Origin of the sequence: Mycobacterium attenuatum (genome assembly GCF_900566085.1) — a bacterium.
In the GTDB taxonomy this organism is placed as follows: domain Bacteria; phylum Actinomycetota; class Actinomycetes; order Mycobacteriales; family Mycobacteriaceae; genus Mycobacterium; species Mycobacterium attenuatum.
Window position 1 is genome coordinate 1 of sequence record NZ_UPHT01000046.1, and the last position, 57,671, is coordinate 57,671.

General features: G+C 64.1%; 51 protein-coding genes and 4 pseudogenes (1 of these 55 running past the window's edge). 15 read left to right on the forward strand and 40 right to left on the reverse strand.

The genetic code is table 11. From position 1 onward, the window contains the following. Window positions 1-147 precede the first annotated feature (147 nt). Window positions 148-279: a hypothetical protein gene (locus EET13_RS07290; protein WP_425294229.1), complete on the forward strand. Its 132-nt coding sequence runs from the start codon at window positions 148-150 to the stop codon at window positions 277-279. 324 nt (window positions 280-603) lie between these two features. Then, complete coding sequence (locus tag EET13_RS32555; RefSeq protein WP_342211452.1) at window positions 604-891, forward strand: hypothetical protein; 288 nt, start codon at window positions 604-606, stop codon at window positions 889-891. An 89-nt stretch (window positions 892-980) separates the two neighbouring features. On the opposite strand, the gene EET13_RS07300 is transcribed toward EET13_RS32555, so the two are convergent. The 18 genes from EET13_RS07300 to EET13_RS07385 form a co-directional block, all read right to left on the reverse strand. Then, window positions 981-2,510 (reverse strand): MFS transporter, encoded by a 1,530-nt coding sequence (locus EET13_RS07300; protein WP_122441745.1) that lies wholly within the window; start codon window positions 2,508-2,510, stop codon window positions 981-983. A gap of 306 nt (window positions 2,511-2,816) precedes the next feature. Continuing rightward, on the reverse strand, window positions 2,817-4,403 hold the full coding sequence (gene nuoN, locus EET13_RS07305; protein ID WP_122441651.1) for an NADH-quinone oxidoreductase subunit NuoN: 1,587 nt from the start codon (window positions 4,401-4,403) through the stop codon (window positions 2,817-2,819). Continuing rightward, window positions 4,400-6,040, reverse strand: a complete 1,641-nt coding sequence (locus EET13_RS07310; RefSeq protein WP_122441746.1) for an NADH-quinone oxidoreductase subunit M — start codon at window positions 6,038-6,040, stop codon at window positions 4,400-4,402. Before EET13_RS07310 ends, nuoN begins: the two co-directional genes overlap by 4 nt. Continuing rightward, a complete protein-coding gene (gene nuoL / locus EET13_RS07315) occupies window positions 6,037-7,923 on the reverse strand; it encodes an NADH-quinone oxidoreductase subunit L (protein WP_122441652.1) in 1,887 nt (628 codons plus the stop codon). Before nuoL ends, EET13_RS07310 begins: the two co-directional genes overlap by 4 nt. A gap of 10 nt (window positions 7,924-7,933) precedes the next feature. Then, window positions 7,934-8,233, reverse strand: coding sequence for an NADH-quinone oxidoreductase subunit NuoK (gene nuoK, locus EET13_RS07320; RefSeq protein ID WP_007168303.1), 300 nt, complete (start codon window positions 8,231-8,233; stop codon window positions 7,934-7,936). Beyond that, the gene (locus EET13_RS07325) at window positions 8,230-9,000 is read right to left on the reverse strand and encodes an NADH-quinone oxidoreductase subunit J (RefSeq protein ID WP_425293646.1); all 771 of its coding nucleotides are present in this window, start codon (window positions 8,998-9,000) and stop codon (window positions 8,230-8,232) included. The genes nuoK and EET13_RS07325 overlap by 4 nt, the downstream gene beginning before the upstream one ends. Before the next feature lie 20 nt (window positions 9,001-9,020). Next, a complete protein-coding gene (gene nuoI, locus EET13_RS07330) occupies window positions 9,021-9,566 on the reverse strand; it encodes an NADH-quinone oxidoreductase subunit NuoI (RefSeq protein ID WP_122441654.1) in 546 nt (181 codons plus the stop codon). Further along, entirely contained in the window at window positions 9,559-10,812 is a 1,254-nt protein-coding gene (gene nuoH, locus EET13_RS07335) for an NADH-quinone oxidoreductase subunit NuoH (protein WP_122441655.1), read from the reverse strand. Before nuoH ends, nuoI begins: the two co-directional genes overlap by 8 nt. A 49-nt stretch (window positions 10,813-10,861) precedes the next feature. Continuing rightward, a complete protein-coding gene (locus tag EET13_RS07340; RefSeq protein WP_122441656.1) occupies window positions 10,862-13,285 on the reverse strand; it encodes an NADH-quinone oxidoreductase subunit G in 2,424 nt (807 codons plus the stop codon). Further along, the gene (nuoF, locus tag EET13_RS07345) at window positions 13,282-14,613 is read right to left on the reverse strand and encodes an NADH-quinone oxidoreductase subunit NuoF (protein WP_122441657.1); all 1,332 of its coding nucleotides are present in this window, start codon (window positions 14,611-14,613) and stop codon (window positions 13,282-13,284) included. Before nuoF ends, EET13_RS07340 begins: the two co-directional genes overlap by 4 nt. Further along, window positions 14,610-15,437: an NADH-quinone oxidoreductase subunit NuoE gene (gene nuoE / locus EET13_RS07350; protein ID WP_122441658.1), complete on the reverse strand. Its 828-nt coding sequence runs from the start codon at window positions 15,435-15,437 to the stop codon at window positions 14,610-14,612. The genes nuoF and nuoE overlap by 4 nt, the downstream gene beginning before the upstream one ends. After that, complete coding sequence (gene nuoD, locus EET13_RS07355) at window positions 15,434-16,732, reverse strand: NADH dehydrogenase (quinone) subunit D (protein ID WP_122441659.1); 1,299 nt, start codon at window positions 16,730-16,732, stop codon at window positions 15,434-15,436. The genes nuoE and nuoD overlap by 4 nt, the downstream gene beginning before the upstream one ends. Further along, window positions 16,732-17,439, reverse strand: a complete 708-nt coding sequence (locus EET13_RS07360) for an NADH-quinone oxidoreductase subunit C (protein ID WP_122441660.1) — start codon at window positions 17,437-17,439, stop codon at window positions 16,732-16,734. The genes nuoD and EET13_RS07360 overlap by 1 nt, the downstream gene beginning before the upstream one ends. Then, window positions 17,436-17,990, reverse strand: coding sequence for a NuoB/complex I 20 kDa subunit family protein (locus EET13_RS07365; RefSeq protein ID WP_023371908.1), 555 nt, complete (start codon window positions 17,988-17,990; stop codon window positions 17,436-17,438). Before EET13_RS07365 ends, EET13_RS07360 begins: the two co-directional genes overlap by 4 nt. A gap of 47 nt (window positions 17,991-18,037) precedes the next feature. Beyond that, a complete protein-coding gene (locus EET13_RS07370; protein ID WP_122441747.1) occupies window positions 18,038-18,427 on the reverse strand; it encodes an NADH-quinone oxidoreductase subunit A in 390 nt (129 codons plus the stop codon). A 360-nt stretch (window positions 18,428-18,787) separates the two neighbouring features. Then, entirely contained in the window at window positions 18,788-19,189 is a 402-nt protein-coding gene (locus tag EET13_RS07375; RefSeq protein WP_122441661.1) for an Rv3143 family two-component system response regulator, read from the reverse strand. Window positions 19,190-19,317: 128 nt separating this feature from the next. Next, window positions 19,318-20,013 carry a class I SAM-dependent methyltransferase gene (locus EET13_RS07380; RefSeq protein ID WP_168991073.1) on the reverse strand — a complete coding sequence of 232 codons (696 nt, stop codon included), beginning with the start codon at window positions 20,011-20,013 and terminating at the stop codon, window positions 19,318-19,320. Continuing rightward, entirely contained in the window at window positions 20,010-20,633 is a 624-nt protein-coding gene (locus EET13_RS07385; RefSeq protein ID WP_122441663.1) for a DedA family protein, read from the reverse strand. Before EET13_RS07385 ends, EET13_RS07380 begins: the two co-directional genes overlap by 4 nt. A gap of 541 nt (window positions 20,634-21,174) precedes the next feature. Between EET13_RS07385 and EET13_RS07390 the strand changes: the two genes are divergently transcribed. Continuing rightward, window positions 21,175-22,440, forward strand: a complete 1,266-nt coding sequence (locus tag EET13_RS07390) for a PPE family protein (RefSeq protein ID WP_122441664.1) — start codon at window positions 21,175-21,177, stop codon at window positions 22,438-22,440. 15 nt (window positions 22,441-22,455) lie between these two features. Here EET13_RS07390 and EET13_RS07395 read toward each other — a convergent pair whose 3' ends face one another. Together EET13_RS07395 and EET13_RS07400 are read right to left on the reverse strand one after the other, a co-directional pair. Further along, entirely contained in the window at window positions 22,456-22,989 is a 534-nt protein-coding gene (locus EET13_RS07395; RefSeq protein ID WP_122441665.1) for a YceI family protein, read from the reverse strand. A 106-nt stretch (window positions 22,990-23,095) separates the two neighbouring features. Continuing rightward, complete coding sequence (locus EET13_RS07400; RefSeq protein WP_122441748.1) at window positions 23,096-23,497, reverse strand: nuclear transport factor 2 family protein; 402 nt, start codon at window positions 23,495-23,497, stop codon at window positions 23,096-23,098. A 388-nt stretch (window positions 23,498-23,885) separates the two neighbouring features. On the opposite strand from EET13_RS07400, the gene EET13_RS07405 reads away from it, so the two are divergent. Together EET13_RS07405 and EET13_RS31260 are read left to right on the forward strand one after the other, a co-directional pair. Then, window positions 23,886-25,865, forward strand: a complete 1,980-nt coding sequence (locus tag EET13_RS07405; RefSeq protein ID WP_122441666.1) for a PPE family protein — start codon at window positions 23,886-23,888, stop codon at window positions 25,863-25,865. 35 nt (window positions 25,866-25,900) lie between these two features. After that, window positions 25,901-26,425, forward strand: a pseudogene (locus EET13_RS31260) (PPE family protein); the annotation flags it as partial. A gap of 4,951 nt (window positions 26,426-31,376) precedes the next feature. On the opposite strand, the gene EET13_RS07415 reads toward EET13_RS31260, so the two are convergent. From EET13_RS07415 to EET13_RS07450, 8 genes are read right to left on the reverse strand one after another with little or no spacing between them, the layout of a single operon-like run. After that, entirely contained in the window at window positions 31,377-31,715 is a 339-nt protein-coding gene (locus EET13_RS07415; RefSeq protein WP_122441668.1) for a DUF6285 domain-containing protein, read from the reverse strand. Continuing rightward, complete coding sequence (locus EET13_RS07420) at window positions 31,712-32,659, reverse strand: phosphotransferase family protein (RefSeq protein WP_122441669.1); 948 nt, start codon at window positions 32,657-32,659, stop codon at window positions 31,712-31,714. Before EET13_RS07420 ends, EET13_RS07415 begins: the two co-directional genes overlap by 4 nt. 14 nt (window positions 32,660-32,673) lie before the next feature. Then, a complete protein-coding gene (locus EET13_RS07425) occupies window positions 32,674-33,912 on the reverse strand; it encodes an acyl-CoA dehydrogenase family protein (RefSeq protein ID WP_122441670.1) in 1,239 nt (412 codons plus the stop codon). Window positions 33,913-33,923: 11 nt separating this feature from the next. Continuing rightward, window positions 33,924-34,544: a TetR/AcrR family transcriptional regulator gene (locus EET13_RS07430; protein ID WP_122441671.1), complete on the reverse strand. Its 621-nt coding sequence runs from the start codon at window positions 34,542-34,544 to the stop codon at window positions 33,924-33,926. Beyond that, on the reverse strand, window positions 34,544-35,440 hold the full coding sequence (locus EET13_RS07435; protein WP_122441672.1) for a hydroxymethylglutaryl-CoA lyase: 897 nt from the start codon (window positions 35,438-35,440) through the stop codon (window positions 34,544-34,546). The genes EET13_RS07430 and EET13_RS07435 overlap by 1 nt, the downstream gene beginning before the upstream one ends. After that, window positions 35,437-36,645 (reverse strand): CaiB/BaiF CoA transferase family protein, encoded by a 1,209-nt coding sequence (locus EET13_RS07440; RefSeq protein WP_122441673.1) that lies wholly within the window; start codon window positions 36,643-36,645, stop codon window positions 35,437-35,439. The genes EET13_RS07435 and EET13_RS07440 overlap by 4 nt, the downstream gene beginning before the upstream one ends. Beyond that, window positions 36,642-37,823 (reverse strand): alpha/beta hydrolase, encoded by a 1,182-nt coding sequence (locus EET13_RS07445; RefSeq protein WP_122441674.1) that lies wholly within the window; start codon window positions 37,821-37,823, stop codon window positions 36,642-36,644. The genes EET13_RS07440 and EET13_RS07445 overlap by 4 nt, the downstream gene beginning before the upstream one ends. 1 nt (window position 37,824) lies before the next feature. Further along, window positions 37,825-38,928: a homogentisate 1,2-dioxygenase gene (locus EET13_RS07450; RefSeq protein WP_122441675.1), complete on the reverse strand. Its 1,104-nt coding sequence runs from the start codon at window positions 38,926-38,928 to the stop codon at window positions 37,825-37,827. A gap of 350 nt (window positions 38,929-39,278) precedes the next feature. On the opposite strand from EET13_RS07450, the gene EET13_RS07455 reads away from it, so the two are divergent. Continuing rightward, on the forward strand, window positions 39,279-41,204 hold the full coding sequence (locus EET13_RS07455; protein ID WP_122441676.1) for a PPE family protein: 1,926 nt from the start codon (window positions 39,279-39,281) through the stop codon (window positions 41,202-41,204). A gap of 9 nt (window positions 41,205-41,213) precedes the next feature. On the opposite strand, the gene EET13_RS07460 is transcribed toward EET13_RS07455, so the two are convergent. Both EET13_RS07460 and EET13_RS07465 read right to left on the reverse strand, forming a co-directional pair. Continuing rightward, complete coding sequence (locus EET13_RS07460; protein WP_122441677.1) at window positions 41,214-42,185, reverse strand: NADPH:quinone oxidoreductase family protein; 972 nt, start codon at window positions 42,183-42,185, stop codon at window positions 41,214-41,216. 31 nt (window positions 42,186-42,216) lie between these two features. Beyond that, window positions 42,217-43,139 (reverse strand): annotated as a pseudogene (locus EET13_RS07465) (zinc-binding dehydrogenase). A gap of 118 nt (window positions 43,140-43,257) precedes the next feature. On the opposite strand from EET13_RS07465, the gene EET13_RS07470 reads away from it, so the two are divergent. The 3 genes from EET13_RS07470 to EET13_RS07480 all read left to right on the forward strand — a co-directional run bounded on the left by EET13_RS07470 (window position 43,258) and on the right by EET13_RS07480 (window position 44,524). Next, a complete protein-coding gene (locus tag EET13_RS07470) occupies window positions 43,258-43,488 on the forward strand; it encodes a type II toxin-antitoxin system Phd/YefM family antitoxin (protein ID WP_122441678.1) in 231 nt (76 codons plus the stop codon). Window positions 43,489-43,496: 8 nt separating this feature from the next. Next, entirely contained in the window at window positions 43,497-43,868 is a 372-nt protein-coding gene (locus EET13_RS07475) for a type II toxin-antitoxin system VapC family toxin (protein ID WP_244603811.1), read from the forward strand. 119 nt (window positions 43,869-43,987) lie between these two features. Further along, on the forward strand, window positions 43,988-44,524 hold the full coding sequence (locus EET13_RS07480; RefSeq protein ID WP_122441680.1) for a GNAT family N-acetyltransferase: 537 nt from the start codon (window positions 43,988-43,990) through the stop codon (window positions 44,522-44,524). 49 nt (window positions 44,525-44,573) lie between these two features. Here the strand turns inward: EET13_RS07480 and EET13_RS07485 are convergent, their stop codons facing one another. The 3 genes from EET13_RS07485 to EET13_RS07495 are packed head-to-tail and all read right to left on the reverse strand — an operon-like array spanning window position 44,574 to window position 48,042. After that, a complete protein-coding gene (locus EET13_RS07485) occupies window positions 44,574-45,590 on the reverse strand; it encodes a VOC family protein (protein WP_122441681.1) in 1,017 nt (338 codons plus the stop codon). Continuing rightward, complete coding sequence (locus EET13_RS07490; protein WP_122441682.1) at window positions 45,587-46,459, reverse strand: alpha/beta fold hydrolase; 873 nt, start codon at window positions 46,457-46,459, stop codon at window positions 45,587-45,589. The genes EET13_RS07485 and EET13_RS07490 overlap by 4 nt, the downstream gene beginning before the upstream one ends. Continuing rightward, complete coding sequence (locus tag EET13_RS07495; protein WP_122441683.1) at window positions 46,456-48,042, reverse strand: bifunctional 3-(3-hydroxy-phenyl)propionate/3-hydroxycinnamic acid hydroxylase; 1,587 nt, start codon at window positions 48,040-48,042, stop codon at window positions 46,456-46,458. Before EET13_RS07495 ends, EET13_RS07490 begins: the two co-directional genes overlap by 4 nt. Window positions 48,043-48,144: 102 nt before the next feature. On the opposite strand from EET13_RS07495, the gene EET13_RS07500 reads away from it, so the two are divergent. The 3 genes and pseudogenes from EET13_RS07500 to EET13_RS07510 form a co-directional block, all read left to right on the forward strand. Continuing rightward, window positions 48,145-48,789: a TetR/AcrR family transcriptional regulator gene (locus tag EET13_RS07500; protein WP_122441684.1), complete on the forward strand. Its 645-nt coding sequence runs from the start codon at window positions 48,145-48,147 to the stop codon at window positions 48,787-48,789. After that, a complete protein-coding gene (locus tag EET13_RS07505) occupies window positions 48,786-49,571 on the forward strand; it encodes a 2-keto-4-pentenoate hydratase (protein ID WP_122441685.1) in 786 nt (261 codons plus the stop codon). Before EET13_RS07500 ends, EET13_RS07505 begins: the two co-directional genes overlap by 4 nt. A gap of 32 nt (window positions 49,572-49,603) precedes the next feature. Then, window positions 49,604-49,762: pseudogene (locus tag EET13_RS07510) on the forward strand (acetaldehyde dehydrogenase (acetylating)); the annotation flags it as partial. A 136-nt stretch (window positions 49,763-49,898) separates the two neighbouring features. On the opposite strand, the gene EET13_RS07515 reads toward EET13_RS07510, so the two are convergent. The 6 genes from EET13_RS07515 to EET13_RS07535 form a co-directional block, all read right to left on the reverse strand. Next, a complete protein-coding gene (locus tag EET13_RS07515; RefSeq protein WP_168991246.1) occupies window positions 49,899-50,909 on the reverse strand; it encodes a methyltransferase in 1,011 nt (336 codons plus the stop codon). Window positions 50,910-51,008: 99 nt separating this feature from the next. Next, the gene (locus tag EET13_RS07520) at window positions 51,009-52,436 is read right to left on the reverse strand and encodes a cytochrome P450 (protein ID WP_122441687.1); all 1,428 of its coding nucleotides are present in this window, start codon (window positions 52,434-52,436) and stop codon (window positions 51,009-51,011) included. After that, complete coding sequence (locus EET13_RS07525; RefSeq protein ID WP_122441688.1) at window positions 52,433-53,593, reverse strand: DUF6545 domain-containing protein; 1,161 nt, start codon at window positions 53,591-53,593, stop codon at window positions 52,433-52,435. The genes EET13_RS07520 and EET13_RS07525 overlap by 4 nt, the downstream gene beginning before the upstream one ends. Window positions 53,594-53,643: 50 nt before the next feature. Then, on the reverse strand, window positions 53,644-54,150 hold the full coding sequence (locus tag EET13_RS07530) for a hypothetical protein (protein WP_122441689.1): 507 nt from the start codon (window positions 54,148-54,150) through the stop codon (window positions 53,644-53,646). Window positions 54,151-54,604: 454 nt separating this feature from the next. Next, window positions 54,605-55,012: a hypothetical protein gene (locus EET13_RS29860; RefSeq protein WP_136623129.1), complete on the reverse strand. Its 408-nt coding sequence runs from the start codon at window positions 55,010-55,012 to the stop codon at window positions 54,605-54,607. Beyond that, window positions 55,009-55,632: a hypothetical protein gene (locus tag EET13_RS07535; protein WP_136623130.1), complete on the reverse strand. Its 624-nt coding sequence runs from the start codon at window positions 55,630-55,632 to the stop codon at window positions 55,009-55,011. Before EET13_RS07535 ends, EET13_RS29860 begins: the two co-directional genes overlap by 4 nt. 516 nt (window positions 55,633-56,148) lie before the next feature. Here EET13_RS07535 and EET13_RS07540 point away from each other — a divergent pair. The 3 genes and pseudogenes from EET13_RS07540 to EET13_RS32715 form a co-directional block, all read left to right on the forward strand. Further along, window positions 56,149-56,631 (forward strand): hypothetical protein, encoded by a 483-nt coding sequence (locus tag EET13_RS07540; RefSeq protein WP_136623131.1) that lies wholly within the window; start codon window positions 56,149-56,151, stop codon window positions 56,629-56,631. A 418-nt stretch (window positions 56,632-57,049) separates the two neighbouring features. Beyond that, entirely contained in the window at window positions 57,050-57,193 is a 144-nt protein-coding gene (locus EET13_RS30235) for a hypothetical protein (protein ID WP_168991075.1), read from the forward strand. 193 nt (window positions 57,194-57,386) lie between these two features. Next, a pseudogene (locus tag EET13_RS32715) lies at window positions 57,387-57,611 on the forward strand (4-hydroxy-2-oxovalerate aldolase); the annotation flags it as partial. A 30-nt stretch (window positions 57,612-57,641) separates the two neighbouring features. On the opposite strand, the gene EET13_RS07550 reads toward EET13_RS32715, so the two are convergent. Continuing rightward, window positions 57,642-57,671, reverse strand: the final stretch of a protein-coding gene (locus tag EET13_RS07550; protein WP_122441692.1) for an acyl-CoA dehydrogenase family protein. 1,179 nt of this gene lie beyond the right edge of the window; only the last 30 of its 1,209 coding nucleotides appear in the window; its start codon lies off the right edge, out of view — the gene reads right to left on this strand; the stop codon is at window positions 57,642-57,644.

Sequence of the window (57,671 nt, forward strand, 5' to 3'; positions counted from 1 at the left end):
GCACACCGGCCGAGTACGCTTCGGCCTGCAGACACACCCATACCCCGGTGGCCTGCGAGATCAACTGAATCCGAATCAAACAAACCCGGCTCTAAAAACGGGTTGACTCAGTAACGGGGACTCGCCACCGGCATTGCCAACACGGGCATCGCCAACTCCGGCAGTGACAACGCCGGCGTCGGCAACTCGGGCAGCGACAATTCGGGCGTCCAGAACTCGGGCACGTTCAGCTCGGGTGGCTTCAACACCGGCGACAGCCAGTCCGGGTTCTTCCACTAAGCACGGTGACGATCCGGCGAGCTGGCTCAGGCAACGTCAAGGTGGCGCGGGCGCACCGGCCTTTCCGTCTGTACGGCGGCGACTCCCGTCCTGCCCTCCGCCGGTTCCATACCCAATTTCTTTGGCGCCGAATGAGAAGCCCGCTGCGACGCACGCCGGCGCATGAGGGGAGCGGCATCTCGACTATGTCAGCTAGTCAATCTAGCGTCGCCAGCTGGATAGCCTTACAGCGTTTACTGTGGCTGACATAGAGACCCTGACACGCACCGAGGCCAAGAATCGCTCAATGCTCTGTTAGCCGAAGTCCGGCGCACCGGCACCTCGATCACCATTACCAGTTACGGTCGGCCTGTCGCCATGCTTGTCCCTATCCGGCCGGTGCCGCGGCGGTTCGGTCAGTTCCCGAACCTGTTGGCACCCGACGACTTTGACGATCCGCTGCCTCCCTGCGACCGTGAAGGTCTGGAGTCTCGGCGTCCGTCGAGCCGGCCCCCTGGCGGCCACTCGCACGTCTGCGATCGCGACGTCCGATGCTCAGGACGACAGAATGTAGGCCTCAGCCGTGGCCGCGGGAAGCCACGATGGCCGGCTGTCACGTTGGGGTGTCAATGATCACTGCCCAATGGGCGCTCCTCTTGGCAGCAGCCGTGCGGCTAGCCTGGCCCCGCTAAAAGTATTGGCAGAGAGTGATTTTCAACCCTTTACGGTGCGGTGGGAACGCCACTCGGGAAGCGTCGCACACCAAGGACGAGCGCAGCCGAGAGCAACACCGCAGCGCCGGCAACCGCGAGTTGGACGCCGCGAATGAACTCTTTGTCCGCGACGCGCACGATCGTCTGCTCCTGCTGTGACGTCGTCGGGTGTCCGGGCCCGATTTCAGCAGCATGAGCACGCGGGTTTGCGCCGTCGACCACCGTGAATAGAACCGATGCGCGCTCGGCGGGATCACTGATCACGTCATCCAGCCGCTCCGGCAGAGCGACGCTCAGCCAACCCGCGAGGATCGAACCAAGCAAGGCGACACCGAAAATGCTGCCCAGTGACCGCTGCAGATTGATCAGTCCGGCAGCCATACCGGCTCGATGATCGTCGACCTCGGTCATTGCGATATGCAGCAACGGGGTGGCACACCCGCCGGCCCCCGCCCCGAACAGCGCCAGGCCGGTAACCACCACTGGCATCACGCGACCGATAGCGATCCCGAAGAGCGCCAAGCCGACAATCATTGCCGCCAAACAAATCAGCACCGGCAGCCGGGGGCCCCAGCTTTCCACCGCCCGCCCCGCCAGCAGGCTCGCAATTCCAAATCCCACCGGAACCGGCAACATCAACAGACCCGCGTGCAGTGGAGTGAAGCCGCGCACGTTCTGGAAATGCTGGGTGATAACCATCAATGTCCCGAAATAGCAGGACATCACCACGAAGTAGACCACCAGCGCCGACCGGTAAACCGGGTGGGTAAACAACTGAAGATCAATCAGCGGAAACACGGCGCGACGCTCGTGCTGGACGAAAAACCACAGGAGCACGATCGCGACCACCAGCAATATGACCATTAGTCCGGGCTGTCGGTCCGCACGCGGCGCCTCGATGATCGCGTATGCGAGTAAGGCGACCGCGGGAGCGAACATCAGCTGTCCTGGCCAGTCCAGCTGGGTCGGGTCGGGATCCTTGGACTCGGTCACGCTCAGACGGGTCAGCAACCAGACAGCCGCTCCCAGCGGCACGTTCACCGCGAAAACGCTACGCCAGCCCATATTCTCTACCAGCACCCCGCCCAATGCTGGGGCGGAACCGGCGCCGATGCAGCCAATGGCCATCCAACCGGCTATCGCCCGCGCTTTCATCCCCGGATCGGGGAAAGCGTGACTCAGCAACGCAAGCGAGAGCACCGAAATGAAGGCCGCACCCACGCCCTGGACGACTCGCGCCACCGTGAGTATCCCCAGGCTGACCGGGACCGCACAGACGATGGAGGCGGCGGCGAATACCCCCAGCCCGATGAAAAATCCGCGTCGACGCCCGTACCGATCGCCGAGCAGGGCGCAGCTCATCAGCACGGCTGCCATACCGAGGCTGTAGCCGGCGACCGCCCACTGAAGACCTTGCTCACCCGTCTTGTAAACGGCTTGGATGCTGGGCAACGCAACATTCACGATGTTGATGTCCACAAACACCATGAAGATTCCGAGACCGGTCGCGACAACGGTCATCCGCTGGCGCGGCGTCATCGCATGATGTGAAACCTGTGCCACCGTCATTTCACTCCAATTTTCACGACTGCTGCCGAACAACGATTGCCCGATATTTCTGTCGGCGGAGCCAGACACCATTTCTGCGGTTGCATGTCCACGGAGCGCTCCTTGCGGATAGCCCAGCTTCGCCTCATGGATATGTGGTCGTTGAATCTATCAGCCGGCGGCGACTCTGGCGTGCCAATCAGGGAATCAGGGCAGCAGCCGATATGGGTGGTGGCGGTGCTCGCGGCGGTCTTAGAGTCCGCTGCGTGCGTTGACGGATCGGCTACTGTCCGCACGTTAGTACAGCAGCTGTGCAGCGTGCTCGGCCAGATCGAGCACCGGCTGCGGGAAAATCCCCAAAACCACTGTGACGAAGGCGCATATGGCGATGGCGGCCTTGCTCAGCACGCCCGGTGCCACCACTTGCGGCGTGTCGTGGGTGCCTTCGGTAAAGAACATCAGCACGATCACGCGTACGTAAAAGTAGGCGGCGACCCCGCTGGCGATCACACCGATGATCACCAGCGGCACCGCCCCCCCTTGGGCCGCGGCCCTAAACACCGCGAACTTGCTGATAAACCCGCTGGTCAGTGGGATGCCGGCGAACGCCAGCAGAAACATCGAAAGCATTACCCCCACAATGGGTGAACGCTGACCCAGCCCCGCCCAGTGCGACAGGTTGGCGTCCTCGACTCCCTCGGCGTTGCGAATCAGGCCCACGATGGCGAATGCGCCCACCGTGGAAAAGCTGTAGGCGACCAGATAAAACAGCGTTGCCGACAGGCCGGCTTGGTTGTCGGCGATGACGCCGGTGAGGATGAAGCCAACGTGTGCGACCGACGAATAGGCCAGCATCCGTTTGACGTCGGTCTGGTTCACCGCGGTGATGGTGGCCACCGCCATGGTCACGATCGAAATCGCCCACAGCACCGGGCGCCACTGGTCGTGGAGCGGCGGCAACGCGACATAAACCACGCGCAGCAGTGCGCCGAACGCCGCAACCTTGGTGGCGGCCGCCATGAATCCCGTGATCGGGGTGGGCGCTCCCTGATACACGTCGGGAATCCAGGAATGGAAGGGGACCGCGCCGACTTTGAACAGCAGGCCGACCGACAGCAGCCCGACGCCTACCAATGCCATTGAGGTATCACTTTGTGCCGTAAGCGAATCGCGGATACCGGACAGGGTCAGCGTGCCGGTCGCACCGTAGAGCAATGCGACTCCATAGAGGAAGAACGCCGACGAGAAGGCGCCCAGCAAAAAGTACTTCAACGCCGCTTCCTGCGACAGTAGCCGGCGGTGACGAGCGAGCCCGCACATCAAGTACAGCGGCAGGGACAAGACTTCGAGCGCCACGAACATCGTTAGTAGGTCGTTGGACGCGGAGAAGACCATCATGCCGCCGACCGACAGCGTCAGCAGCGGGAAGATCTCGGTTTGCGCGGCGCCGGCCCGTTCGGCCTCGTGCTCGGCCGCGCTGCCTGGCACCGCGGAAGCCTGCGGCGTAAAGGAATCCAGCCCGCCGCTGCCCGCGGCGACTGCCAGCCTGCGCGGAGTGGCAGCGCGGTGGGCACTGCGTTCGGCGACGAAAATGACCGCCAGCACGGCGACGAGCAAAACGGTGCCCTGCAGGAACAGCGCCGGTCGATCCACCGCTACCGACCCGAGCACTGCGCGGCGGCCGGACGCCGGGATGGATCTGGCCACCGCGACGAGCATGATGAACGCGGCGACCAATCCGCCGACGGCGAGCGTCACCTGGGCGCCGTAGCGTATGCGGCGCGGCAGGAATGCCTCGACAAGCACTCCGACCACAGCGACGCCGAAGACGATCAGCATCGGGCAGAGCAGAAAGTACTCAATGCTGGGGCTGGGCAAGGTCATTGGTGCGGTCCTTCGGCTGTCCGGGGAGCTCCGGTACTCATGGGTACGTGAGGCGCGGGATCATGCTGGCCGATGGTGGTCATGGTGTTCTCGACCGCGGGGTTGATGAGGTCGAGTATCGGTTTGGGGTAAACCCCCAGCACGAGCAGTAACGCGATCAGCGGCGTCACCACGATCATTTCGCGGCCCACCAGGTCACCGATTCGTTCGTTGCCCTTGGCCACCGGCCCGGTCATCACCCGCTGGTAGAGCCACAGCATGTAGATGGCAGACAGAACCAGCGCGGTGACGCCGAACGCCGTGGCCAGCCAGTAGCGGTTGTAAGTACCTAGCAGCACCAGGAATTCGCTGACGAACGGGGCCAGGCCGGGCAGCGACAGGGTTGCCATGGCCGAAACCAGGAACGTGCCGGCCAGAATCGGCGCCACCTTCTGCACACCGCCGTAGTCGGCGATCGACCGGCTGCCGTGGCGCGAAATGAGGAAGCCGGCGATCAGGAACACCGCCGCCGTGGACAGGCCATGGTTGAGCATGTACAGCGTCGACCCGCTCTGGCCCTGGGTGGTCATCACGAAGATGCCCGCGATGATGAACCCGAAGTGGGAGATCGAGGTGTAGGCGATCAGCCGCATGATGTCGGTCTGGCCGATGGCCACCACCGCGCCGTAGATCACACCGATGATGGCCAGCGTCACGATCAGCGGGCGGAAGTACGTTGACGCGTCGGGGAATAGCTGCAGGCAGTAACGCAGCATGCCGAAGGTGCCGACTTTGTCCATCACGGCCATCATCAGCACCGCGGTCGGGGGTGTGGACTCGACCGCGGCGTCGGGCAGCCAGCGGTGGAAGGGCCACAGCGGCGCCTTGACGGCGAACGCGAACATGAAACCCAGGAAGAGCGCCTTGAACACCGCCGGGTCGACGCCGTACTGACCAGACTGCACGCCGGCCACAATGGTTCGGAAATCGAAGGTTCCCGGACCGTGCTGCGCGGTCACCACATATAGCCCGATCACCGCCGCCAGCATGATCAGCCCGCCGAACAGGTTGTACAACAAGAACTTCACTGCTGCGCGCGAGCGCCCGGGACCTTGGCCGAAGCCGCCGATGAGGAAGTACATCGGGATGAGCATGGCTTCGAAGAAGATGTAGAACAGCAACACGTCCAGCGCGACCAGCGAGATCAGCACCATCGACTCAATGGCCAGCGTCAGCGCGACATAGGCGTGCACACCGCGAGTGCGCCCGCCCCCTCGTGACTGTCCCAAGCTCGGCGAGGCCGGGCGCTGCGGGTCGCCACCATCTCCGTCGTTCCAGCCGGCGACCAGCAGCAGCGGAATCAGCACCGTGGTCAGCAGCACCAGCACCACCGCGATGCCGTCCACCCCGAGGGTGTAGCCGGCGCCGAAAGCCGGTATCCAGGAATGCTTTTCGACGAACTGGTACGGTTCCGTGCCGGTTTGGGAGCCGGGCTTGAAGCCGATTGTGACCACGACCGAGACGGCCAGCGTCGCGACGCTGACGATCACTCCCGTCCACTTGGCCAGTCGGTGCAGCCCGGGCGGCAGCAGGATGACCAGCACCGAACCGGCCAGCGGAACCAGCCACAGCACACTCAGCCACGGAACATTGCTCACCACAGGTTCACCACCAGGAACACCGCGGCTACCAGGGCCGCACCGGCCAGCATGGACAACGCGTAGTTACGCGCAAAGCCGGTTTGCATGCGCCGCAAGCGATTCGAAGTCAGGCTCACCAGAGCCGCCAACGCGTTGACGGAGCCGTCCACACCGGCGTCGTCGACTTCGACCACCGCGTGGGTCAATTGCGCGCCGGGGCGCATGAACACCTCCTCGTTGAAGGCATCGCCATAGAGGTCGGCGCGCGCGGCCGTCGTCAGCACCGACACCTGAGTGGGGGCCACCCGGGGGATGGGTGCGGTGGCATACATCCGGTAGGCCACCGCGATCCCGGCGGCGACGACACCGAGGGTCACCGTGGTGCTGACCCAGGCCGGGACGGCGTGGACGGCTTCTTCGGGTGCGCCGACAACGGGCTCGAGCCAGTTGCGCAGGGTTCCGCCGGCGGCCAACAGGCCCCCGGAGAACACCGAGCCGATGGCCAGCAAGATCATCGGCCACGTCATCAGCCCCGGCGCTTCGTGCGGGTGCGACCCAGGCGCCCAGCGCTGCTTGCCGAAGAAGGTCATCAGCATGACCCGCGTCATGTAGAACGCGGTGACACCGGCACCCAGCAGCGCGGCTCCGCCCAGGACATATCCGCGGGCTCCGCCGGCACCCAGGGCTGCCTCGATGATCGCGTCCTTGGAGAAAAAGCCCGCGAAGGGCGGCACCCCGATGATCGCCAGATAGGCCAGCCCGAAGGTGACGAACGTGACCGGCAGCGCGGCCCGCAGCCCGCCGTAGCGGCGCATGTCCTGTTCTTCGTCCATCGCGTGGATCACCGCGCCGGATCCGAGGAACAGGCCGGCCTTAAAGAAACCGTGGGTGAGCAGGTGCATGATCGCGAAGGCATAACCGGCCGGGCCCAGCCCGGCGGCCAGCACCATGTAACCGATCTGGCTCATCGTCGACGCGGCCAGCGCGCGTTTGATGTCGTCCTTGGCGCAGCCGATGAAGGCCCCGAACAGCAAGGTGACCGCACCGACGATGACCACGGCCAGCTGAGCATCCGGCGACAGGTTGTACAGCGGGTTGGACCGCACGATCAGATACACGCCGGCGGTCACCATGGTGGCGGCGTGGATCAGCGCGGACACCGGGGTGGGGCCCTCCATCGCGTCGCCCAGCCAGGCCTGCAGTGGAACCTGGGCGGATTTGGCGCACGCACCTAAGAGCAGCAACAACCCCATCGCGGTCAGCGCACCACGACTGGCCGCCGGCGCACCGGCGAAAACTCCGCCGTAGGACAGCGTCCCGAACGTGGCGAACATGACGAACATGCCCAAAGCCAGGCCGGCGTCGCCGACCCGGTTCATCACGAACGCTTTCTTGGCGGCCGTGGCGGCCGACGGCTTGTGATACCAGAAACCGATCAGCAGGTACGACGCCAGGCCCACGCCTTCCCAGCCGACATAGAGCAGCGCATAGTTGTCGGCGACCACCAGCAACAGCATCGAGGCCAAAAACAGGTTCAGGTAGCCGAAAAACCGGCGGCGGTCTGGGTCATCTTTCATGTAGGCGACCGAATAGATGTGGATGAGCGATCCCACGCCGGTGATCAGCAGCACGAAGCACATCGACAACTGGTCGAGCTGCAGCCCGAAGTCGACCTGCAGCCCGCCCACCGGAATCCAGGTGAACACCGTCTGACGGATGACGCGGTCGCTCTCGGCCCGGTCGAGCATCTCGGCAAGCAACGCCGCGCCCACGCCGAACGCCGCGATGGCCGCGGCGCAGCCCAGCCAATGACCCCACGCGTCGGTTCGTCTGCCGCCGAACAGCAAGATCGCGGCACCCACCAGCGGCAGCGCCACCAGCAGCCAGGTGTAGTCAGTCATCTTGGCGTTTCTAGCCTTTGAGTAGGTTCGCGTCGTCGACCGACGCCGATTTGCGGGCACGGAAAATCGTCATGATGATGGCCAGACCGACGACGACTTCGCAGGCGGCCACCACCATGGTGAAAAAGGCGATCATCTGTCCGTCGAGGTGGCCGTGCATCCGCGCGAACGTGACGAACGCCAGGTTGACGGCGTTGAGCATCAGTTCCACGCACATGAACATGACGATCGCGTTGCGTCGCAACAGCACGCCGGAGGCGCCGATGGTGAACAGCAGCGCCGAAAGGTAGAGGTAATTGGCCGGGTTCACGACGTACCACCTTTGACCGTGTCGGCGGTCGCAGTGCCGTCCGCGCCGCGGCTGCGCAGGACCGACGAGACCGACAACTCCGAATACGTGCCGTCGGGCAGCCGCGCCGCCACATCGACCGCGTTGCGGCGCGCGTAGACACCCGGGTTTGGCATCGGGGTGGGGTGCCCGCCGGGACGGAAGCGTTCCTTGGAAAGCTCCCGCTGCGTCTTGCGGCGCTCGAAGCGTTCTCGATGAGCCAGCACCATCGCTCCGATAGCGGCGGTGATCAACAGCGCACTGGTCAACTCGAAAGCCCACAGGTAGCGAAAGAAGATCAGCGCCGCCAGACCCTCGACGTTGCCGTTGGCGTTGGCGGCGGTCAGCCCGGCGAAGCCGCCGGTCGCCACGTTGCCGATGCCGCCGACCAGCAGGATGCCGAACCCGATCCCGGTGACCACCGCCGCGGCCCGCTGTCCGCGCAAAGTCTCCTTCAGTGACTCCGCGGAGTCCACGCCGATCAGCATCAGCACGAACAAGAACAGCATCATCACCGCGCCGGTATAGACCACGACCTGGACGACGCCCAGAAACAGCGCGTCCTGGACCATGTAGAACACCGCCAGGATGATCATCGTCATCGCCAAGAACATCGCCGAGTACACCGCGTTAACGGCCAGCACCACCCCGAGCGCGCCGATCAGCGCCAGCGCCCCGAGAATCCAGAACGTCACCGCTTCACCGGTGGACGTCCGAACGATGGTGTCTTGCGCCAAATTAGACGCCAGATCAGACGCCAGGAGTGCGGTCATCGCGAGTCTCCGGCTTGCTGCGGCTCGCGCACGCCGTGCGGAGTCACGTTACCGAGGTAGTAATCCTTGTCGGTGGCGCCGGCAGCCCTGGGGTGCGGGGGCGCGGTCATTTCGGGCAGCAGCGGCGCCAGCAGCCGGTCCTTCTCGTAGATCAAGTCGGCGCGGTTGTCGTCGGCCATCTCGTAGTCGTTGGTCATCGTCAGCGCGCGGGTGGGGCAGGCCTCGATGCACAGGCCGCAACCGATGCACCGCAGGTAGTTGATCTGGTACACCCGGCCGTAACGCTCACCGGGGGAATAACGCGCTTCCTCGGTGTTGTCGGCGCCCTCGACGTAAATCGCGTCGGCCGGGCACGCCCAGGCGCACAATTCGCAGCCGATGCATTTCTCTAACCCGTCGGGGTACCGGTTGAGCTGATGACGGCCGTGGTAGCGCGGCGCCACCGGACCCGGCTTTTCCGGATACTCCTCGGTGACGGTCTTTTTGAACATCGAACCGAGGGTCACGCCGAATCCGGCAACGGCGTCCAGGAGTCTAGCCACGTGCGTTCTCCTTGCTCGCACCAACTGGCTGGGCCAGTGGCTTCATGGGCAGCGGCGGGGTCGGAAATACCGGTTCGGCGGCGCCGCGCTCGGCCGTGGTCTCGGCGCGCTGTTGGCGGCGCTTCACCCTGGAGCCCGGGCTTCGCAACGACATCACCAGGCCGGTGGCCACGACGAGACTGCTGATGACCAACGTCGCCGTCCAATACTGAAATCCCTGGTTGCGCAGCGCGCGGATGACGGCGGCGACCATGATCCACGCCAGCGAGACGGGGATCAGCAATTTCCAGCCCAGCGCCATGAACTGGTCGTAGCGCAGCCGCGGCAGCGTCGCGCGCAGCCAGAAGTAAATGAACAAAAAGCCCCACACCTTGGCGGTGAACCACAGCACCGGCCACCAGCCGGTGTTGGCCCCGGCCCACATGTTCAGCGGCCAGGGTGCGTGCCAGCCGCCCAGGAACATCGTTGCGGCCAGCGCCGAAACCGTTGTCATGTTGACGTATTCGGCGAGCATGAACATTGCGAACTTCAGCGACGAGTACTCGGTGTGGAAGCCCGCGACCAGCTCACCCTCGGCTTCGGGCAGGTCGAATGGTGCCCGGTTGGTCTCGCCCACCATGGAGATCAGGTAGATCACGAACGACGGCAACAACAGAAAGACGTACCAGACCCGGTCTTGTGCGGCGATGATCTGTGACGTCGACATGGTGCCGGCGTAGAGGAACACGGTGGCGAACGACAGCCCCATCGCGACCTCGTAGGAGATGACCTGCGCGGTCGAGCGCACCCCGCCCAGAAGCGGATACGTCGATCCCGAAGCCCAGCCGCCGAGCACGATGCCATACACCCCGATCGCGGACAACGCCAGGATGAACAGCACCGCGACCGGCAGATCGGTCAGTTGCAGCGGCGTCCGGTGGCCGAATACCGACACCTCGGGGCCGAACGGAACGAACGCAAATGCCGTGAACGCCGGAATCACCGAGATGATCGGCGCCAGGAAATACACGAACTTGTCGATGCCGCCGGGAGTGATGCTTTCCTTGAGCGCCAGCTTGATTCCGTCGGCGAGGCTCTGCAACGCGCCGTGTGGCCCTACCCGGTTGGGGCCGGGCCGCAGTTGCATCCGGCCCAGTAGTTTTCGTTCGGCCAGGATCGCCACCAGGACGGTCAGCATGAGGAAGGCGAAGATGGCGATCGCCTTGGCCACTACCAGCCACCACGTGTCGTGCCCGAACGGGGTCATCGGCACCGCTCCTCCGCATCATTTCGTTCTGCATCGCCGCCGGCGCGGGTCATTCGCTCACTCCAATTCGCACGATGCTGCCCACCGTCGCGCCCAGCTGCCGATGCACTGCCGAGCCCGGGGAGTTCAGCGGAAGCCACACCACCCGATCGGGCATGTCGGTGACCTCGAGCGGCAAGGTGACTGAGCCGCGGGGGGTGCTGACGGTGACCTCGTCGCCGTCGTCGGCGCCGATCTCGGCTGCGGTGCCGGCCGACAGCCGCACCAGAGGCGGGCGCGCGGTGCCGGCGAGGTGCGGTTCGCCGTCCTGTAGCCGGCCCGCGTCGAGCAGCATCCGCCAACCGGTCAGGATGGCCTCACCCGCACCGGGTTCGGCGGGCCCGGGCGCGGACGACGCGGCCGAATTATGCGGGCCGGCAGCGTGTTTGCCGTCCCAGGTGCCCAGTGCCGCAAGCTCGGCGCGGGCCGCCTCGACGGTCGACACTCCCAAGTAGACGCCCATCTCGTCGGCCAGCGCGTCGAGAACGCGGTGATCCGACTGGCCGGCCTGCGCGATGGTGCCGTACAGCGCGGGTTGGAACCCGCGGTAGCGACCCTCCCAGTTGACGAAGGCACCGGCCTTCTGCGCCGTCGGTGCGACCGGGAACACCACGTCGGCGCGTTCGGTGACGGCGCTGTGCCGCAGTTCCAGGCTGACCACGAACCCGGCGGCGTCCAGGGCGGCCAGCACCGCGTCCGGATCGGCGAAGTCGCCCGGCTCGACACCGCCCACCAGCAGCGCGCCCAGCGTGCCGTCGACGACGGCGGCCAGCATGCCGTCGGCGTCATGCCCTGGCGCAGTGGGCAATTCGGCCACATGCCAGGCCTCTCGGACCTGCGATCGTGCGGTCTCGTCGGCCAGCGGGCGGCCACCGGGCAGCAGTCCCGGCAACGCGCCGGCCTCCAGCGCACCGCGTTCGCCGGCGCGGCGCGGGACCCACGCCAGCCGCGCTCCCGTCGAGTCGGCCAGCCGCGCCGCAGCGGACAATCCGCCGGGCACTGTGGCTAGGCGTTCGCCGACCATGATGACTGCACCGGGCGTGGCCAGCAGATCGCCTACTTCACCGGTGGCCAGCCCGTCCAGGGCTGCGGGCTCCGCGCCGGGAGCGGTGGTGATCAGCGTGCCGGACATCTTCTGCAGCCCACGGGTGGCAAAGGGCGCGATCGCATACACCGGAGCCTTGTGCTTGCGGGCGGCCTTGCGCAGCCGCAGGAAGACAATCGGCGACTCGTCTTCGGGCTCGAACCCGACCAGCACCACCACTGGAGCCGATTCCAGGTCGGAATAGCTGACGGCGAGTGCCCGGCCCGCGACCCGGGCCGCCAGGAAATCGGCCTCCTCGGCTGAGTGCGGCCGGGCCCTGAAGTCGATATCGTTGGTGTCCAACACGATTCGCGCGAACTTGGCGTAGGCATAGGCGTCTTCCCAGGTGGCCCGGCCACCGACCAGCACCCCGGTGCGTCCGCGGGTCGCCTCGAGTCCCTGGGCCGCGGCCACCATGGCGTGTGACCACGAGGCGGGCATCAGCTGACCCTCGGCGTTGCGGATCAGGGGAGTGGTGAGCAGGTCCGGCTGGGTCGCGTAGGTGAAAGCCCACCGTCCCTTGTCGCAATTCCACTCCTCGTTGACTTCCGGGTCGTCACCGGCCAGCCGGCGCAGCACCTTGCCCCGGCGATGGTCGGTGCGTTGCGCACAGCCCGACGCGCAGTGCTCACAGACGCTGGGGCTAGAGACCAAGTCGAACGGGCGCGCCCGGAAACGGTAGGCGGTCCCGGTCAGCGCGCCGACGGGGCAGATCTGCACCGTGTTGCCCGAGAAGTAGGAGTCGAACGGTTCGTTGGCGTAGATGCCGACCTGCTGCAGGGCGCCGCGCTCCTGCATGTCGATGAACGGATCGCCGGCGATCTGCTCGGAGAAGCGGGTGCAGCGTGCACATAAGATGCAGCGTTCCCGGTCCAGCAATACCTGCGCGGAGATGTTGATGGGCTTGGCGAACGTGCGTTTGACGTCGGTGAAGCGGGATTCCGGACGGCCGTTGGACATGGCCTGGTTCTGCAGCGGGCATTCACCGCCCTTGTCGCACATCGGGCAGTCCAGCGGATGGTTGATCAACAGCAGTTCCATCACACCGTGCTGGGCCTTGTCGGCGGCTTCGGAGGTGAGCTGGGTACGGACCACCATGTCGTCGGTGCACACTGTGGTGCACGACGCCAGCGGCTTGCGCTGTCCCTCGACCTCGACGAGACATTGTCGGCATGCGCCCACCGGATCCAGCAGCGGGTGGTCGCAGAACCGCGGGATCTGGATGCCTATCAACTCGGCCGCGCGGATCACCAAAGTGCCTTTGGGAACGCTGATTTCGTTTCCGTCGATGGTCAGCGTCACCATCTCCGGCTGAGCCACCCGGCTTTCGGTGTCGGCCGTCTGGGTCACGCCTTGTCTCCGTTCGCCATGAGCATGGATTCCCGGGGGTCGAACGGGCATCCGCCGCCTTCGACATGCGCGACGTATTCGTCGCGGAAGTACTTGATGGATGACATCACCGGGCTCGCCGCGCCATCGCCCAACGCGCAGAACGCCTTTCCCAAAATTGAGTCCGAGATGTCGAGCAGTTTGTCGATGTCTTCGCGGGTGCCCCGGCCAGTCTCCAGCCGCTCGTAGATCTTGTCCAGCCAGAACGTGCCCTCCCGGCACGGTGTGCATTTCCCGCACGACTCGTGCTTGTAGAACTCGGTCCAGCGCCGCACCGCACGCACCACGCAGGTGGTCTCGTCGAAGATCTCCAGCGCTTTGGTGCCCAGCATTGAGCCGACACCGCCGACACCCTCGTAATCCAAGGGCACGTCGAGGTGTTCGTCGGTGAGCAACGGCGTCGAGGACCCCCCCGGCGTCCAGAACTTGAGCCGGTGCCCCGAGCGCACCCCGCCGGCGTAATCGAGCAATTCGCGCAACGTGATGCCCAGCGGGGCCTCGTACTGGCCCGGTCGGGTGACGTGACCGGACAACGAATACAGCGTGAAGCCAGGCGATTTCTCGCTGCCCATCGACCGGAACCAGTCGACGCCATGCAGGATGATCGCAGGGACGCTGGCGATGGTCTCGACGTTGTTGATCACCGTCGGGCAGCCATAGAGCCCGGCCACGGCGGGGAAGGGCGGACGCAGCCGCGGCTGGCCGCGCCGGCCTTCCAGCGAATCGAGCAGCGCGGTCTCCTCGCCGCAGATGTAGGCGCCCGCGCCGGCGTGCACCACCAACTCCAGGTCGAAACCGGAGCCGGCGATATTGCGGCCCAGGTAACCCGCGGCGTACGCCTCGGCCACCGCGTTCTGCAGCCGGCGCAGTACCGGCAGCACCTCGCCGCGCACGTAGATGAAGGCGTGGTGGGCCCGGATCGCGTACGCGGCGATGATGATTCCCTCGACGAGCACGTGCGGTGTCGCCAGCATCAGCGGAATGTCTTTGCAGGTGCCGGGTTCGGACTCGTCAGCGTTGACCACCAGGTAGTGCGGTTTGGCTGCGGGACCTTTGTCGCCTTGCGGGATAAATGACCATTTGGTGCCAGTGGCAAAACCCGCGCCGCCGCGCCCGCGCAGCCCCGAATCCTTGACGGTGCCGATCACCGCGTCCGGGTCCATGGACAGGGCCTTGTGCATTGCCCGGTAGCCGTCGTGACGCCGATAGGTTTCCAGGGTCCACGACTTGGGGTCGTCCCAGAACCGGCTGATCACCGGCGTCAACGGGGTTGCCGACGAAGCCGTCATGAGTTGCCTTCCGGTGCCGATTCCGGGGGTTCTGGGGCTTGCATGCCGTTTTCCTTCGCCACCCGTAGCCCGGCCAAGGTGGCCGCACCGGCCCCGCCCTGGCCCTGATCGGGCCGCTGATCCGGCAGCCCCGCCAGGATGCGGGATGTTTCCCGGAAGGCGCACAGCGGAGCCCCGCGGGTGGGCTCCTTCGGGTTGCCGGTACGCAGCGAGTCGACGAGTTCGCACGCCGATTCCGGCGTCTGGTTGTCGAAGAATTCCCAGTTCACCATCACCACCGGCGCGTAGTCGCAGGCCGCGTTGCATTCGATGTGTTGCAGGGTGACGGTGCCGTCGGCGGTGGTTTCGTCATTGCCGATGCCGAGATGCACTTTGAGTTCCTCGAAGATGGCGTCGCCGCCCATGATGGCGCACAGTGTGTTGGTGCACACCCCGACCAGGTAATCGCCGGTGGGGCCGCGCCGGTACATGGTGTAGAAGCTCGCGACCGCCGAAACCTCGGCGCCGGTCAGCCCCAGCTGAGTGGCGCAGAATTCCAGGCCCGCGGGCGTCAGGTAGGAGTCTTCGCCTTGCACCAGGTGCAGCAGCGGCAGCAGTGCGGAACGCTTGTTGGGGTAGCGGCCGATGATCTCCTTGGCGTCGACCTCCAGGCGCGCCTGGACCTCCGGCGGATACGTCTGAGGCGCACCCTCGACGACGAACTGGTTGGGTTCTTCGGGCGGCGGCCCCAGGCGGATGAACACCGATTTTCCCTGTGGTCCGGTCTGAGCCTGACGACCATGTGGTCGCGTAGCGGCCGAGGTGGGGTCGGGCAATTGGGTCATCGGTCCACCCCGCCCATGACCGGGTCGATGCTGGCCACGGCGGTGATCAGGTCGGCGACCATGCCGCCCTCGCACATCGCGGCGACCGCCTGCAGGTTGGTGAACGACGGATCCCGGTAATGCACCCGGTAGGGGCGGGTGCCGCCGTCGCTGACCATGTGCACGCCGAGCTCTCCGCGGGGCGATTCCACCGCCACGTAGACCTGGCCGGGCGGCACCCGGATGCCCTCGGTCACCAGCTTGAAGTGGTGGATCAGCGCCTCCATCGAAGTGCCCATGATCTTGGCGATGTGCTCCGGCGAGTTGCCCATGCCGTCCGAGCCGACCTTCAGGTCGGCGGGCCAGGCGATCTTACGGTCCTCGATCATGGTGGGTCCCGGCTTGAGCTTGTCCAGGCACTGCTCGACGATCTTCACCGACTCCCACATCTCTTTGACCCGAATCATGTAGCGCCCGTAGGCATCACAGGCGTCATCGGTGATCACGTCGAATTCGTAGTTCTCGTATCCACAGTAGGGTTCGCTCTTGCGCAGGTCGTGCGGCAGTCCGGTGGAACGCAGGATCGGGCCGGTAATGCCCAGCGCCATGCAGCCGGTCAGGTCGAGATAGCCGATGCCTTGGGTACGGGCTTTCCAGATGGCGTTTTCGTTGAGCAGATCACCCAGCTCGCGCAGCGGTTGCCGTAACTGGTTGAGGGCTTCGGCGATGTCGGTGACCGCGTTGGGCGGAAGATCCTGCGCCACGCCGCCGGGCCGGATATAGGCATGGTTCATTCGCAAGCCGCTGATCGACTCGAATACGTTGAGGATGATTTCGCGGGCCCGGAACCCGATGAACATCGCCGTCATCGCGCCCAGCTCCATACCGCCGGTCGCCAAGGCCACCAGGTGCGAGGAGATGCGGTTGAGCTCCATCAGCATCACCCGGATCACGTTGACCCGCTCCGGGATCTGATCGGTGATACCCAGCAGTTTCTCCACGCCAAGGCAGTACGCGGTCTCATTGAAAAACGGTGACAGATAATCCATTCGGGTCACGAAGGTGACGCCCTGGGTCCAGTACCGATATTCGAGGTTCTTCTCGATTCCGGTGTGCAGGTAGCCGATTCCGCAGCGGGCCTCGATGATCGTCTCGCCTTCGATCTCGAGGATGAGACGCAACACCCCATGCGTGGACGGGTGCTGGGGCCCCATGTTGACCACGATGCGTTCGCCGGGGTCCGCCTTGCGGGCGGCGTCGACGATGTCCCCCCAGTCCTGGCCGCCGGCGACCAGGATGGTGTCGGTTTCACTCATCAGTTGTAGCCCCTACGCTCGTCGGGCGGCGGTATCTGCGCGCCCTTGTATTCGACCGGGATGCCCCCGAGTGGATAGTCCTTGCGTTGGGGATGTCCGTGCCAGTCGTCGGGCATCTCGATGCGGGTCAGTGACGGATGTCCGTCGAAGATGATCCCGAAGAAGTCGTATGTCTCGCGTTCGTGCCAGTCGTTGGTCGGATAGACCGAAAACAGTGACGGGATATGCGGATCACTATCGGGCGCAGACACTTCCAGTCGCAGACGACGGTTATGGGTGATCGACTGCAGAGGATAGACGGCGTGCAGTTCCCGGCCAGTTTCGTGTGGGTAGTGCACCCCGTTGACGCCCAGGCACATCTCGAAGCGCAATTCCGGTTCGTCACGCAGAAGTTGAGCGACTTGCGGTAGATGCTCGCGGCTGACGTGCAGGGTGAGCTCGTCGCGGTAGACCACGACTTTCTCGATGGCGTCGTCGAATTGGATGTCGTGCCGGTTCAGTGCTTCGGCGAGACGGTCGGCGATGTCGTCGAAATAGCCGCCGTAGGGCCTGGGGCTGCTGCCAGGGAGCGTGACCTGACGCACCAGGCGTCCATATCCGGAGGTGTCACCGGTCCCGCGGACACCGAACATTCCACGGCGAACGTCGATAACTTCGTCGTCGGCGTGCGCGGTGGCTTCCCGCGGGTCTTGGTCGGGGGAGCTCATCGCAGCAATCCACGCATCTCGATCGTGGGCCGGGCCAGCAGCGCCGCCTCTTCGGCCTCGGCGATGGCACGCTCACGGTTGACGCCCAGCGGCATTTCCTGAATCTTTTCGTGCAGCTTGAGGATTGCGTGCAGCAGCATCTCGGGCCGCGGCGGACAGCCGGGCAGGTAGATGTCGACCGGAACGACGTGGTCTACACCCTGCACGATCGCGTAGTTGTTGAACATCCCGCCCGACGACGCGCACACCCCCATGGCGAGAACCCATTTCGGCTCGGCCATTTGGTCGTAGATCTGGCGCAGCACCGGCGCCATCTTCTGGCTGACCCGTCCCGCCACGATCATCAGATCCGCTTGCCGCGGCGTCGCCGAGAATCGTTCCATCCCGAAGCGGGCGAGGTCGAATCTCGGCCCAGCGGTCGCCATCATTTCGATCGCGCAGCACGCCAAGCCGAACGTTGCCGGCCACAGTGAGTTCTTGCGGACGTAGCCGGCGACCTTCTCGACTGTCGACAGCAGGATCCCGCCGGGTAGCTGTTCTTCCAGTCCCACGCCCTACCTCAATCCCATCTCAAACCACCGCGAACCCATCTCAGGCCTCAATCCCACGTCAAGCCCCCGCGGCGCCACACGTAGGCATAGGCCACGAAAACCGTGAGCATGAAAATCACCATTTCGACCAGCGCGAAGGTGCCCAGCGCGTCGAAGCTGACCGCCCACGGATATAGGAACACGATCTCGATGTCGAAGACGATGAACAACATTGCGGTCAGGTAGTACTTGATAGGGAACCGCTGCCCGCCCGTCGCGGGCGCCCCGCCCGCCTCGGCCCCGGCCTGAGCGTCGGTTGGTTCAATCCCACATTCGTAGGCCGCAAGCTTCGACCGGTTGAAGCGCGACGGGCCCGCCAGGCTCGCTATCACAACCGAGAACACGGCAAAAGCGGCAGCGATCCCCCCGAGTACCAGGATGGGGATGTAGACGTTCAAACTCGCTCCATGATCCGTCGTGTGGGCCGCCAACGTAGCGGCCGGGCGGTGACCGGGCTGCTGTGACGGGCCGGGCTGACGGACCGACGCAGTGATATTCAACATAGTCGCGCTACGGCAACGACGGGTGCCCGGGGTCGACCTCGTAGGCGCCCGAAGATCCGCGGCTGGGCAGGCGTTGCTGTGCGCCTCGGGTAGCAGGGCTGTGGATGGGCACGAAGCCGCGAAAGCGATTGGCGCGGTCAACCGGTGGTCGCAATCGGGCCGCGACACCGCGATTCCGACGGGCCGGCCGCTCGCTGCCCGAGGGCGGCTCATATGGCGGCCTGCTCGGTCGGCCGTCAGCTTCTGCGCAGTCGCTTAGACCGCCGGCGCGCGCAGCAATCCCAGCACTGCGCGGCCCAGCATGATCGGGTCGATCGGATGCGGAACTGCCGCCTCGGCCCGGGACCAGCTGGCCAGCCAGGCGTCATCCGGGCGCCCGGTGAGCACCAGAATCGGTGGGCAGGTCGAGAGTTCGTCTTTGAGCTGTTTGGCGATTCCCATACCCCCGGCGGGTGTCGCCTCGCCGTCGAGGATGGCCAAGTCGATGCCGCCTTCGTCCATCTGCCGTATCACCATCGGTGCGGTCGCAATTTCGACATAGGTCAATTCCGGCAGATCAGGATGCAGCTGTTTGCCCAGCGCACGCATCACCTGTTGGCGGGTTTGGACATTGTTGCTGTAAACGAGGATCCGCAGGGCGTCGCTGGAGTCGGGCACGGTGGAGATGCTACTTGTGCTCGTCGGCCGTCGATATCACGGCGGGCATCGAGACGATCGGGCTGTGACGTCCTCGTGATGGGCGCGGCGGTGGGTGAGTGGTGCGGCGGGGCTCGCACAGCGAGGTCCTACGCACTGAGTGTGTTCCAGTCAGTTCCCGTGTTTCCCCCGGCGCCGCCCGCCGGCGCGGTCAAATGGTGTACCCGGGCGGGCGGAACGTTGCGCAGAACACTCTCGTGGGTGACCTGGTGCTCGCTCATGTGCGACAACATGAGCTGCTCGACACTGCTGACGCGAACGCGCTCGCTCCCGCGTGACAGGGTTTTGCGGATTTGCCGGAGGTACAGGTATTCGACGTAGCTGAGTACCCCTCCGGGCTTGAGTAGCCGGGTGTAAGAGTGGAGGATCTCCGCCACGGTGATCGCGGGGAAGTTGCTGTGGGGCAGGCCTGAAATGATGAAATCGTATGGCTCAGCGGCATCGAAATTCTGGAACGGCAGATTATGGATATTGGTGAAATCGCTGATCGCCTGCCAACGTGGTTCGGTGGCAAAACGTCTCTGCAACATGCGGACAAAGGCGTCATTGATTTCCACCACGTCCAATACGTCACCCGGGCGCAGGTGTTCGACGATTCGGTCAGTGAACGCGCCGGTGCCCGGCCCGCAGTCCAGAACGCGGATAGGTGTTGGACCGCGGCGGCGAAGGTGCCGGGTGATGGCCCGGGCCAGGTAGCGGGTGCTGGGCGTCACTGCTCCGGTGGTCTCGAACTTGGTGCAGAACTCGCGAAGAAACAGGGTGGTGACAGGAGGCCGTCGACTCATCGTGCCTTTCCTTGCAATCCAGGCCGGTGCGCGCTCAATTGCACGCGCCAACGCTTCCAGACGCCGTAATACAAGCTGGCGGTCGCAGCCGACAGCAGCAAGATCGCAGTCGCCGCCCATTCCGACCGATGAATCAGCCTGCTGACCCATCCAGCGCCGAGATAGCTGAATAGGAAAAAAGTGCTCACGGCCAACGTCCCGCCTACCAAATCGCACATCAGAAAACGGCGAAAGTCCATTCGTAGGGCACCGATTGCCAGATACAGCGGAGTGCGCATCCCGAACACGAATCGCACGAGCAAGAACACCTTCACGCCATGTTGTTGCAGGATGCGTCCGACGTGCGCTGTTCGATCGCTGTCGACCAACCGCGCAAACCAGCGATGCCGTCCCAGACGTGTCTGACCGAGCGACCTGCCCATCCAGTACAGCGCGCAGTCGCCGACCAACACCCCGGACAGGCACGCCAGCATTGCCAGACCCGGCTGCAGCCGGGCCACCGAAGGTGAGCTCAACACGCCCGCCGCGACGGTGACCACTTCTTCCGGAACGGGAATGCCGGTGGCCGCAAAGAGCGGCAACAACCAATACGAATGATGCGAGGCGATGAACGTTTCCATCGCTTCAGCCCCACGTCTGGCTAGCGAACGACAGGCGGCGCTTCGGCTCGCAACCAGATGCAGCACACCGGACCCGGGTGCTTTCACTATCCAAAGTTGTTGGCATTACTGCAATCCCGCCTCCGTGTGCGTATCGACAGGTTCGCTCGGGGCGGGTTTGTGCGCCGCCCCGGGGCTAACGGACGTGATCGAGAGACGCAGGGCAGACCATTGTCTATAGAAACAAATGCCGTATCGCAGATAAATTAGAACGTCTGTCAACCAAAGTTGTCAATAGCGAGTGTGATCGTCGTACGGCGGTCTCCGGACAGGCGGAGTCACCTCTCGGCGCTGACGGGAACCCGCCCGCCCGCGTGTGGCGCGGCCGTCGGCCGCTGGCGCCCCGGATTCGCGGGTCCGCGCTGCTGGGACGAGCCTGTCGCGTGGGGCAACGGAGTGGAAATGATGAATGTAGCGCTAAGCGGTGAATCGGCGGTCATTTGTCGTTACGCTGTGCCCGGGGTCGGTATAAACCGGCAAGCGATTCTGGAGGACTCGTGCAGTGACTTTTCCAATGCTGCCGCCGGAGATCAACTCTTTACGGATGTTCATCGGTGCGGGTACGGCGCCAATGCTGCAGGCGGCGACCGCATGGGCGGGACTTGCCGAAGAGCTGGGGGCCGCGGCTCAGTCGTTTGCGTCGGTGACGTCGGGCTTGGCGGGTCAGGCCTGGCAAGGCCCGGCAGCGGCGGCGATGGCGGCCGCGGCAGCTCCGTATGCGGCGTGGCTGAGTGCAGCCGCGGCACAGTCGGCTGGCGCTGCCGGACAAGCCAGCGCCATGGCCAGCATGTTCGAGGCGGCGCAGGCGGCAACGGTCCTTCCGGGAGCGGTGGCGGCCAACCGTGATTCATTCGTGCAACTGGTGATGTCGAATTTGTTCGGCCAGAATGCACCGGCGATAGCGATCGCGGAGAGCATCTATGAAGAGATGTGGGCGGCGGACGTGTCTGCCATGTCGGGCTACTACTCCGGGGCGGCGGCACTGGCATCGCAGCTGGTGCCGTGGCAGAGCATCCTCAAGGGCCTCCCGGGTCTGGGCAGCGCCGGCGCCGCGGGCGCCAGCGCCGGCAGTGGCGTCGCAGGTGCGGGCAGCGTCGGCGGCGGCAGCGGGGACGGTGCGAACGTCGGCGCCGGCAACCTTGGCAATGCAAGCGGCGGCGCGGTCGTCGGGGACACGAACAATGTCGTCAATGCCGACCCCGGCGGCGGCCTGTCGCAGGCCGACCCGATGTCCGGCAACGTAGGCCCAGGCAGTGCCGGCAGCGGCCATGTCGGCAGTGCGAGCCTCTTGGCCGGCGGTGCCACCAGCGTAAACGGCGGTGCCGTGGGGCCCGGGATGATGGGTGTCCCGGTGCCGATCCCGACCACCGGTGGCAATCAGTCGGGGTCTGCTGGCGTGAGCAGTGGTGCAGGAAGCACCGGAAATGCCGTCGCGCAGACTCGGGCACCCGAAGCAGCGGCCCCGCCGGCGCCCGAAGTCGAGGCCGCGGCCCCCCACATGGGGGTTCTGCCGAATGCGGATCCCGAAATTGCCGCGAAGGCGGCCCCGGCCCCCGTAGCGCGGGTAGCGCAATCGACGGGCTCGGGAATTCCCGAATCGGCGTTGCGACCACGGGCCACCGATGCGTCGCCTCGGTCATCCACCAAAGAGGACCAACAGGCTTCGGAGGCGGAGGATAAGCCGGTTTCGCTACGGCCGGAAGCCGAACCAGGGAAGCTGCGACCTCGCGCAAAGCAAGACGCGGGGATTCAGATGCGTGGTGGCTGAACGGATTTCGTTCTGCTAGGGCGCCTTTACAAAGCAGACCTCGCCCGCAGCGGTCGCCGTCGCAGCCATTACGCCGAACTTGTTCCAGCGCAGCCCGAATTGGGCTCGGTCGAGCTCGGCTTCGCCTGATATGCGCACCGATCCGTCGCTGAACTCTGTCACCGTGACCGGCAGGGTCACCGGGTCCGTAATGCCTTTGATCGTGAAACTGGCCTGCAGGTCGGCGTGTTTGCCCTTGGTCGGGTGCAGCGCGGTAACCACAACCCGGATCTGTGGGAAGCGTTCCACGTCGAAGAAGTCAGCGGACAGTAAGTGCTTGTCGCGCAGGCGGATACCGGTGCGTAGCGAGGCGACGTCGACCTCGAGGTAACCGGAGACTACGCCGTCGTCAGTCAATTCGCCGCGTGCGGTGAACTTGGTGAATTCGCCTTTGACCGTAAGCAGGCCCCACATGTTTTTGATCTTGAAGGTGACTGCCGAGTGATTGGGAACAAGACTCCATGCCCCGACGGCATCGGGATCGCTGAGCAGCGTTTCGAGCGTTGTCATCGTTGTGCCTCACTGTATGTCGGGCATGGCGCCCACCCGGTTGTTGTCGGTCCCTGTGTGGTGTACCCGCACCTGCGGCGTCGGTCGCAGAAACCCCGAACTCGGGTCACGCCAGCAAGGGTGTAAGGCCGGCCGGATCGAAATACTCGTCGATCCGGCGTATCAGACCTTCGGTATCCAGCTTGATCACGATGCAAACCCGTATGGCGATCGATCGGCCGCCTTGGCCGGCAGCACGTAATACATGCTGTTGGACGAAGCCCCTACCGGACCCGTCATCGAAAACGTGGCGGTCCAGAAGCTCATAGCGGCGCGCCGTGGTCGCCGAGATGAACCAATCGATAACGCGCAGTGCGCGTGCCTTGTCGTCGTCCTGACGGGCGCCCGCTCGCCACACCGCGATGTCGTCGCTCCACATGCGGGCAACTGCCGCGCTGTCGCCGCCCTCGATGGCAGTGAACAACCGGTCAGCCAATTCGGCGATGGTCTCGGCGGTCGACGGGGGCATGAGCACGGTCCTATTCCTTGGTGTCGTGGCGTTGCCGTAGCTCGGTGAGCGACGCCCTAGCGATGCGGACCGGTGTGAGCGGGCGATAACTATGTCAGCAGCGCTGACCGGGTGCGACCGGTCCGGATCACGTCAAGGCCAGACTGCCAATGCCGCATAGGTCGCGCGTTGTCCTTCACCGTCCGGATTCGACGATACGCACGGCCTCGGAGGCCGTTGCTGCGACATCTGCGGTACGGACCGGGGTGCCGCCCACATGCCGGCGTTGCCTTCTCGAGCAATTCGCCGGAACCGCTGACAGCCTGGCAGCGTCGGTGCAACGGTTGCTCAGGCCCGTGGTCACGGACACGTCGGTCGGGGCAGGTCGGCTGAAGAAGGGCAAGAGTGGATGAACTTTTCGGTGTTACCACCGGAGATCAATTCGTTGCGAATTTTTTCCGGAGCCGGTGCGGAATCGATGCTGGCAGCGGCTTCGGCCTGGGATGGACTGGCCGCTGAACTGGCCGGTGCGGCGTCGTCGTTTTCGTCGGTGACGTCGGGGTTGGTCGGGGATTGCTGGCAGGGCCCGGCCTCGGCGGCAATGGCGGTTGCCGCGGCGCCCTACGCTCGATGGCTGAGCGCCGTGGCAGGTCACGCGTCAGGGGCGGCGACCCAGGCTCGCGCCGTGGCCGATGCGTTTGACGCGGCGCGGACGGCCACCGTGCACCCGTTGATGGTGGCGATCAACCGTAATCGGTTCGTGCAGCTGGTGGTATCGAATGTGCTCGGCTTGAATGCGCCGGCGATTGCCTCGGCCGAGGCCCAATACGAGCAGATGTGGGCACAGGACGTGGTCGCGATGCTGAGCTATCACGCTGACGCGTCGGCCGCGGCGGCCGCGCTGACACCGTGGCATCCTGCGCTGCAAGGCATTTCCGGCCTCTCGGGTTTGCCCAGCCCCGTAGACGTGTCGGCGTCCTGGATCCGGCCGGCGGCGTCCGCCGTATCGGGCGGTTCGAGTGCGGCGGCCGGCACCAACATCTCGCTGCCAAACCTGGGTTTCGGCAATACCGGCAGTGGAAACTTCGGCTCCGGTAATACCGGCGATTTGAACGTGGGCAGCGGCAACAACGGCAACGTCAACCTGGGCAGCGGAAACAACGGCAACGTCAATAATGGCAGCGGCAACCACGGCAACGTCAACCTTGGCAGTGGCAATGTCGGCAGCCTCAACATCGGCAGCGGTAACGCCGGCAACAACAACCTGGGCAGCGGAAACAACGGGAACGCGAACCTTGGCTTCGGGAATGTCGGCGGCAATAACTTCGGCAGTGGAAATATCGGTGGCGGCAACCTCGGTTTCGGGAACGGCGGTAGCAATAACTTTGGCAGCGGAAACATTGGCAGCGGGAACCTTGGTAGCGGGAACAGCGGCGATCTCAACGTGGGCTTCGCTAACACTGGCAGCTACAATATCGGCTTTGCGAACACTGGAAACAATAATATCGGCATCGGGCTCACCGGCAACAATCAAATTGGATTCGGCGGCCTGAACTCCGGCACCGGAAACGTCGGCTTGTTCAATTCGGGCAACGGCAACCACGGCATCTTCAACTCGGGAAGCGCTAACTTGGGTTGGCTGAACGCGGGAGTGGGAAACTGGGGTGCTTGGAACTCCGGCGCGGGCAGTACCGGCTTTGGCAACTCAGGTACCACGAGCACCGGCTGGTGGAATTCCGGTTCATACGATACCGGCCTCGGTAACGCCGGCTCCAGCAATGTCGGTTCCTTTAATGCCGGCAGTCATAACACCGGCTGGTTCAACTCGGGGCCCGGCGGCACGGGCGATTACAATTCGGGCGACAGCAACTTTGGGAGCTTCAACGCCGGCGACGTGAATACCGGAGCCTTCAATGGAGGCTCAGTGAACACCGGATTGTGGAACTCGGGCCATACCAACACCGGTGCTTTCAACTCCGGGAGCTTGAATACCGGCTTCGGCAGTTCCATCATTCAGCCGATGGCTAACTCCGGGTTTGGGAATACCGGCACAGGCAATTCGGGCTTCAACAATTTCGGTGACAACAACTCGGGTTACGGCAACGCCGGTGTGACCGGTGGTCCAGGCCAAAGCAATTCCGGTATCGGGAACCAAGGGGCGCAGCACTCCGGCATTGGGAACACCGGATCCAACAACGATTCAGGCTTCGGAAATACTGGCTTTTACAATGTCGGCTTCTCCAACACCGGAGACAATAATTCCGGTTTCGCAAACCTCAACAACATTGTCGGCGGATTCAACTCGGGCGCTGGAAACGTCGGCAACAGCGACTCCGGTGGCTTCAATATCGGTACCGGTTGGGCCGGCTTTTTCGGCGGCAACTTCTGAAGTCGAGTAGGGCAGCTCGGAGAGGATAGAGTGCAATGAACTTTTCGGTTTTGCCCCCAGAGATCAACTCGGCGCAGATCTATGCCGGCCCTGGATCAGCGCCGATGCTGGCGACTGCGGCCTCGTGGCAGCGGCTGGCCGACGAATTATCCTCGGCAGCAGCGTCATTCGAGTCGGTGACCTCGGCGTTGGTCGGCGATTCTTGGCAGGGCTGGGCGGCGACGGCGATGGCGAGTGCCGCCGCCCCGTACGCGAGCTGGCTGAATGTCGCCGCCGCCGGGGCGCAGAGCGCGTCCATGCAAGCCGGTGCGGCGGCGACGGTGTTCGAGGACGCGCTCGGGGCCACTGTGCATCCGGCGGTCGTGGCGATCAACCGGAATCAGCTCGTCCGGCTCGCCCTGTCGAATCTGTTAGGTTTGAACGCTCCGGCGATCGCAGCCACCGAGGCGCACTACGAGCAGATGTGGGCGCAGGATGTGGCAGCCATGTCGGGCTACCACGCTGGGGTTTCAATGGTGGCCGCTCAGCTCACGCCGTGGCAGGGGGCGCTGCAAACTCTTCAGGGCAGTGCGAACGGAACCATCGCGGCCGTTAGCAGGGCCAGCACGGCTGAATTCCTGAATCCGGTGAACCTCAGTGTGTCGTTCAGTGGTCTGCAACTTGTGCAGCTCGGCACCGCGCATGCTGACTCGACTTTGGGTGGCCTGGCGGTCGCCCTGGGTCCCAATAGTTCGGCCAGCGCTACCGGATTGCTGGACGGGGCCTGGTCTTTGGGCAGCGCGACTGGCGCCAGCAGTAGCGGCTTTTTCAATGCGGCGTTAGCTGTCGGCGACACCAGCACCGCTCAGGCCGGCGGGTTGCTGACCGCAGCTTCGGTTTTAGGTAGCGGCAGTAGTGCCGCAACCGGTGGTTATGTGAATTTCGCTGGGGTTGTCGGTGGTGGCAATCGGGTTGGTGTGGTGGACGGTGTTGGTAGCGGTGGGTGGGTGTTGGGTAATGACAACGTGGTTGATGTGGGTGGTGTGCTTTCCGGTGCGTTGACTCTTGGTAGCGCTAACAGCATGGGTGCTGGTGGTTATGTGAATTTCGCTGGGGTTGTCGGTGGTGGCAATCAGGTTGGTGTGGTGGACGGTGTTGGTAGCGGTGGGTGGGTGTTGGGTAATGACAACGTGGTTGATGTGGGTGGTGTGCTTTCCGGTGCGTTGACTCTTGGTAGCGCTAACAGCACGGGTACTGGTGGTTATGTGACATTTGCCGGAATTCTGGGCAATAACAACCAGGCCGGTGTGGTTGACGGCATCGCTAACGGTGCTTGGGTGTTCGGTAACCACAACGCAGCCCACGCCGGGGGCGGGTACTTCAACGCCGCAACAGTGCTCGGCAACAACAACAGTATGGTCGGAGTCGGAGCCAACGGAACTGGTTCCGTCGCGCGGACCAATATCGCGAGCTTTGCCACCGTCGTGGGGAACAACAACAGCACGGTTACCGTGGGCGCCAATGGCAACGACGCTGTCGCGAACACGAACATCGGAACCTTCGCCACTGTCCTCGGCAGTAACAACAGCGCAGTTACCGCGGGGGTCAATGGAAACGGTGCAGTCGCGAACACCAACGTTGGAACCATGGCTACTGTGCTTGGAAACAACAACAGCGGTGTTCAGGCCAGCGTCGCCGGCCAAACCAATGTCGCCACCGCCGCGACGGTGTTTGGCGACAACAACGTCGGCGTGCTAGTCGGTTCCGACGGCAACCTCAATATCGCAACGCTCGGCAACGTGATCGGCGACGCCAACAGCGGAGTCGCGGCCGGCGCCGACGGTGACACCAACGTCGCCACCTTCGCGACCGTTGTCGGCAACGGCAACCATGGGGCCGGCGCCGATGCTGTCGGCCGCCTCAACGTCGCCACTTTCGGCACTGTTATCGGCGGCGGCAATGAGGTCGCGGCGGGCGCCAACGGCGACACCAACATCGCCACCTTCGCCAGTGCCGTCGGCAACGGCAATCATGACGTAACCGCTGCCAGCGCAGGCCATCTCAATATCGCCACCTTCGGTACTGCCGTGTTCAACGGCAATCATGAGATCGGTGCCAGCGCTAGCGGTGACACCAATATCGCCACCTTTGCCACCGTGGCAGGCAACGCCAACGGTGATATCACCGCCGCGGCCGTCGGCCGTACGAATATCGCTACCTTCGCTACCAGCACCGGCCTGATAAGCGTCGGGAACGACGGCGTCAGGGCCGCGGCTGACGGTGACTTCAACATCGCCACCTTTGCCAACAACATCAGTATCATCGGCAATGGCAACCAGAACATCGAAGCCAGCGCCAGTGGTACCGGCAATATCGCCACTTTTGCAACGGCATTCGGCAACGCGAACGATGGTGTCACCGCCGGCACTGACGGACAGGGCAACATCGCGACATCTGCAACCGTCTTTGGAAATGCCAACATGGGCGTGGCGTCCAGCGCTGCGGGCACCGCAAATATCGCCACTTTTGCCACCAATGCCGGTCTAATCGGGAACGCTAACAACGGGATCGAAGCCAGCGCTAACGGCACCGGCAACATCGCCACGTTTGCCACCAACGTCGGATTCGTCGGCAACGCGAACGACGCCGTCAAAGCCAATGCCACCGGTGGCGGTAACATCGCCACCTTCGCCAGCGTCGTTGGCAGCGGCAACCAACAGGTGGAAGCCAGCGCAATCGGGAACAACAACATTGCCACGTTGGCCGGGGTTTTTGGCAACGGCAATGATGGGGTCGAAGCCACAGCAAGCGGCAACGCCAATATCGCTACGATGGCCACCTCGCTCACTCTCTTTGGCGAGGGCGACAATTCGGTTGCGGCCAGCGCCAACGGCCAAGGCAATATCGCGACGGTCGGCACCGCCGCTACCATCTTCGGCACTGCCGGCAACGTGGTCGAAGCCGGTGCCAACGGTGGGGGTAACATTGCCACCTTTGCCAGCGCTTTCGGCGACAGCAATGGTGCCACTGCAAGCGCCATGGGCGACAACAACATCGTCACCTTTGCTACCGCGGTGGGTAACGACAACGGTGCGGTTCTGGCCAGCGCAACCGATCGCGCCAATATCGCCACATTCGCCACCGCGGTCGGCAATAGCAATGCACCCACCGCGCAGGCCGTGGGAGACGGTAACATCGCGACTCTCGCGACCGTGGTCGGCGACCACAACGGCGGGGTGCTGGCCAGTGCTAACGGCACCGGCAATTACGCCACGGCAGCCACCGCGGTCGGCAATGCCAACACCGCGGTCGAAGCCACGACCGACGGGGTGGGCAATATCGTCACCTTCGGCACCGCGGTCGGCGATGCGAATGCGCTTGCGGCCGAGGCCAACGGCACGACCAATATCGGGACCCTTGCGACCGTAATCGGTGACCAGAACAGCGGGGTGCTGGCCAGTTCCAACGGCATTGCCAATTACGCCACCCTCGCCACCGTCGTCGGAAATGGAAATACTGGCGCCGCCGCAACCTCCAATGGCGACACCAATATTGCCACCGTTGGGACGGTTGTCGGCGACAGCAACGCGGTGGCGGCCGACGCGGCCGGCCACACAAACATCGCCACTCTGGGCACCGCGGTGGGCGATGGAAACAACGGAATCGCAGCGACTTCCGATGGCAGACGCAATATTGCAACCGCCGCCACCGCGGTTTTCGGTGACAACCATGGGATTATGGCCTCCGCCGCTGGTGCCACGAACATTGCGACTGCGGCTACGGTGGTGGGGGATCGTAATGCTGCGGTGTTGGCCAGTGCGCAGGGGGTGCGCAATATTGCCACGGCGGCCACGGTGGTGGGTAATGACAATGTGATTGATGCTGCGAGCGCTATCGCGTTGGGGCAGAGCAATGTTGGTACGGCGGCCACGGTGGTTGGTGATGGCAACAGTGGGGTGGCGGCTAGTGCGGATGGTCGTATCAATGTGGCCACGGCGGCCACGGTGGTCGGTGATGGCAATAGTGGAGTTACGGCCAGTGCTGCTGGCGGTGTCAATGTGGTGACGGCGGCGACCGCGGTTTTTGATGGGAATCGGGCGATTTCGTCGACTGCTGTCGGGGATACGAACATTGCGACGGCGGCCACGGTGGTGGGTAACGCCAACGATGGGGTGGCGGCCAGCGCTGATGGCGGCCTCAACATTGCGACGGCGGCGACGGTGGTGGGTGCCGATAATGGTGGGGTGGTGGCGGGGTCGAGTGGTGATACGAACATTGCGACTGCGGCTACGGTGGTGGGGGATCGTAATGCTGCGGTGTTGGCCAGTGCGCAGGGGGTGCGCAATATCGCGACGGCGGCCACGGTGGTGGGTAATGACAATGTGATTGATGCTGCGAGCGCTATCGCGTTGGGGCAGAGCAATGTTGGTACGGCGGCCACGGTGGTTGGTGATGGCAACAGTGGGGTGGCGGCTAGTGCGGATGGTCGTATCAATGTGGCCACGGCGGCCACGGTGGTCGGTGATGGCAATAGTGGAGTTACGGCCAGTGCTGCTGGCGGTGTCAATGTGGTGACGGCGGCGACCGCGGTTTTTGATGGGAATCGGGCGATTTCGTCGACTGCTGTCGGGGATACGAACATTGCGACGGCGGCCACGGTGGTGGGTAACGCCAACGATGGGGTGGCGGCCAGCGCTGATGGCGGCCTCAACATTGCGACGGCGGCCACGGTGGTCGGTGATGGCAATAGTGGAGTTACGGCCAGTGCTGCTGGCGGTGTCAATGTGGTGACGGCGGCGACCGCGGTTTTTGATGGGAATCAGGCGATTTCGTCGACTGCTGTCGGGGATACGAACATTGCGACGGCGTCCACGGTGGTGGGCAACGCCAACAATGGGGTGGCGGCCGGTGCGGATGGCAGCCTCAACATCGCGACGGCGGCCACGGTGGTGGGTGCCGACAATGGTGCCGTTGCTGCTAGCGCCGTCGGCGACAACGACTTCGTCACCGCTGCTACCGTCGTGGGCCGCGGCAACAACGGGGTCGCAGCCGCCGCCGTAGGCGGCAACTTCGCCAATGCCGCCGTGGTCGTCGGCGGCGACAACACCGACGTCCATGCGCAAAGAGGCCACTTCAACGCCGCGGTCGTCGTAGGAAACGACAGCACCGCCTTCGCGGGGGGCGAAACAGGCGACGAAGGCAATCGCGACCTGGCGATCGTCGTCGCCAACAACGCCCAGGCTCGAGCATTCAATGGCAACAACGACATCGCAATCGCCAGGGCAGACGGCGCATCGGCGATCGCAGGTCCCGGCGACAACATCGTGGACATCCAGCCGCCGTTGTTCTCATTACTAGTGGCGGGCTTGCGTGGATTATTCTCCTAAGCCATCTCGACCGGTGCACGCCGGTCGCACCGGCCGGCGGTGGAGCGAAGCGGCGAAACGCACGCGGGTGAGCATCGAGCGCCCACCCGGGCGGTCAATCCAGTCCACCGGGCGGCGACAACGCAATCGGCACCGCCGACGCCGCCTATTCGCTGTCGTATCCGGGATGAGCGACCGCCAGACGATGACGTACCAGTGTGTGCAGGCAGGCCATGACTTCCTCGTCGCGGCCGTCCAGTTCACCGGCCCGGATCGCAGCGGCAAGGGCGGCCTCGTCGGCGAAACCAAGGTCGGCCAGCGCGGTCCGGACTTCGGCATCACCGGAACTCAGCAATTCACGCTCGACCATGCGCAGGGCGTTGGCGGCAACGCGGGCATGGAAGTTGACCTGCCCGCTGGTCGCCTCCCGCACGTCCCCTTCCAGGAAGTCGGCGACGGCGGCCACGAGCTCGGCAGCGGTGGGCCGGCCGTGAAGCCCGGTCATCGTCCGGCCGCCTCGAGCAGCTCGAGCAGATCCCACTCGTTCTCACAGACCCGGCGCCCTATCGCCGCCAACTCGACCGATCGGGTCCGACCACTCAAGTGGCGCTCCGCCTGGTATCGACAGATGACACCCCAACGCAGGGTGGCCAGTACCAACCACCAGCGAAACGCCGCCCGATCGACGGTGGCCCCGCCGGCTTCCTCATACGCCTGCAACAGGCTCTCGATGCTGCCCAGCCCGCCGGCGCCAAGGCTCGCCGGAGCCCCGAACCGCCAGGCCCGCACACAAAACCAGGCCAGGTCCTCATATGCCTCCCCGACATGCACCAGCTCCCAATCCAGAACGGCCGCAAGGTCGGAGCCGTCGACCATGAGATTTCCCATCCGGAAGTCGCCATGCACCAGAACGGCTGTCGAAGGCGGTGGTCGACGCGCCGCAAGCCAGCGGAAGGCCCATTCGAAGGTGGCGGTGGTGTCGCCCATGGCATCGAGCCGGTCACGCCACTGCTCAACCGGGTCCTCTCGGACGAGACCCAGGCCATTCCACTCGGCGCGGTGAATCGCGGCCAGTGCTCGCGCGCATTGGCGCAACAGCCGTGTCCGGCCGGGATCATCGAGTTGCCGCTGGATGCGCCGGACAATGGTTTCGCCTTCGACCTCTTCGCAGATCAGGAACGGATTACCCAGTGCCGCAGGCGAATCGTCGGCGAGCAGAATATGCGGCACCGGCGCGCCCGCGGCTGCCGCGGCGGCCTGGACGCGGGCTTCGAGTTCCATACCGGCGTGCACGTCGTCGGGCGGGCCGATGCGCAGAATCAGCGGTCGACGCTCGGCGCTCACGACGGCGTCGAACGCCGACGTGGTCCTGCTGGCGCCGCCGGTGAGCATCCGCAGGTTTTCGATCGCCACCTCGGCGCCCAGCAACGGGCTCAGCAGCGCGGCCATGTCCTCCGACAGAGTCACTTCTTGCCGAACTTGAACAGCCGCTGCGCAACCCGGCGGATCTGAATCTCCTCCGCGCCCTCGGTGATCCGATAGCGGCGATGATGGCGGTAGATGTGCTCGAACGGTTCGTGACGGCTATATCCCACTCCGCCGAAGACTTGCATGGCCCGGTCGGCGGCCTCACAGACCAGCCGGTTGGCGCGGTAATTGGCCATTGCCACCTTGTCCGACACTTCCATGTGGTGATTGCGATCCAATTGGTCGGCCGCGTAGTACACCAGCAGCCGCACCATCTGCGCCTCGGTCTGCAACTCGACCAGCGGCCACTGGACAGCCTGGTTCACCGACAATGCCTTACCGAATACCCAGCGTTCGTTGGCGTAGTCGACGGCCCGGTCGATGCAATACTGGGCGGCGCCCAGGCTGCTGGCCGCCTGACGAATCCTGTTCTCGTGCAAGAATGTCTGGCCCACCTCCAAACCACGGTCGACCTCGCCGAGGACGGCGTCACCGGATACCCGGACATCCTCAAGTGCCACCTCGCCGTGGTCGGTCGGCATGTTGAGCGTCCACCAGTAGTACGGCACGGTGAAGCCGGGCGTATCGGTGGGGACGAGAAACGCGGTGATGCCACGGGCCTGACCGGGTTCGCCCGAGGTTCGGGCGAACACCAGATCATGGGTGGCGCGGTGTACACCGGTGTTGAACCGCTTGGCGCCGTTGATCACCCAGCTGTTGCCGTCGCGCTCGGCACGGGTCTCGAGCCAGGTGGCATCCGAGCCGTGATTGGGCTCGGTCAAACCGAATGCCATCGACCGCTCGCCGGTGATCAGCGCCTCGGTCCACTCCTTCTGCTGCGCCTCGGTGCCGAATCGGTCCATCATGATGACCTGGGGGAAGTTGCCGACGATGGAGGACTCGTTCTGCAAGTCGTTGTGCAGCCCGAGCCCCTTGTGCGCCAGATGTTCCCGGATGACGGCCATATCGACGTTGGTTCCGTCGCGGCCTCCGAACCGCGACGGCAGGCCGTAACGCAGCCAGCCCGACTGGTCGGCGCGCCTGCGCATCTCGGCCAGCAGGTCCTCCCACTCGCGCCGGGGGACGCCACCGTTGTCCCAGTCGGTGCGGGCATGCTCGCGGCGGTGGTCGAAATACTGGATGTGCTGGCGTTCTAGCGGTTTGATCTCGGACTCGATGAATTCGTCCATCTCGGCAAGCAGACCGGGAAGATGTTCTGGCAGACTAAAATCCACGATTGAGCTCCTTATGCGCCGTACAGAGTTTTCTTCCAGATCGTTGACAACGTCTTGATCGCATCCTCGTCGCTGATGTCCAGACGCAGATTTTCAGAGCCCGAGCGCCCCACGAACACGGTGGTGAAGTTTTCGAACAGCAGCGCGATCGCGGCGGCCGTGTGCTGCGGATGCAGCTCAGCACCGTAACCCTGCTCCTGAGCGCGGCGGACCGATGCGGCCACGATGTCCATTCCGAAACGCCGGAATTCGTTCTGCACGGCGGCGAAACGCCGTTGGGTGGCGGCCAGTTGGGCAACGGCGATCATGATGCCGATGTTTTGTTTGAAGATGTTCCAGTATCCGGTGACCACCGAGGTGAAGAACGTGTCGTCGTCGGGGGTATCCGGCAGATGCACACTCAGCCCGGACGGAGCGACAACGTCGTGCAGAAATGATTCGGCGAGCGCGGCCAGTAGGTCTTCTTTGTCGGAGAAGTACCGGTAGAACACCGCGGGCGACTTACCGGCGGCCGAGGTGATGTCGGCCAGAGTGGTTCCGTGAAAGCCGCGTTCGGCAAAGAGCTTTCGCGCAGCCTGTTCGATGGCCTGCCGGGTCTGGCGGCCCTTGGCGGTGAGTACGCCGGCGGCCATCAGTTCCGCATCCGGTCGCCGGCTCGTAACAACGCACCCGGCAAGTCATGGCCGACCACCGATTTCGCAACCTCGGCCGCGGCAATGGCGGCCGGCAGGTCGATGTCGACCTCGAAACCGCTGTCGGCCAGCAGATACACTAGATCCTCGGTGGCGATGTTGCCGGTGGCTCCGGGGGCGAACGGGCAGCCGCCAAGGCCGCCGACCGAGGCATCCAGCCGGGTGACACCGGAACAGACCGCCGCGTAGGCGCTGGCCAGGCCCGCACCCCGAGTGTTGTGGAAGTGTCCGCCCAGCGCAATGTCGCCAATCACCGGATGTAGCTGTGCGATCAGCGAACTCACCCGACCCGGCGTCGCGGTGCCGATGGTGTCGGCGATCGAGAACCGGTCCACGCCCAGGCCGCGGGCGACGGCGGCGATGTCGAGCACCCGCTGCGACGGGGTGGGACCGTCGAACGGACAATCCCATGCGGTGGCCACGATCACCTCGACGGTCACCCCGCTGCCGCGGGCGATGGCGAGGATCTCGCCGATCTGACTGGTTGCCTCGGCGCTGCTGCGACCGACGTTGGCCGCGCTGAACGAGTCGCTGGCTGCCACCACATATTCGATGGCGCGCAGGCCCGCCGCGATCGCCCGCTTGGCGCCGTTGGGGCTGGCTACCAGCGCGGAGAACTCGATGTCGGGATACCGGTGCAACTCGGCCGCGAGTTCGGCGGCATCGGCCATCGCCGGAACTTTGGACGGCGACACGAACGCCGTTGCTTCCATCTCACGCACTCCCGTGGCGGCGATCGCGACCAGCAACTCCAGCTTGGCCGCCAACGGGATCGGCTTTTCGATCTGCAGTCCGTCGCGCAGCGAGACCTCGCGAATGGTCACATGCTGGTTCATAGCACCCCCTCGGCGCGCAAATCGGTGAGCTCCTCGACGGTTTTGCCCAGCAGCCCGATATAGACGTCGTCGTTATGCCGGCCAGGGTGGGGGGGACCGGCGGCGCGCACCCTGCCCGGTGATTCGGAGAGTACCGGTACGATCCCTGGACCCAATACGGATCGTTCGACCCTCTCATCGTAATGTTCGACCAGCATGCCGCGCGCCCGTAGCTGTGGATCGTCGACCACTTCCGCGACGGTATTGATCGGCCCGGCGATCACGCCTGCGGCGGAGAGAGTTTCGATGATTTCGCCGGGCCGGCGCTCCGCGGCCCAGGCGCCGATGATTGCGTCGAGTTCGTCCTGGTTGCGGCCGCGCGCCCCGTGGGTGGCGAACCGCTCGTCGGTGACCAGTTCCGGACGCCCCATTGCCTTGCACAGCCGGGCGAATACGGTGTCCTGATTCGCGGCGATCACCACCCAGGAGCCGTCGGCACTGCGGTAGATGTTGGACGGCGCAATGCCTTCCAGACGGGTGCCGGACGGTCCGCGTACCACCCCGCCGACGTCATAGTCCGGAATCGTGGATTCCTGTACCGCCAAACAGGATTCGGTCAGGGCGACGTCGACCACCTGGCCCCTGCCGGTGACACCGCGGCGATACAGCGCGGCCAGCGCCCCCTGGGCGCCGAACATGCCGGCCAGGGTGTCACCCAGCGACAGTGCCAGCCGCGGCGGCGGACCGCCGGGGAACCCGTTGAGATGACGCAGTCCGCTGGCCGCCTCGGCCACCGAGGCGTATCCGGCCTTGTGTGCGTCGGGACCGGTTTGTCCGTAGCCCGACACCCGAACCAGAATGATGCCCGGGTTGCGTTCGCTGAGCACGTCGTAACCCAGGTTCCACTTTTCCAGCGTGCCCGGGCGGAAGTTCTCCACGACAATGTCGGATTTCTCGACCAATTCGAGAAAGAGCTCCCGGCCGCGCGGACGTCGCAGGTCAAGGGTGACGGCCCGCTTGTTGCGGGCATGCACGGTCCAGAACACATGGTGCCCGTTGAGTTCGGCTTGACCCCAGGTGCGTAACGGATCCGGGGCACCTGGCGGCTCCACCTTGATGACGTCGGCGCCCATGTCGCCGAGCAGCCGCCCGGCGAACGGACCGGCGATCAAGGTGCCGAGTTCGAGCACCCGGATGCCGTCTAGCGGTCCGGTTGGCGCCGTCACCGCGTGCCCGCGAAGTCGTGTCGGATGAGCCAGTCGGTCACGACGTCGACGGCATGTGCCAGCTTGTCGCGCTGGTTGGGCCCCGCGTAATAGTGTGTGGCACCGGGGATTTCGTATATCTCCTTGTCGGAATTCCCGATCGCGTCGAAGAGCCGCCGGGTATGGCTGGGCGTACAGGCGTCGTCTGCCAGGTTACCGATCACCAGTGCCGGGACGGCGAGATCACGCGCACATGCTACGCCGTCGCCGCGGGCATCGTCATAACTCCACTGGGACAACCAACTCCGTAACGAGCAGAACCGGGCCAACCCGACCGGGCTCATGTTCACCACTCGCGGATCACCCAGATAGCAGGTGCCCGGGGTGCGTTCGTTGGGATCGACGGTCGGGTCGAGCCACCTCGGGTCGGCCATGGTGCCGTGCACGACGAAGCAGAACTCGTCATCGGGGCAGCCCCGGGCGGCGAGTTCGGCGAGCTTGTCCTTGACCCAGGCGGTGATTCGGCGATTTCGGTCGATCTGAGCCTGCCGGTACCGCGCCAGGAATTCCTGGCTGTAGGGCGGCTGGTTGGGATTATCCGGGTGGTACAGATCCAATTCGGGATCGCGCTTGGTCGGGTCGGTTTCGTCGAGGATCGACGCGTCGAGCCATTCAGTGAGCGTGCCGTGCCGGCTGACGTGCGCGGCCAGCAACATGATTCCGTCCGCGGCGGGAAGGTCGAGCCGGGTCAGGTCGGGACCGTCGCCGGAGGGGCTGGAGGTGACGGTCGCGTGCTGCGCCTGTTGTTGGTAGAACATCGATAGCGAACCGCCGCCGCTCCACCCGGCCAGCACCACTTTCTGGTATCCCAGCCTGGCTTTCGCGTCCTTGATGCACTCGCCGAGGTCCTCGACCACCTTCTCCATCAGCAGCCCTGAGTCGGTGCCGCGAAACCGGCTGTTGCAGTAGATGACGTGGTGGCCGGCCCGGGCGAGCGCGTTGATCATCGGCAGATATGCGCCGCCGCCGATCGGGTGCATGAACACCAGTGCGGTGTCCGACGGCTTATCCGAGGGCCGCAGCAGATAGCTTTCCAGCACGGTGATCTCGGCCAGCCCGCCATAGACATCGCGGACGCCGGAATTGTTCTGGAAGGCAACGAGGTAAGGAATTCGCTGATAGTCGTGACGGGTCGTCATGTCAGTGCTGCCCTAGGTCGTGGGCCAGCATCTCGGCGCACGGGGTGAGTCGCCGGCGGGTATCGATGGCGATCACCTGCCAGTCGACGGTCGAATATTCGTCGAACTTGCGACGGGCGCGTTGCCGTGCCTTTTCCGGTGCCCCATGGTGAACGCCTTGGGGGGCATGGGATATCAGCCCCGGCGGCATCGGAATGCCGTACAGCGAACCGCCGTGGAAGAAGGCGATCTCGTCATAGTCGACGTTGCGGTGATACCAGGGTGTGCGTTCCGTGCCGAGGATGCCCTCGGCGGGTTGGGGCAGGAAGTTCATGACATAGACCTCGGTGGCCTGCATGAACAGATGCACTGTAGGGGGCAGGTGGACGCTGTTGGAGGTGACGACGTTGTAGTCGCCGATGTTGAAGGTGAACGGGAAGTTGTCGCCGCGCCAGCCTTCGACGTCGATCGGATTGTGTTGGTAGTAAAGGCTTGTCGGGCCGCCCTCGGCAAGAGGCCGGTGGATTAGCCGCACCTCGTATTGGTCACGGCCATCGTCGTCGATCGGTGCCGGCTCCGGGATGGTGATCTGCGACGGGTCGAACGGGAAGTGCCGGCCCAGCGCGCCCGGCGCCGGCACCCGAAATTCGTCGGCGGCCTCGACCATCAGCAGGGTCGTTTCGCTGTCCGGTATCTGGCGCCAGGTGCAGGCCTTGGGGATATAGACCCAGTCACCCTCCCGGTAACGCAACGGGCCGAACTCGGTTTCGGCCATGCCGCTGCCCCGGTGGACGAAGCACAGCAAGTCGCCGTCGACGTGGCGGGTGTAGAACGGCATGGCCTGGTGGCGGCGGCTCAGCAGAATCCGGCAGTCGATGTTGTGGAACATCAGCAGCGGACCGCCGTTGGCATCGGTGGCGTCGCTGGGTTTGAGGTCATCGGATAGGACGTCGAGGGGTCGCAGCGGGCCGACCGCCCGATACGCGGTGGGGTCGTGGCGGCGGTAGATGTTGGCGGTCCGTCCGGTGAATCCGCCGCGGCCCAGTTCGTCGTCCTTGAGCCCGTCGAGATCGGCATGCAGGCGCCGCGGTGTCCGGCCCTTACGCAGGTGGACAAAGGATTCCATACGGTGGCTCCAGGGGGTCGGGCAGCTACGGGGGAATTCGGCGACACAAAACTGAAAGTGATATTACTTTTCTTTACGCTGGATGCAAGGGCCCCGCTCCGTGCGGTCGGCGCCGGCACGGCCGTTGACTAGGCGCCGGCGGCGCACGCGGCATCGGCTCGACCAGCCGAATCGCCGGACGGTGCCGTGATGCACAGGCCTCCGGTCCAATGCGGTTGACGCGAGGCGACTTCGACTGTGCACAATGTCAACCAAAGTTTTCTAAAACCGCAACGGCCGGTGACAAACGCGGTTACGGTACGCCGCAGTTGTCTACGCATGTTGACGTTCTGAGGGGCAGGTGGGGTGTGATGGAGTTCTTGACGTTGCCGCCGGAGGTGAACTCCGCGCGGATTTTGCGCGGCCCCGGACCGGCGCCGCTGCGGGCCGCGGCGACGGCGTGGGCGACGCTGAGCGAAGATCTGGCCTCGAGCGCGACTGCGGTGTCGTCGGTGATTTCGGAGATTAGCGGTTCCGCGTGGCAGGGTCCGGCGGCGGCGGCGATGGCCGCGGCGGTGGCCCCGTACCCGGGCTGGCTGGGGGCCGCGGCGACGAGGGCGGCAGCGGCCGGTCGTCACGCCGCAACGGCGGCTGCCGCCTACGAGACGGCGCGGATTGCCACGGTGCCGCTGGAGATGCTGGCACAGAACCGGTCCCGCCTGGTGTCGCTGGTCGCAGCCGATGTCCTGGGGCTCAACGCGCCGGCGATCGCGGCCACCGAGGCCCACTACGAGCAGTTGTGGGCACAGGATGTGGGCGCGATGGCGGGCTACTACGCCGGTGCGTCGGCGGCCGTCGCGCAGCTGACACCGTGGCAGACGTTGCTATCGACCCTGGAGAGCCCGGTGCGCGGCATGAAGGCGGCCGAAGCCGCTGTCTCGGCGAGCAGCCCCAGCGCATCGACAGCGGCAACCGGTGTCACTTTGGTGATCGGCGGCAGCGGCTATCCGATTCCGTCGCAAAGCTATGTGAACACCGTGGTTGCCGACTACGTCACCCCCACCTTCCCGGGTTTTACCACGGCTAACGCGCAATCTTTATACACGCCTGCGCAGTCGTATTGGATCACCGGCGTGAAGACGCTGACCGAAGACGCGTCGTGGGCTCAAGGCCTTACCATCCTGGACAACGCCATCCACGCACAGCTGGCCGCCGGGAACAACGTTGCCGTTCAGGGCTTCTCGCAAGGCGCCGGCATTGCGTCGCTGGAAATGGCGAACCTGAAAGCCCAAGGGGTGCCGACGAGTTCGGTGAGTTTCTCGCTGATTGGTGATCCGATGAATCCTAACGGTGGCCTGTATTCCCGCTTCGACGGGCTGACGTTGGCGAGTATGGGCAAATCCTTCCCCGGCGCGACACCGTCCAATGACTACCCGACCGTCATCTACACGATCGAGTACGACGGATTCGCCGATTTTCCGCAGTACCCGCTAAATTTGGTGGCCGACGCCAACGCCATGCTCGGCGCACTGTATGTGCACCCGCAGTATCCGGTGCTGACCCCGGCGCAGGTCGCTACGGCTGTGCAAATGCCGACGCAGGGGCCGACCACGACCACCTACTACATGATTCCCACCCAGAATCTGCCGCTGCTCGAACCGTTGCGTGCACTACCCCTGGGAAATGCGGTCGCCGATCTGATTCAACCGGATCTGAAGGTGATCGTGAACCTGGGTTACGGCAACCCCGACTACGGCTATTCGACGGGGCCGGCCAATGTGCCAACCCCGTTCGGGCTGTTCCCCGACGCCAGCCCGGGCGTTGTCGTCGCGGATTTGATCGATGGGACGAAGCAGGGGATCGGCGCTGCCGCAGCAGATCTCGGCACATGGCAGGCCCCGGCAGGAAACCCAGCGCCAAATCCCTTCGCGCTCAGCGACTTGACGCCGCCCACCGTCGCCGCACCCACGATCGACGGCATCATCCAGGGTCTGCAGACCGGGAACGCCAACCTCACCAACGTCGTCACCAGCGCGACGTCGTCGGCTTACGCGACCCTGCTTCCGACCGCAGATACGTTGAGCGCCATCCTCGTTTCCCTGCCGTCCTATGACGTCAACCTCTTCCTCGACGGCGTCAGGCAAGCACTCGACGGCGATCCCGCGGGCATCATCAATGCGATCGGCTATCCGATTGCCGGCGACACGGGACTGCTCACATTCCTGAGCTTCTTCCTTGCGTACGCCTACTATGGCGCGGCCAAATCGATTGCCGGCGATTTCGCGTCGCTGATCTGACGGTGCTCGCTAATCGCGGACACGCAACACGACTTTGCCTTTGGCGCTGCGATTCTCCAGCGATGCCACCGCGACGGCGGCCTGCTCCAGCGGGTAGACCACCGGCTCGGGGGGAGGCAGCTCGCCCGAGCTGAGCAGCCGCTCGAGTGCGGCCCACTGCTGCGACAACGCGTCGGGATGCTTTCCGGCCCAGGCGCCCCACCCGACACCGACTACGTCAATGTTGTTGAGTAGCAATCGGTTGACCTTCACCGTGGGAATTTCACCGCCGGTGAAGCCGATGACCAGTAGCCGTCCCGCGGGGGCAAGTGAGCGTAGCGAATCGGTGAACCGGTCGCCACCGACCGGGTCGACCACCACGTCGACGCCGCGACCGTCGGTCAGGGCCTTGACCGCATCCTTGAATCCCTCGGCCAGCACCACATCGGTGGCTCCCGCCGCCGTCGCAATCGCGGCCTTCTCCTCGGTGCTGACCACCGCGATGGTGCGCGACGCCCCGAGTACCGGTGCCAGCCGCAGCGCCGACGTGCCGATGCCGCCCGCCGCGCCGTGCACCAGTACCGTTTCGCCGCGCTGCAACCGGCCGCGGACACTCAGGGCGAAGTACACCGTTAGGTCGTTGAACAGCAAGCCCGCTCCCGCCTCGAAGCTCACGTTGTCGGGCAGCTTGAACACCCGGTCGGGGGAGAGCACCGCGACCTCGGCCATGCCGCCGGTGAGCATCGTCAACCCGACAACCCGGTCGCCGGCACGCACGTGCGCATCCTGGGGCGCCGAGCGGACCACGCCGGCGATCTCGGCTCCGAGGACAAACGGCGGCTCCGGCCGGTACTGGTAGAGGCCACGGGTGAGCAACGCGTCCGGAAACGCCGCGCCGGCGGCGTACACGTCGACCACGACACCCTCGCCGGCGGGTTCGTCGATCTCTGATATTTCCACCGCACCCGGCCCTTCGAGCCGTGTCACCCGTATTGCGCGCATACCACCTCCGTTGTCAATTCCCGGACCCAATCTAGAACCCGCCCGCTACCCGTACCACGGCCCGGCCGGTGAATGCGCCGGCCCGCACCTGATCGACCACGTCGACCACGTCTTTGATGTCGACCTCGGTGGTGATGTCGGCCAGGTGACGCGGCCGAAGCGAATCGCCGAGGCGTGCCCACAGCTGACGGCGCGCCGCCGGTGAGGCCGCTGGCGGCCACCGCCCCGCCGTAGTCGGCGGCGCTGAGCACATCGGCCAGCGTCGCGCCGCCCACGCAGTCCACCGCGGCTGCCCAGCGTGCGGTGGTCAATGGCCGCGGTTTCGCGTCCGGGTCGGTGGGCAGCCTGCCGATAACCTCAATGGCACCAAGTGTTTTCAGCAGTTCGGCGGCCTGGGGTTCGCCGGTCGAGGCCACCACCGGGTAGCCCGCAGCCGCCAGCAGGTCGACGCTGACCGAGCCGACGCCACCGGATGCGCCGGTGACAACGACGGCACCGGCCTCAGCTGCGATGCCCCAGTTGATCAGCGCCGGCACACTCATCGCGGCGGTGAATCCGGTGGTACCAATCGCCGCGCCGTCGTGCGGACTCAGCGCGCCGAGCGCCACCACCTGATCTGCGGGCAGCCGCGCATAATCGGCATAGCCGCAGTGGTGGCCGGTACCGATCTGATAGCCGTGGGCCAACACCATGTCGCCGACGGCGAAGTCGGGCGACTGCGAGTCGACGACCTCGCCGGTCAGATCGATGCCCGGAACGACGGGAAACAATGGGATAGGTGCGCACCACACCGCCGCGCGGCGTCAAGGCGAGCGCATCTTTGAAGTTGACGCTCGAATACAACACCCGGATGGTCACCTCGCCGGGCGGTAGGTCGGCCGTGGTCAACGTCTCCACCGTCGTGCTGATGCGGTCTGCATCCTGGCGTGCCACCAGCGCTTGAAACGTCTCCATGAGGTTGGACGCTAGTCGCGGCGCCGCGTGTCTTCGCTGCTCGCCCGCCAACCGCCAAGCGCCCGAGACCCGGACGATTGCTAGCCCAACTAGACTAAGTCCAGTAGACTGGTATCTTGTGCCAACCGTCAACATCCACGATGCGAAAACCCATCTGTCGCAACTGCTGGCCCGCGTCGAGAACGGGGAGACGATCACGATCGCTCGCGCCGGCAAGCCGGTCGCCGACCTGGTCCCGCACCTACGTACCGACATCGCCTTCGGCGGCCTGGCCGGGCGGCTGCATTACGACGCAAATCACTTCGACGACACCGATAGCGATCTCAATGCGTTGTTTGGCATCGAATGAGCGGCCTGTTGCTCGACACCCATGTCCTACTCTGGCTGCTCGACGACAATCGGCGATTAGGCGCCCGGGCGCGCGACCGGATCGCGGGAAGCGCCGCGGTCTATGTCTCCGCGGCGAGCGCCTGGGAACTCGCCATCAAGGCGGCTGTTGGCAAGATTGCGCTGCCCGACGACTTGGACGACGCGATCGACCGGTCCGGTCTGCGGGATCTGCCCGTAGCACGTCGCCACACCCTGGCGTCCGACCTCACCGCGCTGGCCCACAAGGACCCATTCGACGCGGTCCTGGCGGCCCAGGCGAGGGTGGAGCGGCTCACGCTCGTCACGGCCGACGCGAAGCTGTTGACGGCACTGCCCGACGCCGTCGACGCCAGAATCTGACCGCGACGTTGAGGCTTACGAGTGACCAAATGTACCGCCGCGCGGTCGGCGCAGGACGTGGCCTTGGTCGATCTCGAGCTCGACGGGACCCGTGAGCAGTTGAACGAAGTTGTCGGCTGATGCCCCAACATGTCCGTTCTGCCGACGCCGCCGACGCTGCGGCCTGCCTCGCCGTGTACCGGCCGTATGTGCTGGACACGGCGATCACCTTCGAGACGGAAGTGCCGACGGTCGAGGAGATGGCCGCCCGTATCGTCGCTGCCCGCCTCACGCACGAATGGCTGGCGCTCGAGGTTGCCGGAGACGTCGCCGGTTATGCCTATGCGCAGCAATTCAATCCGCGTGCCGCCTACCGGTGGTCCGTCGAGACGAGCGTATATGTGGCGCGCGACCAGGGGCGCATGGGAGGCGGGCGAAAGCTCTACGCCGAATTGCTCAGTAGGCTCGCGGCGCGTGGTTTCCGGCGAGCATTCGCCGCCATTGCCCAACCCAACGACGCGAGCAATGCCCTGCACGAGGCCTTCGGGTTCCAGCCGGTGGGCCGATTACGGCGGGTCGGGTGGAAGCACGGGGCCTGGCACGACGTCCAGTGGTGGCAGCTGGACTTGGTTGCCTGCGAGGACGAGGTGGACCCCCCGCGCGAAATCGTGCCCTGAGATCCGGCGTCGTAGGGGCCGTCATGACCCGCGGCCTGGTCGCCACCTCTTAGTAGTCGTCGAGGATGCCGGCCCCGGCTAGCGTGGGCACGGTGTCTTCGCGGCGCAGCAATGACCGTCCCGCCGTCTTGAACTGCGCCAGCTTGCCGATGATGTGCTCGCCTTCCGGGGTATGGCCCCAGATGCTGATCCCCTGATGTGTCGTTGGCTCCCAGGTGTTTTCGTCTACCACAATGGGGTTCCAGCCGAGCTCCCATTCAAAACCCGAGGGCGTCATCGCGTAATAGGACAGCTCGCGGTCGTTGGTGTGCTGACCGACACCCAGCGCCATGTGGAACCCGAGTTCCTTGACCCGCTGATAGGACGCGGTCATGTCGTCAAGTTCGGCGACCTGGACGTTGACATGCTGTACTCGGGTTCGAATCGGGTTGAGCGGCAACAGGTTCGTCGCGGCGATTGCCACCGAGTGGTGACGCTCGTTGACCCGCAGAAAGCGGATCTTGAACTTCAGGCCGCTGATCGTCTCGTCGATGTAGTCGCTGAGCCGGGCATCGAAGACGGTGTTGAAGTAACCGCGAACCTGATGCGGTTTCTTCGATGTGACGGCAACATGGCCGATGCCGCCGTCACCGGTGACGAAGCCGCCGTGCACCGCCATCCGCAGCGGCGTGGTGCCGCGTCGCGCCCGGGTGAAGATCTCCTGTGCCAGCCCGTTGGGCCCGGGAAACCGCGCCAGTCTTTCCACGCCGCGCAGCAGGGCTTGTTCGCCGGTGCCTTCGGCGATCGGAACACCGTGTCGCCGTACTCGACCGACGATCTCGTCGAAGGTATGGTGGTCGTCGAGTTGCCATCCCAGCGCCGTGACGTCTTCGGCCGGGCCGCGCTGCAGCAGGAACCGGCATTCGTTGTCGTCCAGGCGAAACCGGATCACGTCGGCCAACGCGTCGTCAAGATGCATTCCGATGGCGTCGCGTCCGAAGCGGCGCCAATCGTCAAACCTGTTCGTCTCGATGACGACGTAACCCAGATGCACATTGCCGAATACCGACACGGCTGGTGTGGTCATGATGCGTACCCCGATCCGCTCGAAAGAAATTCACGCACAACGTGGTTGAAGAACTCGGCGCGTTCCCACTGCATCCAGTGGCCGGTGCGCGGGGTCATGATCAAATGCGCATTGGGAAGCAGGTTCAGCAGCATTGGGCCGCCGGTCGGCCGGTTGACCTTGTCGTCGCGGCCCCACAGCACCAGGGTCGGAGTCATCAGATGCTTGAGCCGCTCGTCGCGGGTGAGGTCCATGCGCCACAGGGTGTGCAAAGCCTTCGGCCCGGACGGGCGCCGCAGCGGCGGATTCGCCACGACCTCGGGGTCGATGGAGGCGGTGTACCTCAGGTCGATCAGCTCATCGGGGATCGAGGCGCCGTCGTAGACCAGATAGTTGCGGATGAAGGCCTCCAGCTTGTCGCGGGTAGGCCCCTCGCCGGTGTAGTAGGCAAGCAGGCTCTTCAGCCCGGCGCTCGGGATACCGCGGGTCGTCCCGATCCCACCGGGTCCCATCAGCACCAGCTTGCCCACCCGTTGCGGCGTGTCGAGGGCGAGCCGCAACGCACACGAGCCGCCGTAGGAATTGCCGACCAGGTGTGCGGAGTCGATGCCGAGCTGGTCGAGGAGCCCGCGAATCATGTTGGCCAGGTAGCCGAATGGGTCGGTATGGTCGACGCTCTTGGCCGAGCGACCGTAACCGGGCATGTCGGGCACGATCACACGGAAATTGCGGCCGAGCGCATCGATGTTCCGGGAGTAATTGGATACCCCGGCGGCGCCGGGCCCGCCGCCGTGCAGCATCACCACGGCCGGCCCGCTGCCCGTCTCGGCGACGAAGATTGGTTTGCCCGCGACCATGACGGTGCGCTCGGCAAGCATGCTTGCGGTCATGCGTTGGCTCCGACCTTGCTGGAAGTTGTTACGGTGTTGGCTGCGAATCCGGCGGGCGGGGGCGGCAATGGCTGGCCGGATTGGGCTGCGGCGTAGATGAATCCGTCCGGGCGCAGCACCACCGCCGGCGCATCCTTGCTTTGCAGCCAGCGCAGCAAAGTGCCGTCGCGGTCGCGGATCGCTGCCGGGTCCGCACCATCCTGCGGACCGATCACCCGGATCGCCGGTACGCCGAGCTCGGTCCAGGCACGGGAACCCGAAGGCGCGTGACCGGTGTAGAGCAGTGCCCATCCGTCACCGAGCGCGTCGTCGAGACGCACGGCGGCGTCCTTGGTGTCGACGACCCACGGTTGTGGGATCTGCCAGCCGGCCGCCCGATGGCCGGTCGCCAAGAAGCCGTCTTCGTAGCGCGCTTGGGGAACCCACATGAATTTCTGCAGTTGCGTCATCACTGCGGGTAGCCGCGTCAGCACGCGTCCGGCCCCATTGCGCAGCGCCGCAATAATTTTGTGGTGTTCGGTGATGATCCGGCCGACGAAGACCGCGCGCCGGGTCACCTCGGTGACGTGCGGCTTGCGTTCGGCCTGGTAGGAGTCCAGCAGCGAGTCCGGCGCCTGCCCGCGCAGGACGGCGGCAAGCTTCCAGCACAGGTTGGCCGCGTCGCGCACACCCGCCGACATGCCCTGACCGATCCACGGCGGCATGGCATGCGCCGCATCGCCGGCCAGGAAGACGCGCCCCACGCGCCAGCGGTCGGCGACCCGGACGTGGTGGCAGTAGACCACGGCGCGCAGGATCTCGACGTTATCCTCGGTGATGCCCTGGGCGTTGAGGACTTTCCAAATCTCTTCGTGCTGAACCAATTTCTGATCGTCCTCGCCGGCGCGGGCTGGAAACTCCCAGCGGTGGTGGCCAAGCGGGGTCGGGCAATCGACGGTGGGACGCGCCGGATTGCAGTGGAACCGCAGGCGGTCGTGGGCGTCCCATTGCCGTTTCACCTTGGTATCGATGACGATCCAGCGTTCGGCGTAGGTACGTCCCGAGTAGCCGACACCCAGCTGTCCGCGGGTCGGTGACGAGCCTCCTTCGGCGGCAATGACATACGAGGCCTGGACACGTTTGAAGGTGTCGGCGCGCAGGTCGGCCAGCATCAGCTCGGCCGCATCGCCCTTGGGCGCCACGCGCAGACATTCGTGTTGCAGCAGCACCTCGACGTTCGGGAAGCGGTCCACCCCTTCGCGCAACACCTTGTCCACCGCGGGCTGATACAGGAACTGCTGCGGCGGATGCCCGGTGCCGTGAGACTCGATCGTGAGGTTGATGAAGGACCGGCCGTTGGCGTCGACAAACGAAATCGGCCGGTCCGGCAGCATGTCCTGCTGCAGGCGCTCGGCCAAGCCGACCGACTGCCAGATCCGCATGACCTCTTCATCGGTGGAAATCGCGCGGGCCCGACCGTAGATATCCGGATCACGCTCAATAACAACAACGTTCAGTCCTAGCTGACCCAGCAGGTTGGCTGCGGTAGCCCCGGTCGGGCCGTAGCCGATCACTGCCACGTCGTAGATCGACGGCTCCTTCATGGCTCTCACCTCTCCTGCCCGGCCACCGGGCTTGTTATGTAGTGATCGCTACGGTAGTGTAGTGATCACTACATAGTCAAGATCCGATATCAAGGAGATTCGATGGCCAAGAGCAAGGAGCCCAAGGCCGCGAAGCCCCGGCGCGGCCGCGCCGATGGTGAGCTATCGCGCGCACGAATCCTTGACGCGGCCACCGAGATTGCGGCCGAACGCGGCTACGAGGGCACCAGCATCGCGCTGGTGAGCGCCAAGTGCGGGCTGCCCGCCAGCTCCATCTACTGGCACTTCAAGGACAAGGACGACCTGATTGCCGCCGTCATCGAGCGCAGTTTCGGCGCCTGGGAATCGGCATGGGGCGCACCGGAGAGCGGCACCGCGGAAGAGCGGTTCCAGGGATTGGCCACTCAGATAGCCAAGGCGTTGCTGGATGCGCCGGACTTCATTCGGCTCGGTCTCATGCTCGCGCTGGAACGCCGGCCCACCGAACCGCGCGCCCGCACGATGTTCCTGCAGGTCCGTGCCCAGGCATTCGGGCAATTGGTGCAGAACTTCCGGGAATTCACACCCGGGTTGACCGACGCGCACGCCCATCAGGTGGCGACGTACGCGATGGCCGGCGCGGACGGACTGTTCATCGCGAAAGAGGTTGGCGGCGACGCGGTCGATCTCGTAGCGCTGTTCGAGTTGCACGCGCGCGCGATCTACGACATGGCCCGTCGGTTCGTCGAAGAACGGAAGAAGCGATGAAACTGAGCATGATTCAGGTTGACGAGGCCGCCGAGCTGCTGCACGCCGCGCAGCTGGGCCGGGCGCCGATCGGTCCCCTCAGCGCGCGCTACCCCGGCCTCGGCGTTGTCGAGGCGTACGCCATCCAGCAAGCCAACCTGTCCCGGCGGCTGCGTGAGGGACGCAGGGTGGTTGGCCACAAGATCGGCCTGACGTCCGAACCGATGCAGATCCTGCTCGGCGTCGACGAGCCCGACTTCGGTTACCTACTCGACGACATGGTTGTGGCCGGCACAACCGTCCCGGCCGCAAGGTTCTGCGCGCCGCGGGTCGAACCAGAGGTCGCGTTCCTGTTGCGGGAGCCGTTAAGCGGACCCGGGGTTACCGCCGCCGACGTCCGCGCCGCGACCGAGGCGGTGGCCGCCGCTCTAGAGATCGTGGACAGCCGGATCGCCAATTGGGCGCTGACCTTGCCCGACACGGTCGCCGACAACGCCAGCTCCGGGGCCGTCGTGCTCGGTGACTGGGTGACGTACGCCGACAGTCCTGCCTTGGCTGACGCACAGGCGTCGCTGTCGCTCAACGGAACTGAGATCGACACGGGCACCGGCTCGGCGGTGATGGGCGACCCGGCGGAGGCGGTCGCCTGGCTGGCCAATGCGCTGAGCCCCTTTGGCACCGAGATCGGGCCCGGAGAGTTCGTCATGTCCGGGTCATTTACCACCGCGGCATTCGTCCAACCCGGCGATCACGCCTGCGCCACCATCGGCGGTCTGGGCACGGTGTCGCTGACCTTCACCTGAGGAAGAGCGTGACCACACCAGCGAAGTGGCCGGTGGCCATCATCGGCTCGGGCAACATCGGCACCGACCTGATGATCAAGATCCTGCGCGGCGACGGTCCACTCGCCATGGCGGCGATGGCCGCCACCGATCCGGAGTCCGACGGGCTGGCGCATGCCGAACGGCTCGGGGTCGCGTGCACCGCCGGGGGGAATTGACAGCCTAGCCGCTAGCTTCCTGACTAAACCGCTCACCCGCCAATCACCTCACGTGAATGCTCTCGTCGGGTCCAAATCAAGGCGGACTCACTCACCGTATGCCCACCTTCGGTCAACGTTGCCCCGCTTCTTACGGGGCGATGGCCTCGACCAGCATCGTCGGCCCGAAGTGGCGGACTCGTCCGGGTATTAGCCCAGCGTCACGCATCAGACTCTGCACCTGCCGCGGTGAACGTTCCCGACCGCCCTCGCAGGTGGTAAGCATGTGCGCGTCGAGCATTGCTGTCACCGCGTTTGGGCGGCTTGATTCGTGGTGCAGATCGATCGTAACCAGCTTGGAACCGGACGGCATGGTGGCGCGGACCCGTGTGAGGATGTCGCGACAGGCATCGTCGCTCCAGTCGTGCAGGATCCACTTCATCGTGTAGACGTCAGCTCGAGCATCCAGCTGACCGAACAGATCACCGGCGCGACACTCGATCCGGTCATCCAACCCTCGATGCCGCAGAAATTCTTCTGCTTGCTTGATCACCTCAGGTGAATCGAGCAGAACGCCACGAGCGTCAGGCCGATGTTCGAGGATGGCCGCAAGCACGTGCCCGACGCCTCCAGCGACATCGCAGATGATTCCACGGCGTGGCCATGGATATGCGCGCACGATACCGGCAACGTCGAACTCAGTGAGCTGGCGCATTGCATTTGCGAATGTCGTGCCCATGTCTGGGCGGTCGCCGAAGTAATCCCATAACGACTTGCCGAACGACCTCTGGTATCCCGAGGGTTGGGCGCCCTCGCGCAGCTGCGCGTCGAGGTGCGCATATACCGCCGCGGTGTCGGCATCTGCGCAGTATGCAACCCAGGAGGCCACCGAATTGGGGTGTTGGTGGCTTAGCGGTGCGCCGATCTTTGTCATGCGCACACGTCCCTTACGGTCCTTCTTTATCAATCGCAACGTGATCGCGGTGTTGACGATTCTGATCGTCACATCTGGGTCTAGTCCCAGTTCGTGTGCCAATTCGACTGGATAACGTGGATCCTTGCCGAGAGCATCGGCCAACCCCGAGGAGACGAGCGCACCCGCGATCTTCGTCCTCTGCAGCCCCAACGCGATGTCCAAAAAAAGTGCGATCTCTCCAGGCACCGCAGCATCAGCGAGATCCAACACACGGCTTCGAGCACCGATAAGGACGCGGGCTACCGACAGCGGCAGTGGCACAGCAGGTAAGCGCATCGGCAATGCCTATCGCCGGTCGCCAACGCGGCGGCGTGGGTGCAGGCGCAGCTGGAAGCCGGCCGGCTTGAGGGTCAGGGTTTCAGCAATCTTGAGTTCATATCCCGACTTAGCCTCCAGGTCGTATTGATGCAAGATCGTGGCCAGTGTCAACACGATCTCGTGCAGTGCGAATTGACGACCAATGCAGGCCCTGGGACCAGTACCGAAAGGCTTGTAAATATGCGGCGGCAATTGGCGCAAATTCTCGGGCAGGAAGCGGTCCGGGTCAAATTCGTCGGCGTCCGAACCCCAGGCCGAGGAGCGATGAGCGGCTAACAGGACGACCGCCACCCAATCCCCTTGCCGAAAGCTGTATTTTCCATTACCAAGCGTTGTGTCACATCGAGCTTGACGGTAGTAACCCGGCGCGACGGGCCATAGCCGCAAAGTTTCGTCGACCACGCGGCGCAGGTACCGCAACTTGGCGATGTCGTCGAATTCGATGTTGGGAATGTCGGGGTCGCGCCAGCGTTGGTCGATCTCAGCTTGGGCCTTGGCGGCCACGTCGGGGTTAGTGGACAGATAGTACAGCGCGAACGATATTGCGTTGGCCGAGGTTTCACTACCGGCGGCCATCAGCGTGAGCATCTGGGCGACAATGTTGTCGGCGTCGAGCAGTTCACCGGTATCGGGATCAGCGCTGTGGAGCATGATGTCGAGCATGTCCTGGCGCTGGCCTGCGTACGGGTCGCGCCGGCGCGACTCCACAATCTCGCAGACGAGACCACGGATGAATTCCATATCCGCCAAGTGCTGTAGATAGCGCTTCTTCCCGAAGAGTTTGGTGTAGAAGGGTATCGGATCGACACGCATAGCACGTCGGACATAGCCTAATTCACGTGTGATCGCCGCACTAAGCGCGTTCTCCGCAGGGTCGCTGAGGTTGCCAAAAGAGTGACTTAACCCGGCTCGCGCGATGATTTCCACGGTGAGCCGGTTGGCTTGGACGGGGATCTCGATCCAGGATTGCTTGGCGTCGTAAGTGTTCCATGCCTCGATGAGTTCTCGCACGGTGTCAGTAATGCTGTCGTGGTAATTCTTCATCGCTGCCTTGGTGAACGCTGGCATCAAGATGTTGTGGGCCTTATGCCAGTTGGGTTCATCGTTGTAGGCGGTGAACAGACCGTCGCCTAGCGTGAGACGCAACTTGTCGACGAGTGGTCCGACGTGCTTTCGCCACCGGGTTTCGTTATTCACCTCCTCGATCAGGGCAGTGTCGGCGAGCGCGATTGCTGACAGACCGAAGATGCGTTGCTGCAAGATCCCGCCGTCGGACTTGCGCAATTTGTCGGTCGTTCCCAGGACCGGGCTGGCGAAGTCGATCGTGAAGACATCACCGAGGACTGGCAGCCGAAAGCGAGGGTGCGGGATAGGCGTAGCAGTCAGTGGTGTCATATTGCCGAGCTCGCTTTCGTATTGGCCGCGGATTCAGTTGCCGCGCAAGCGGTAGGCCACCATTTCGCCAGCCTGATTAATTCGGCTGCTTCTTCTTCAAGGGTTGCCGCTCGCGACGCGACGATCGCTGCTGAGTCGACATCGAGGTGATCATCCACCGTGCTGCTTGCAGCTTTGGCTCTCGCCGCGTAAACCAGGCGAAGGGCTGCCAGCGCAGAGCCATGATCGCGCGGCGGTACCGCGTTGGGCCCGCCAAGGAAACAGCTCAGATCATGGGCGGGTATTGCACGGACGTAGGGGCGAAGTCGCAAGATAGCGTCGCGGATCTCGATGACGGTGTGGTGCAGCTGCAGCGCCGACTTTCCCCGCCCCGGCTCATCGGCAAAACCGAAGATGCATTCTGGAGCAACGGCTCTCATGGCCTGTCGCAGCGGCTGCAATTGGCACCAGCTGCGGCTGATCGGATCTAGTCCGAGTGAGCAGATTAGCTTCATCGCAAGCGGGACAGCAGCGACCACGAACGGGGCCGATATCGCGAAGAACAAGCCGGCCTGGTGAGTCTCCTGTCGGTAGGCCGCGGTGTTCGTCCAGCCAAGCTGGTCAAGAGTGTGCAAGACGAACTCGTGGAGCACGATCCCAACCCCAACTATTCCCATCGACAGGGTGTTCAGCGCAACCCAGCGTTCACGCCGCCTGCTGAGGCGATGCAACTCGCGAAGCGAATTCCGTATCACTTGCGTCGCTAAGACCAACAACATGGCTGTCATGCAACTCAAGTTCACCATGGAGCCCCAGCCGTGCATTAACTCAAAGGAGACTGAGTTGAGTCGAGCGCGACTACCAGAGATGAACAACCCAGCGGCAAAGAACACGGACGCCACGCGATAGTACCGGTGTTTGCGGCGAGTATCGACTTCGGAATTGCCCGACCATAAGAGGGTGAACCCGATGAATTCGGTAAAGCTGTAGGCCAACGCAGCACTACCTAATTGCCACATGCCAGGCGAAGTCATGAAGGCTGTTCCAACGAGTATGTTTTGCACGAGGTGCTCACGTAAGATCTGCGCAACCAGGAGAAATGTCAACGTACGATTGAAATATTTCTCATAGAGGTTATGGTTGCACCATCGATAGCGCCCGATCAGCACCGCAGTCATAAACACGATTAAAGGCCAAGCAATAATGCCGGGCACGGTGGAAGGTGTCATTATGTCGCCCGCGAGAAGAAGACGCTACTCATCATGGCTGATGAGCGCTCACTGGCTTCAGCGGCGGCGATCATCAGCATGTTTGCGAACATTTCGGCGTCGCGTTCTTGGCCGCTACCGTAATCCTTTCGCGTCAATATCGCATGCACGGTTGCCGGGTCGATATCGGGTAGCACTTTGCGCCATGGATCGAAGTCGAGTGTCCTATAGGTTCCGATTTCCTGGTCCAGCCCGTGCCCTAACATCATGTGCCCGACTTCGTGGCAGACGATTTGATCGATGTGGTAGTCAGACGTCCCGGATTGGTGAAAGATCAAGTCGTCGTCGTCGCGGATTAACCACACCCCACAGGGGCTTTCGGTGAACGCCGAAGTATCGGTGGGAATGAGCCGGATGCGCCTACCTCTTTGAGTGGCGAGGTTGTCAATGAAGACGTCCCTGTTCCAGGGAACCGGGATGGGCAACGCACGCGCAAGAGCAAGAAGCTCGCCATCAGGTACCGTCATCTAAAATTCCCCACCCGGCGAAGCGGTAGCAGGTAGCCGCTGAGGTTGTCGCGCTCCATCGACGGTGTCCATTGAACTGTCGATCGCCTCCGGCGCCGGTCCAACGGCGCGCATCGCCAGCTGACGCACCCGACTGTCAGTAGTTCCGGCAGGAGGTTCAGCTGGGCATCTAGCTGGTGGTCGATCCGAGGGTTGATCAGGTAAGACAGGCATACCGGCGCAGCATTTGGCGCCCGTACGTCGCGGCACGCTCGGGTTGGCCTTGATCTGGGTGCGCAGCTGGCGCATGTAGGCCGAGGTGATCGATACCCCGGTCTGTTTGGTGAGCATAACCTCGCAAAGTCTGTTGGGCTTAACTGACAGCTCGGATCTGCTCGAGGGCCATCCGGCCCAACTGTGCGGGTCAATTACCCTCGCTTTGCACATAGCCCCGCCGGTATGCGCAGAAGATCACTTAGCGGCTTTCGTGGCACGTTAATCGATCACCGCCAACAATATTGCCTAGCGCATCAATGGCTCGGCTACCCCGCAGAGTCAGACGCTTGACACCGGCATCGCGGGCAGCGGCTAATAGTCGAAGTTGCTTGTCCACATGCTCTGCGTGGGCACCCGTTGCGGCGAGGTATTCGGCGGACACGCCAAAATGTGTGGCGAGCCCCCGAACGATGTCGTGCTCGGGGGCTGCGGTCTCTTGTCTTAGGGCACTGATTTGATTGGCAGAGATGGTGCGACCGATGATTTGACTCACCGATCTGGCCACTTCCGCAGCTGACTGCTCCGGTTGCTCTCGCGACCGACATACGTTGAACAGCCTATTAAGTTTGGCTGCAAACGTCAGGGTGCTGGCGCTGGCGTCAGTCATTTGCCAGATTCTTCTCGTGGGTAGCTGCGGCGTCGCAGTCTTCGCCGAAATGACGCCTCAAGTTCGGTGTCGATATTTTCTGCGTAGCCCAAGAGCCATCGTCGGTACAACTTGTCAAGTTTCTGAGGATCGTCAGCTGAAACGGGGGCCGAAAGCAACTCGGCGAATGCGTATTCCAGTAGCGGCGCCATGGGTTGATAGTCTGTGGCATGGTTTCGTTCGAGCAAATCAGTTACATAATGACCGACGACGGCGCTCAGGTGCTGATTGAGGGTGTCGACGATGGGTCGGATTTCACCGGCCGGGATCGGTTCGGCGCTGTGGCCATCAAGCACGTCACTGAGCTGTGCCTGGGTTGTCATCATCGCCAAAATGCGCTCAAGGGGCAACGCCACGGTGCCGTCCGTAGGCTCCAACACCGCGCGCTTACCGACTTGCTCTCGAGGTCGGGGTTCATCACCGCCCCAGTAGGTGTTAGCTGCGCTACCGGGTACCCAACGAAGTCCGACATCGAACTTCGACAAGGTGCTCGGACGTGGGTCCTCTAATGCTCCAGCTTCCGCCTTGGCCAGCGTGGGCGCGGTAGGTCCACCGTTGCGGTTGACATCAACCAGCGTCATCCCGAGGTTTTGGCGCCGCCGCGACACATGCACCGCGAAATGCTGCCGATGTCCTGCCATAAGGTCATTTCACACTCCACCAAAATCAGAGACAAAAAACGATGAACAAATGAGTATCCGGTTAAGTCTTCAGAGTCTGATCCACGGTCCACGAAGATCTGTTGCCCAACCCGGCTTAGTAACCCGCTCCTGTCGCTTCATGTCACGCACGAAAGACGCGTCGGGGACATTTAGGTCGCAGACCGTAGGTCTAACAGTAACCATCGCCGAGTTTAACTTAAGTTGGCGGATCTAAACCTACGCCATATCGCGTATTTCATCTCTAGTACCGCTTACTTTATGGTTATTTTATTGTTGTTTGTTGTGTATTTAGGCTTAGCGACCTAGATTCCTGAGGACAACCATCGACGGAGCAGTTGAACGTCGCGGGTGGGCGTTGCGTGAAGCCTGCGGCGCCGCTATCGGTGCCCGGGCCTCCAATCTGAATAGGCCCCTCAACCGCAGATTGGAGACGATATGTCCGCCGCTTTCACCACACCCCTTGTCCCACACGGCGTTGCGGCCTTTGTGGTCGCTGCTCGCGGTATCCCCATGCACTTCAGCATTGACGAGGATGCCTTCGAGGCCTGGGTCGCAAACGAAGGCGATGATCTGCCGCGCCACCTGCCTGGCCCAGTCGATGCTTGTCCCGGATCGATCTTGCCAGAATTGGTTTATGGGGCGCTCAGCGCTGGTGTACTCGTCGGCGACCCTCGCATCGAATTGAATGTTCATGACGCGACGACCGCGGGTGAGCCCGGCTACGTCGTGCGACTGAACAACCGTGCCGGCCAACAGCTTTCGTTGGGCCTGGCCAGCGGATGGCACGGACTGTACTGGCCACCAAAAGAACTCACTCCACGTGCAAGTGCCCGCTACTACCTCTTGGAGGTGTGCTACAACGCCAACAAGTTACTTGACGGCCTGATTCCACTCTTACCTGAAGAATGCCTTTCATGATCACGTAGCGGAACAGGGCCGCTTGTGCTTCCGCGCTGGTAGCGAAATTGATTTCCGGCCAGTATGTTAGCTTGATTTTCAACCCAGCGACTGTGCGACTCCGGCATCGCCCCTTTAGCGGAAGCGTTGGGGATACCTTAGGCAATGCGTTGACCGAAAAATTGTGGTCAGCCCTACCGAAACCCCTTCTGCGGCATTAGAAATCGTTAGGGGGTTCAGCCCGATCGGGCGTTGATCATTCTGAATCCTGCCGACCCGACGATTACGATGCGGACAAAGTGTACTGCCTGGTAGACGAGGTCGACCACCTCGCGATCGAGGGCCGGTCGGAGGCCATGGTGGAGCAGGGGAGAAGCTAGGTGTCCGGCTACGCGTCCAGTTCGATACTGTCACCGCTGAGAATCCACTGTCCGTCCCGGTGACCGGCAAGTGCAGCGCCCGGGTTACCGTGCTGCTGGAAGTCGCCGGCGCAGCGTATTACCTGGCCCTGGCTTGGGCGGCCAAGGCTGCCGCCGAACGCATCGTCAATCACATCAGCCAAACCGCCGGAACCTGTCCATGATCCACGACACTTACCTCAGCGAGGTCACCTTGCGCGACGGAATGCATGCCGTGCGACATCAGTACAGCATCGAACATGCCTACCAGGCCGGGGCGAGCGTGACCGCGGGCGGGCGCCCACAGCACCGAGGCGGACATTGGCGCCTGATATCTCGCTTTGGCAAGAGAACTCGGCATGGATGGTTGGCCCTCTCATGATGATCGCTGTGACCAACTGGCCGGGCTGGGGCCACGGATGTGACCTGCACCTGCATCGAAGATGCCGCCGACGACCGGGCCCGTCCGCTGCAGAACCGGCCCGTACGGCGACCGGGAAACCCTGACTCTTGGCTATGCCGGGTCTAATCCAGTTATTGCGGCACGCCGAGACAGTCGCGGCCCGCTACGACGTCGACGCGCGCACGCTACTCGAAGAGGCATTGTGGTGCGGTGAGTGGCGCTCGGCACTCCTACTTGAGCTCGGCCGACGACAGGCCCAA

Excerpts from the sequence above, each read along its gene's own strand:
- EET13_RS07300 (WP_122441745.1), bottom strand. The coding sequence starts at position 2,510 with ATGACGCCGCGCCAGCGGATGACCGTTGTCGCGACCGGTCTCGGAATC.
- nuoN (WP_122441651.1), bottom strand. The coding sequence starts at position 4,403 with ATGACCTTGCCCAGCCCCAGCATTGAGTACTTTCTGCTCTGCCCGATG.
- nuoL (WP_122441652.1), bottom strand. The coding sequence starts at position 7,923 with ATGACTGACTACACCTGGCTGCTGGTGGCGCTGCCGCTGGTGGGTGCC.
- nuoH (WP_122441655.1), bottom strand. The coding sequence starts at position 10,812 with ATGACCCCGTTCGGGCACGACACGTGGTGGCTGGTAGTGGCCAAGGCG.
- nuoF (WP_122441657.1), bottom strand. The coding sequence starts at position 14,613 with ATGACGGCTTCGTCGGCAACCCCGTTGACGCCGGTGATCAGCCGGTTC.
- nuoE (WP_122441658.1), bottom strand. The coding sequence starts at position 15,437 with ATGACCCAATTGCCCGACCCCACCTCGGCCGCTACGCGACCACATGGT.
- nuoD (WP_122441659.1), bottom strand. The coding sequence starts at position 16,732 with ATGAGTGAAACCGACACCATCCTGGTCGCCGGCGGCCAGGACTGGGGG.
- EET13_RS07360 (WP_122441660.1), bottom strand. The coding sequence starts at position 17,439 with ATGAGCTCCCCCGACCAAGACCCGCGGGAAGCCACCGCGCACGCCGAC.
- EET13_RS07380 (WP_168991073.1), bottom strand. The coding sequence starts at position 20,013 with ATGAGTCGACGGCCTCCTGTCACCACCCTGTTTCTTCGCGAGTTCTGC.
- EET13_RS07385 (WP_122441663.1), bottom strand. The coding sequence starts at position 20,633 with ATGGAAACGTTCATCGCCTCGCATCATTCGTATTGGTTGTTGCCGCTC.
- EET13_RS07395 (WP_122441665.1), bottom strand. The coding sequence starts at position 22,989 with ATGACAACGCTCGAAACGCTGCTCAGCGATCCCGATGCCGTCGGGGCA.
- EET13_RS07400 (WP_122441748.1), bottom strand. The coding sequence starts at position 23,497 with ATGCCCCCGTCGACCGCCGAGACCATCGCCGAATTGGCTGACCGGTTG.
- EET13_RS07405 (WP_122441666.1), top strand. The coding sequence starts at position 23,886 with ATGAACTTTTCGGTGTTACCACCGGAGATCAATTCGTTGCGAATTTTT.
- EET13_RS07415 (WP_122441668.1), bottom strand. The coding sequence starts at position 31,715 with ATGACCGGGCTTCACGGCCGGCCCACCGCTGCCGAGCTCGTGGCCGCC.
- EET13_RS07420 (WP_122441669.1), bottom strand. The coding sequence starts at position 32,659 with ATGGCCGCGCTGCTGAGCCCGTTGCTGGGCGCCGAGGTGGCGATCGAA.
- EET13_RS07430 (WP_122441671.1), bottom strand. The coding sequence starts at position 34,544 with ATGGCCGCCGGCGTACTCACCGCCAAGGGCCGCCAGACCCGGCAGGCC.
- EET13_RS07435 (WP_122441672.1), bottom strand. The coding sequence starts at position 35,440 with ATGAACCAGCATGTGACCATTCGCGAGGTCTCGCTGCGCGACGGACTG.
- EET13_RS07445 (WP_122441674.1), bottom strand. The coding sequence starts at position 37,823 with ATGACGACCCGTCACGACTATCAGCGAATTCCTTACCTCGTTGCCTTC.
- EET13_RS07450 (WP_122441675.1), bottom strand. The coding sequence starts at position 38,928 with ATGGAATCCTTTGTCCACCTGCGTAAGGGCCGGACACCGCGGCGCCTG.
- EET13_RS07455 (WP_122441676.1), top strand. The coding sequence starts at position 39,279 with ATGGAGTTCTTGACGTTGCCGCCGGAGGTGAACTCCGCGCGGATTTTG.
- EET13_RS07460 (WP_122441677.1), bottom strand. The coding sequence starts at position 42,185 with ATGCGCGCAATACGGGTGACACGGCTCGAAGGGCCGGGTGCGGTGGAA.
- EET13_RS07480 (WP_122441680.1), top strand. The coding sequence starts at position 43,988 with ATGCCCCAACATGTCCGTTCTGCCGACGCCGCCGACGCTGCGGCCTGC.
- EET13_RS07485 (WP_122441681.1), bottom strand. The coding sequence starts at position 45,590 with ATGACCACACCAGCCGTGTCGGTATTCGGCAATGTGCATCTGGGTTAC.
- EET13_RS07490 (WP_122441682.1), bottom strand. The coding sequence starts at position 46,459 with ATGACCGCAAGCATGCTTGCCGAGCGCACCGTCATGGTCGCGGGCAAA.
- EET13_RS07495 (WP_122441683.1), bottom strand. The coding sequence starts at position 48,042 with ATGAAGGAGCCGTCGATCTACGACGTGGCAGTGATCGGCTACGGCCCG.
- EET13_RS07500 (WP_122441684.1), top strand. The coding sequence starts at position 48,145 with ATGGCCAAGAGCAAGGAGCCCAAGGCCGCGAAGCCCCGGCGCGGCCGC.
- EET13_RS07505 (WP_122441685.1), top strand. The coding sequence starts at position 48,786 with ATGAAACTGAGCATGATTCAGGTTGACGAGGCCGCCGAGCTGCTGCAC.
- EET13_RS07520 (WP_122441687.1), bottom strand. The coding sequence starts at position 52,436 with ATGACACCACTGACTGCTACGCCTATCCCGCACCCTCGCTTTCGGCTG.
- EET13_RS07525 (WP_122441688.1), bottom strand. The coding sequence starts at position 53,593 with ATGACTGCGGTGCTGATCGGGCGCTATCGATGGTGCAACCATAACCTC.
- EET13_RS07530 (WP_122441689.1), bottom strand. The coding sequence starts at position 54,150 with ATGACGGTACCTGATGGCGAGCTTCTTGCTCTTGCGCGTGCGTTGCCC.
- EET13_RS29860 (WP_136623129.1), bottom strand. The coding sequence starts at position 55,012 with ATGACTGACGCCAGCGCCAGCACCCTGACGTTTGCAGCCAAACTTAAT.
- EET13_RS07535 (WP_136623130.1), bottom strand. The coding sequence starts at position 55,632 with ATGACGCTGGTTGATGTCAACCGCAACGGTGGACCTACCGCGCCCACG.
- EET13_RS07540 (WP_136623131.1), top strand. The coding sequence starts at position 56,149 with ATGTCCGCCGCTTTCACCACACCCCTTGTCCCACACGGCGTTGCGGCC.